40 protein-coding genes, 1 pseudogene and 1 riboswitch (2 of these 42 cut by a window edge) are annotated in these 57,671 nt (G+C 69.3%); of the genes and pseudogenes, 21 read left to right on the forward strand and 20 right to left on the reverse strand.

The window, feature by feature from the left end; translation table 11 throughout:
- The 4 genes and pseudogenes from minC to HEP73_RS15820 all read left to right on the forward strand — a co-directional run.
- A pseudogene (minC, locus tag HEP73_RS15805) lies at positions 1-438 on the forward strand (septum site-determining protein MinC) (it extends 314 nt beyond the left edge of the window).
- A 37-nt stretch (positions 439-475) separates the two neighbouring features.
- Positions 476-1,285: a septum site-determining protein MinD gene (gene minD, locus HEP73_RS15810; RefSeq protein WP_185813539.1), complete on the forward strand. Its 810-nt coding sequence runs from the start codon at positions 476-478 to the stop codon at positions 1,283-1,285.
- Between the two features lie 2 nt (positions 1,286-1,287).
- Positions 1,288-1,545, forward strand: a complete 258-nt coding sequence (gene minE / locus HEP73_RS15815; RefSeq protein ID WP_009608870.1) for a cell division topological specificity factor MinE — start codon at positions 1,288-1,290, stop codon at positions 1,543-1,545.
- Between the two features lie 259 nt (positions 1,546-1,804).
- On the forward strand, positions 1,805-2,302 hold the full coding sequence (locus HEP73_RS15820; RefSeq protein WP_185820701.1) for a hypothetical protein: 498 nt from the start codon (positions 1,805-1,807) through the stop codon (positions 2,300-2,302).
- Positions 2,303-2,970: 668 nt separating this feature from the next.
- Here HEP73_RS15820 and HEP73_RS15825 read toward each other — a convergent pair.
- A complete protein-coding gene (locus HEP73_RS15825; protein ID WP_185820702.1) occupies positions 2,971-4,263 on the reverse strand; it encodes a sensor histidine kinase in 1,293 nt (430 codons plus the stop codon).
- Positions 4,253-4,954, reverse strand: coding sequence for a response regulator transcription factor (locus tag HEP73_RS15830; protein WP_053838720.1), 702 nt, complete (start codon positions 4,952-4,954; stop codon positions 4,253-4,255). Before HEP73_RS15830 ends, HEP73_RS15825 begins: the two co-directional genes overlap by 11 nt.
- Positions 4,955-5,153: 199 nt before the next feature.
- Between HEP73_RS15830 and HEP73_RS15835 the strand changes: the two genes are divergently transcribed.
- The 3 genes from HEP73_RS15835 (at position 5,154) to HEP73_RS15845 (ending at position 9,770) form a co-directional block, all read left to right on the forward strand.
- Positions 5,154-5,972, forward strand: coding sequence for a phosphatase PAP2 family protein (locus tag HEP73_RS15835; protein ID WP_458309624.1), 819 nt, complete (start codon positions 5,154-5,156; stop codon positions 5,970-5,972).
- Positions 5,969-7,654, forward strand: a complete 1,686-nt coding sequence (locus tag HEP73_RS15840) for a phosphoethanolamine transferase (RefSeq protein ID WP_185820704.1) — start codon at positions 5,969-5,971, stop codon at positions 7,652-7,654. The genes HEP73_RS15835 and HEP73_RS15840 overlap by 4 nt, the downstream gene beginning before the upstream one ends.
- 106 nt (positions 7,655-7,760) lie before the next feature.
- Positions 7,761-9,770 carry a M2 family metallopeptidase gene (locus HEP73_RS15845; protein ID WP_185820705.1) on the forward strand — a complete coding sequence of 670 codons (2,010 nt, stop codon included), beginning with the start codon at positions 7,761-7,763 and terminating at the stop codon, positions 9,768-9,770.
- A 30-nt stretch (positions 9,771-9,800) separates the two neighbouring features.
- Here HEP73_RS15845 and HEP73_RS15850 read toward each other — a convergent pair whose 3' ends face one another.
- From HEP73_RS15850 to HEP73_RS15860, 3 genes are read right to left on the reverse strand one after another with little or no spacing between them, the layout of a single operon-like run.
- Positions 9,801-10,331 carry a GNAT family N-acetyltransferase gene (locus HEP73_RS15850; protein WP_185820706.1) on the reverse strand — a complete coding sequence of 177 codons (531 nt, stop codon included), beginning with the start codon at positions 10,329-10,331 and terminating at the stop codon, positions 9,801-9,803.
- Positions 10,332-10,334: 3 nt separating this feature from the next.
- Entirely contained in the window at positions 10,335-10,748 is a 414-nt protein-coding gene (locus HEP73_RS15855; RefSeq protein ID WP_185813546.1) for a hypothetical protein, read from the reverse strand.
- A gap of 52 nt (positions 10,749-10,800) precedes the next feature.
- On the reverse strand, positions 10,801-12,051 hold the full coding sequence (locus HEP73_RS15860; RefSeq protein WP_185820707.1) for a multidrug effflux MFS transporter: 1,251 nt from the start codon (positions 12,049-12,051) through the stop codon (positions 10,801-10,803).
- Between the two features lie 359 nt (positions 12,052-12,410).
- Positions 12,411-12,518: riboswitch (glycine riboswitch) on the forward strand.
- Between the two features lie 101 nt (positions 12,519-12,619).
- On the opposite strand from HEP73_RS15860, the gene gcvP reads away from it, so the two are divergent.
- The gene (gene gcvP / locus HEP73_RS15865; protein WP_185820708.1) at positions 12,620-15,481 is read left to right on the forward strand and encodes an aminomethyl-transferring glycine dehydrogenase; all 2,862 of its coding nucleotides are present in this window, start codon (positions 12,620-12,622) and stop codon (positions 15,479-15,481) included.
- A 131-nt stretch (positions 15,482-15,612) separates the two neighbouring features.
- Here the strand turns inward: gcvP and HEP73_RS15870 are convergent, their stop codons facing one another.
- Together HEP73_RS15870 and HEP73_RS15875 are read right to left on the reverse strand one after the other, a co-directional pair.
- Positions 15,613-16,338 (reverse strand): hypothetical protein, encoded by a 726-nt coding sequence (locus tag HEP73_RS15870; protein ID WP_185820709.1) that lies wholly within the window; start codon positions 16,336-16,338, stop codon positions 15,613-15,615.
- Positions 16,339-16,417: 79 nt separating this feature from the next.
- The gene (locus HEP73_RS15875) at positions 16,418-17,893 is read right to left on the reverse strand and encodes a GGDEF domain-containing protein (RefSeq protein ID WP_185820710.1); all 1,476 of its coding nucleotides are present in this window, start codon (positions 17,891-17,893) and stop codon (positions 16,418-16,420) included.
- Between the two features lie 474 nt (positions 17,894-18,367).
- Between HEP73_RS15875 and HEP73_RS15880 the strand changes: the two genes are divergently transcribed.
- Entirely contained in the window at positions 18,368-20,470 is a 2,103-nt protein-coding gene (locus HEP73_RS15880; protein WP_185820711.1) for a catalase, read from the forward strand.
- Between the two features lie 1,133 nt (positions 20,471-21,603).
- Here the strand turns inward: HEP73_RS15880 and HEP73_RS15885 are convergent.
- From HEP73_RS15885 to HEP73_RS15925, 9 genes are all read right to left on the reverse strand, one after another.
- Positions 21,604-22,302, reverse strand: a complete 699-nt coding sequence (locus tag HEP73_RS15885) for a glycosyltransferase family 2 protein (RefSeq protein ID WP_185820712.1) — start codon at positions 22,300-22,302, stop codon at positions 21,604-21,606.
- A complete protein-coding gene (locus HEP73_RS15890; protein ID WP_185820713.1) occupies positions 22,299-22,895 on the reverse strand; it encodes a class I SAM-dependent DNA methyltransferase in 597 nt (198 codons plus the stop codon). The genes HEP73_RS15885 and HEP73_RS15890 overlap by 4 nt, the downstream gene beginning before the upstream one ends.
- Positions 22,892-23,653 (reverse strand): PIG-L deacetylase family protein, encoded by a 762-nt coding sequence (locus tag HEP73_RS15895; protein ID WP_185820714.1) that lies wholly within the window; start codon positions 23,651-23,653, stop codon positions 22,892-22,894. The genes HEP73_RS15890 and HEP73_RS15895 overlap by 4 nt, the downstream gene beginning before the upstream one ends.
- The gene (locus tag HEP73_RS15900; RefSeq protein WP_255423524.1) at positions 23,641-24,621 is read right to left on the reverse strand and encodes an acyl-CoA dehydrogenase family protein; all 981 of its coding nucleotides are present in this window, start codon (positions 24,619-24,621) and stop codon (positions 23,641-23,643) included. Before HEP73_RS15900 ends, HEP73_RS15895 begins: the two co-directional genes overlap by 13 nt.
- 220 nt (positions 24,622-24,841) lie before the next feature.
- Complete coding sequence (locus tag HEP73_RS15905; RefSeq protein WP_185820715.1) at positions 24,842-26,005, reverse strand: zinc-dependent alcohol dehydrogenase; 1,164 nt, start codon at positions 26,003-26,005, stop codon at positions 24,842-24,844.
- Positions 26,006-26,191: 186 nt separating this feature from the next.
- Positions 26,192-26,416, reverse strand: coding sequence for a hypothetical protein (locus tag HEP73_RS15910; protein ID WP_255423525.1), 225 nt, complete (start codon positions 26,414-26,416; stop codon positions 26,192-26,194).
- On the reverse strand, positions 26,413-35,115 hold the full coding sequence (locus HEP73_RS15915) for a GH36-type glycosyl hydrolase domain-containing protein (RefSeq protein ID WP_255423526.1): 8,703 nt from the start codon (positions 35,113-35,115) through the stop codon (positions 26,413-26,415). The genes HEP73_RS15910 and HEP73_RS15915 overlap by 4 nt, the downstream gene beginning before the upstream one ends.
- 451 nt (positions 35,116-35,566) lie before the next feature.
- Positions 35,567-36,310 (reverse strand): FadR/GntR family transcriptional regulator, encoded by a 744-nt coding sequence (locus tag HEP73_RS15920; protein ID WP_185820717.1) that lies wholly within the window; start codon positions 36,308-36,310, stop codon positions 35,567-35,569.
- A 105-nt stretch (positions 36,311-36,415) separates the two neighbouring features.
- On the reverse strand, positions 36,416-39,343 hold the full coding sequence (locus tag HEP73_RS15925; protein WP_185820718.1) for a TonB-dependent receptor: 2,928 nt from the start codon (positions 39,341-39,343) through the stop codon (positions 36,416-36,418).
- A 281-nt stretch (positions 39,344-39,624) separates the two neighbouring features.
- On the opposite strand from HEP73_RS15925, the gene HEP73_RS15930 reads away from it, so the two are divergent.
- From HEP73_RS15930 to HEP73_RS15960, 7 genes are all read left to right on the forward strand, one after another.
- A complete protein-coding gene (locus HEP73_RS15930; protein WP_185820719.1) occupies positions 39,625-41,820 on the forward strand; it encodes a polysaccharide lyase 6 family protein in 2,196 nt (731 codons plus the stop codon).
- On the forward strand, positions 41,817-44,060 hold the full coding sequence (locus tag HEP73_RS15935) for an oligoalginate lyase (RefSeq protein ID WP_185820720.1): 2,244 nt from the start codon (positions 41,817-41,819) through the stop codon (positions 44,058-44,060). The genes HEP73_RS15930 and HEP73_RS15935 overlap by 4 nt, the downstream gene beginning before the upstream one ends.
- A complete protein-coding gene (locus HEP73_RS15940) occupies positions 44,057-45,376 on the forward strand; it encodes an MFS transporter (protein WP_185820721.1) in 1,320 nt (439 codons plus the stop codon). The genes HEP73_RS15935 and HEP73_RS15940 overlap by 4 nt, the downstream gene beginning before the upstream one ends.
- Before the next feature lie 39 nt (positions 45,377-45,415).
- Positions 45,416-46,168, forward strand: a complete 753-nt coding sequence (locus tag HEP73_RS15945; RefSeq protein ID WP_185820722.1) for an SDR family NAD(P)-dependent oxidoreductase — start codon at positions 45,416-45,418, stop codon at positions 46,166-46,168.
- A 57-nt stretch (positions 46,169-46,225) separates the two neighbouring features.
- Entirely contained in the window at positions 46,226-47,401 is a 1,176-nt protein-coding gene (locus HEP73_RS15950) for an SGNH/GDSL hydrolase family protein (protein ID WP_458309692.1), read from the forward strand.
- Positions 47,402-47,685: 284 nt separating this feature from the next.
- A complete protein-coding gene (locus tag HEP73_RS15955) occupies positions 47,686-48,078 on the forward strand; it encodes a hypothetical protein (RefSeq protein WP_185820723.1) in 393 nt (130 codons plus the stop codon).
- A gap of 79 nt (positions 48,079-48,157) precedes the next feature.
- On the forward strand, positions 48,158-48,508 hold the full coding sequence (locus HEP73_RS15960; protein ID WP_185820724.1) for a nucleotide pyrophosphohydrolase: 351 nt from the start codon (positions 48,158-48,160) through the stop codon (positions 48,506-48,508).
- 116 nt (positions 48,509-48,624) lie between these two features.
- Here HEP73_RS15960 and HEP73_RS15965 read toward each other — a convergent pair whose 3' ends face one another.
- The 3 genes from HEP73_RS15965 to HEP73_RS15975 all read right to left on the reverse strand — a co-directional run bounded on the left by HEP73_RS15965 (position 48,625) and on the right by HEP73_RS15975 (position 52,517).
- Positions 48,625-49,227, reverse strand: coding sequence for a DNA-binding protein (locus tag HEP73_RS15965; protein WP_185820725.1), 603 nt, complete (start codon positions 49,225-49,227; stop codon positions 48,625-48,627).
- 502 nt (positions 49,228-49,729) lie between these two features.
- A complete protein-coding gene (locus tag HEP73_RS15970; RefSeq protein WP_185820726.1) occupies positions 49,730-51,169 on the reverse strand; it encodes a DUF763 domain-containing protein in 1,440 nt (479 codons plus the stop codon).
- Positions 51,170-51,836: 667 nt separating this feature from the next.
- Positions 51,837-52,517 carry a TetR/AcrR family transcriptional regulator gene (locus HEP73_RS15975; protein ID WP_255423528.1) on the reverse strand — a complete coding sequence of 227 codons (681 nt, stop codon included), beginning with the start codon at positions 52,515-52,517 and terminating at the stop codon, positions 51,837-51,839.
- Between the two features lie 37 nt (positions 52,518-52,554).
- Between HEP73_RS15975 and HEP73_RS15980 the strand changes: the two genes are divergently transcribed.
- From HEP73_RS15980 to HEP73_RS16000, 5 genes are all read left to right on the forward strand, one after another.
- Positions 52,555-53,622: an NAD(P)-dependent alcohol dehydrogenase gene (locus HEP73_RS15980; RefSeq protein ID WP_185820727.1), complete on the forward strand. Its 1,068-nt coding sequence runs from the start codon at positions 52,555-52,557 to the stop codon at positions 53,620-53,622.
- A gap of 122 nt (positions 53,623-53,744) precedes the next feature.
- Positions 53,745-54,131 (forward strand): hypothetical protein, encoded by a 387-nt coding sequence (locus tag HEP73_RS15985; RefSeq protein ID WP_185820728.1) that lies wholly within the window; start codon positions 53,745-53,747, stop codon positions 54,129-54,131.
- A 145-nt stretch (positions 54,132-54,276) separates the two neighbouring features.
- On the forward strand, positions 54,277-54,885 hold the full coding sequence (locus HEP73_RS15990) for a DUF4291 domain-containing protein (RefSeq protein ID WP_255423529.1): 609 nt from the start codon (positions 54,277-54,279) through the stop codon (positions 54,883-54,885).
- Between the two features lie 119 nt (positions 54,886-55,004).
- On the forward strand, positions 55,005-55,604 hold the full coding sequence (locus tag HEP73_RS15995) for a hypothetical protein (protein ID WP_185820730.1): 600 nt from the start codon (positions 55,005-55,007) through the stop codon (positions 55,602-55,604).
- 848 nt (positions 55,605-56,452) lie between these two features.
- Positions 56,453-57,331: an SDR family oxidoreductase gene (locus tag HEP73_RS16000; protein ID WP_255423804.1), complete on the forward strand. Its 879-nt coding sequence runs from the start codon at positions 56,453-56,455 to the stop codon at positions 57,329-57,331.
- 244 nt (positions 57,332-57,575) lie between these two features.
- On the opposite strand, the gene HEP73_RS16005 is transcribed toward HEP73_RS16000, so the two are convergent.
- Positions 57,576-57,671, reverse strand: partial view of an excinuclease ABC subunit UvrA gene (locus HEP73_RS16005; protein WP_185820732.1) — the 3' end only. Its footprint extends 2,415 nt past the window's final position; 96 of the gene's 2,511 nt are visible here — the last part of the coding sequence; its start codon lies off the right edge, out of view; it ends in the stop codon at positions 57,576-57,578.

Consider the following 57,671-nt stretch of genomic DNA (forward strand, 5'->3'; position numbering starts at 1 on the left):
GCTGGCCAAGTTCCGCGCCCAGTACGAGCGCATCGACGGCGGCGCCCCCGCCGCCGCGCCCGCCCTGGTTTCGCCGCCGCCCCCGCCGCCCGCCCTGCGGCGCGCCCGCAGCCGGGCCGCATGCAGAAGACCGCGGTGCGCTCGGGCCAGCAGCTGTACGCGGAGAACTGCGACCTGACCGTGGTGGCCACGGTCGGCGCCGGTGCCGAAGTGATCTCCGACGGCAGCATCCATATTTACGGCAGCCTGCGCGGCCGCGCGCTGGCCGGCGCGCAGGGCAACACCGAGGCGCGGATCTTCTGCCGCGACTTCCACGCCGAACTGGTCGCCATCGCTGGCCACTACAAGGTGCTGGACGATATTCCCAAGGAACTGCGTGGCAAGGCCGTCCAGGTCTGGCTGGAGCAGGACCAGATCAAGATCGCCGCGCAAGATTGACGCGGCCCTACAACCGAACGTATCAGGAGACATTCCTTTGGCTGAAATTATCGTAGTCACCTCCGGCAAGGGCGGCGTCGGCAAGACCACCACCAGCGCGAGCCTGGCCTGCGGGCTGGCGCGACGCGGCAAGAAGGTCGCCGTGATCGACTTCGACGTGGGCCTGCGCAACCTCGACCTGATCATGGGCTGCGAGCGCCGGGTGGTGTACGACTTCGTCAACGTGGTGCACGGCGAGGCCACGCTCAAGCAGTCGCTGATCAAGGACAAGCGCTTCGACAACCTGTACGTGCTGGCCGCCTCGCAGACCCGCGACAAGGACGCGCTGACCCAGGAAGGCGTGGAGAAGGTGCTCAAGGACCTGGTCGCCGAAGGCTTCGAATACATCGTCTGCGATTCGCCGGCCGGCATCGAGAAGGGCGCGTTCCTGGCGATGTACTTCGCCGACCGCGCCGTGGTCGTGGTCAACCCGGAAGTCTCTTCGGTGCGCGACTCCGACCGCATCATCGGCCTGCTCGACTCCAAGACCCGCAAGGCCGAGGAAGGCCAGACCGTGCCGGCGTTCCTGCTGCTGACCCGCTACAGCCCGGGCCGGGTGGAAGGCGGCGAGATGCTCAGCATCACCGACGTGGAGGAAGTGCTGGGGTTGAAGGCGATCGGCGTGATCCCCGAATCCGGCGACGTGCTCAACGCCTCCAACAAGGGCGAGCCGGTGATCCTGGACGGCGAGTCCCCGGCCGGCCAGGCGTACGACGACGCCGTGGCCCGGATCATGGGCGAAGAGCGCCCGATGCGCTTCATCTCAGTGGAGAAGAAGGGCTTCTTCACCAAGTTGTTCGGAGGGTGAGCATGGGACTATTCGACTTTCTCAAGGCCAAGAAGAACACCGCCGAGACGGCCAAGAACCGCCTGCAGATCATCATCGCGCAGGAACGCAACCACCGCGGCGGCCCGGATTACCTGCCGCTGCTGCAGCGCGAACTGCTGGAAGTGATCAAGAAGTACGTCAATATCGACGCCGACGCGGTCAAGGTGGACCTGGTCAAGGACGGCGAACACGACGTGCTCGATATCTCGGTGGCATTGCCGGAAGGGCCGACGCCCTGACCCGGGCAGCGCGCTGCGGTCGTGGATAGCGACCGTGGCGCGCAGCCTGCGCCGCGTTGTTCGGTGGTGTGTTCGACATAACGTCCCCACGAAAATGCACTGCGGCGCCCGAAATGCGCCATGGTTGCGTGCACCACCCCAGCTGCGCTCACCGAACGCACGAGTTCGAGCGGCACGGCAGTCGCGCTGCCGGCCGGCCCAACCGCCGCCAATGCGTTGCCGATTGCCTCTCGCGCCGCCTCTCCTTCCCGACCTCACGATGCAGACCGACGACTCCCGCTCCGCACCCGCTGCCGAGGTCCTGACCGTCGGCGCCATCGGCCTGGACGCGCCGCGCGCGCTGCTGGCCCGGCATGGGCTGATGCTGCACCGGGTCGCCGACGGCGCCAAGATTCCCGGCAGCTACTGGGGCGAACCGGAAGCCGGCGTGATCGCCAGCGACGTGTACGTGCGTGACGACACGCCGGTGCACTCGCTGCTGCACGAAGCCTGCCACCTGATCGTGCTGCCGCCGGAACGGCGCGCGCTGGTGCATACCGACGCCACCGACTCGGTCGAGGAAGAGGACGCCACCTGCTACCTGCAGATCGTGCTGGCCGACGCGCTGCCCGGCGTCGGCAGCGCGCGGCTGATGGCCGACATGGATACCTGGGGCTACACCTACCGGCTGGGTTCGACACGGGCCTGGTTCGAACAGGACGCCGAAGACGCGCGCGCCTGGCTGCTGCAGCGCGGACTGTTGCCGCAGCAGGCCTGAGGCCCGCGCAAGCAATCCCTCGACTTCCGAATTCTTGCAGGAGCGGCTGCAGCCGCGACGAACGAAACATGATGCCAACCAGCTACGCATGCAGTCGGGACTGAAGTCCCTCCCACAGTGCACCAGCCAATTCGCCGCAAGCCACTGTGGGAGCGACTTCAGCCGCGACGAACGAAGCACGGATGCCAACCGGCCACGCATGCAGTCGGGACTGAAGCCCCTCCCACAGTGCACCCAGCCAATCTGCCGCAAGCCACTGTAGGAGCGGCTTCAGCCGCGATGAACGAAGCAACGATACCAACCGGCTACGCGTGCAGTCGGGACTGAAGTCCCTCCCACAGTGCACCAGCCAATCTGCCGCAAGCCACTGTAGGAGCGGCTTCGGCCGCGACGAACGAAGTACCGATGCCAACCGGCTACGGATGGCAGTCGGGACTGAAGTCCCTCCCACAGCGCACCCAGCCAATCTGCCGCAGGTCACTGTGGGAGCGACTTCAGTCGCGACGAACGAAGCGGGATAGCGCCCAGGCTTCGGATGCCGTCAGGGCACGGATGCCAACTCAGCTGCGGACGAAGTCGCGGCTGAAGCCGCTCCTACAGGTTGCGCTACAGGCTGCGCTGCCAGAGCCGCAATGCCGATGCCGCTTCGGTGCGAGCGCGGCAACGCGCTACGCCGTGCCAGCGTCCTTCAATGCCGGACGCAGATCCAATGTCGCCCGCGTGCCCTGCCCCGCATCCGAATCCAGTTGCAGCGACCAGCCCAGGTGCTCGCACAGGCGCGCGATCAGGTCCAGGCCGATGCCGCTGCCCTCGCGGCCGCCGCCGCGGGCCATGCGCATGTAGATGGCGCTGATCTCTTCCGGCGCCATGCCGTGGCCGGGGTCGTCGATGCGCACCACGCCCGGCGCCGGCATCGCGATCTGGATCACGCCCTGGTCGCTGTTCTCGATGGCGTTGCGCAGCAGGTTGCCGATCGCCGCCTGCACGATCGCCAGCGGCGCCAGCACCTCGCACGGCGGCAACGGCGCCAGCACCAGCTCCAGGCGCTTGTCGGCGCACAGGTGGCGATGGTCTTCGACGATGTCCGGCAGCAACTGGTCCAGGCGCACCAGGTCGCTGCCGCGCGCCAGCCGCGCCGGATCCTTGGCCAGCACCAGCAGCAACGAAATCAATTGGCCGACGCCGCTGGCGGTGCGACGGATGCGCAGCAGCTGGTTGCGCGCGCTGGGCGGGATGTCGGACTGCTCCAGCGCCAGTTCTGCGGCGCCGCCGATCACCGCCACCGGCGTGCGCAGTTCGTGGCTGGTGCTGTCGATGAAGGCGCGCTCGCGCTCGACGAACAGGTCGTTGCGCAGCAGGTAGTCGTTCAGCGCATCGGCGATCACCACCTGTTCGGCGCTGGCGCGCGGATGCACGTCGATGCGCTGGCCCGGCCGGTCCGGGCGCAGGCTGCCGATGCGTTGCGCCATGTCGGTGAGCGGCTGCACCACCCGGCCCAGGCCCCAGGCCACCAGCGCGCCGAGCAGCAGCACCGCGATCACGTTGGACAGCAGCATCCACAGCGCCAGGTTCTCCTCGTGCTTCTGCAGTTCGGTGATGTCCAGCGACAGCGCCAGGCGGCGGCCGTGCACGTCCTGCACCAGCACCACCTTGTCGCGGCCTTCCAGCGGCACGTCGTCGTGCAGGCCCGGCGCCAGCGCCGCCACCGTCGGCGGCAGCGGCTCGCCGCCTTCGTCGCCGTACAGGCTCACGGTGCGGGTGTCGATCCAGCGATAGTCCGGATCGACCGCGCTGCGCGCCAGGAAATGTTCCAGTTCGGAGCTGAGCAGCGAACGCCAGGTCAGCTGCTCGGCCTGGTCGTTGACGATGTAGCCGTGCACGAACACCGCCAGCGACAGCAACGCCGCATAGCCGACCAGCCACAGGGTGATGCGCTGCCGCAGCCCGGTCCTACGCGGCATGCTCTTGCTCGTGCGGGTCCACCACCGCAAGCCGGTAGCCGATGCGCGGCAGGGTGTGGATCAGCTTGGCCGCGAACGGGCCATCCACGCTGCGCCGCAGGTCGTAGATATGCGAGCGCAGCATGTCGCCGTCCGGCGGCTCGTCGCCCCACAGCGCCTGCTCCAGGCGGTCGCGAGTGACCGCAGCCGGGCTGGCCTGCATCAGCACTTCCAGCAACTTGCGGCAGGCCGGATACAGGTGCAGGGTGCGGCCGCCGCGGGTCGCCTCCAGCGTGCCCAGGTCCAGTTGCAGGTCGCCCACGCGCAGCAGCTTGCTGCGGCCGCGGCCGTTGGCGCGCAGCAGCAGCGCCTCCAGCCGCACTTCCAGTTCCGGCAGCGCGAACGGCTTGGTCAGGTAATCGTCGGCGCCGGCGCGGAAACCGGCGATCTTGTCCGGCAGCTCGTCGCGCGCGGTGAGCATGATCACCGGCACTTCGGCGTGGTGCTGCTCGCGCATCGCGCGCAGCACCTGCGGCCCGTCCAGGCGCGGCAGCATCCAGTCCAGGATCACCGCGTCGTAATGCTGGGTGGTGGCCAGGTGCAGGCCGGTGACGCCGTCCGGCGCCGCGTCCAGGGTGTGGCCGCGCACCTCGAAATAATCGAACAGGTTCGCGACCAGGTTCCGGTTGTCCTCTATCACCAACAGCCGCATGGCACTCGCTCGCATTCCGGGACGACGGGGGATGGCGCCATGCTAGCGGATGCGCGTCGGAACGCGGTCGGAACGCTGCGTCTTGATCGAATCTCGATGAAACCTGGACGGAACCCGAATACCGCGACGGCAACCTGGGCTGAAGCGCCGCGCCTGCGGCGCCCCAATCCGACCGGTCTCCGACAAGCAGCGCAACACCATGACACACGCCACCGTTCGCGCGTCCAGCCCGCCTGCACCCATGCACAGCCCCTCCCTGCCCCTGCCCGCCGTTTCCGTGCTGCCCGCGCCGTCGGCGTTCTATCGCCGGCATCTGTGGCTGCCGCTGGCCGCGGCGCTGCTGGCCAGCACCGTACTGATGGGCCTGGGCGGCGACTTCTGGTTCGCCGACCTGCTGTACCGCTGGGAAGGCGGCCACTGGGCGCTGAAGAACGCGGCGCTGACCCGCAGCCTGATCCATCACGACGGCAAGCTGCTCAGCACCCTGGCCTGGGTGGCGACCGCCGCCCTGGCGGTCTGGGCCTGGCGCCGCGCCGACGGCCAGCGCTACCGGCTGCCGCTGCTGTACCTGGCGCTGGCGGTGGCGTTGAGCACCGGCGTGGTGTCGCTGCTGAAGTCGCTGACCCACATGGACTGCCCGTGGGATCTGAGCCGCTACGGCGGCCACCTGCCCTACATCGGCCTGTTCGAGGCGCGGCCGGCCGGCATGCCGCACGCGGCCTGTTTCCCGGCCGGGCATTCCAGCGCCGGCTATGCCTGGGTGGCGCTGTATTTCGTCGCACTGGCGCTGAAGCCGGCCTGGCGCTGGCCGGCGCTGGCGGTCGGGCTCGGCGCCGGATTGCTGTTCGGCCTCGGCCAGCAGCTGCGCGGCGCCCACTTCCTCTCCCACGATCTGTGGACGCTGTCCCTGAGTTGGGGCGTGGCCTTGGGCCTGTACCGCGTTCTGCTGTGGCAGCCGCAGGTTTCGGCCCGATCCATGCATGTGGCTTTGCCTACCGTGAAGGAAAGCCGCGCATGAGCATGTCCCTGCCCCATCCCGGCAGCCAGTCCCGGACCCACTGGTGGAGTTATCGCCCACTGCTCAGCAACGAAGCGCTGGCGCTGGCGGCCAGCGCGTTCTTCGCCCTGGTCTGCAACGGCATGTTCTGGCGCAGCGCGATGAGCGGCCATCCCGGCGACCTGAAGCTGGGCCTGTCGCTGTTCCTGCTGCTGCTGTCGGTGCACGGGCTGCTGCTGGGCCTGCTGCTGTGGCGCGGCGTGGCCAAGCCGGTGCTGAGCGTGCTGCTGCTCACCACCGCGTTCGCCGCGCACTACATGAACAGCTACAGCGTCTACCTGGACGCGGACATGCTGCGCAACGTGCTGGCCACCGACCACAAGGAATCGCGCGAACTGATGACCCCGGCGCTGATCGCGCCGCTGCTGTTCTACGCCGCGCTGCCGATCCTGGCGCTGTGGCGGCTGCGCCTGATCCGGCGCCCGCCGGGCAGGGCGCTGGCGATCCGCGCCGGCTTCCTGCTGGCGATGCTGGCGCTGGGCGGCGTCGGCGCGATGCTGTCGTTCCAGGACCTGTCGGCGATGATGCGCAACCACCGCGAGATCCGCTACCTGGCCACGCCGATCAACTATCTGGTCGCGTTGCGGCAGAACCTGAAATCCGACAGCCCCACGCACAAGGCGCCGAAGCTGCCGCTGGAACACGATGCGATCGCCACGCCGCGCGCGCCCGGCGGCAAGCCGCGCCTGCTGGTGGTGGTGCTTGGCGAAACCGCGCGCGCGCAGAACTGGGGCTTGAACGGCTACGTGCGCCAGACCACGCCGCAGCTGGCGCAGCTGGGCGTGATCAACTTCCCCGACATGCATTCGTGCGGCACCAGCACCGAGGTCTCGGTGCCGTGCATGTTCTCCCCGTTCGGCCGCCACGACTACAACGAAGGCAACATCCGCAAGCACCAGTCGCTGCTGCATGTGCTCGAGCACGCCGGCATCGCCACGCTGTGGCGCGACAACCAGTCCGGCTGCAAGGGCGTGTGCGACGGCCTGACGATCCAGCGCCTGGACGACGCCAAGGACCCGCAACTGTGCAAGGACGGCCGCTGCATGGACGAGATCCTGCTGCAGGATCTGGCCACCCAGGTGCGCGCCAAGCCCGGCGACCGCGTGGTCGTGCTGCACCAGCTCGGCAGCCACGGCCCCAGCTATTTCGAACGCTATCCGGCCAGCTTCCGCCGCTTCACGCCCACCTGCGATACCGCCGACCTGGGCAACTGCAGCCGCGAGCAGATCGCCAGCGCCTACGACAACTCGCTGCTGTACACCGACCACCTGCTGGCGCGCACCGTGTCCACGCTGGAGGCGATGCCCGACTACGACACCGCGATGATCTACCTGTCCGACCACGGCGAATCGCTGGGCGAGAAGGGCCTGTACCTGCACGGCGTGCCGTATGCGATCGCCCCGCAGGAGCAGACCCACGTGCCGATGGTGATGTGGTTCTCGCCCGGCTTCGCCAGCGACCGCGGCCTGGACCTGGCCTGCGTGCGTGCGCGTTCGCGCCAGTACGCCGACCAGGACAACCTGTTCCCGTCGGTGCTGGGGCTGATGCAGGTCAAGACCGGGGTCTACGAACGTTCGCGCGACCTGTTCGCGCCTTGCGCGGGTAGCGGCAGCGCAATCGCCGCCGGCACCGGAAGCCGCTAAGCGACGGCAGTGGCGGCGCGCCACCTGCGCAGTCGGCGCGGGCGGCCCTTGCGGCGGGCGGGGCGGACCACTAGCCTCGTCGCATTCGTCACCCAAGGGATCCGCCGTGAACCACCGCCCTCTGCTGCTTGCGCTGTGCATCGGCGCGAGCGTGCTTGCGCTGTCCGCGTGCCGCAAGGAAGCGACCACCGAGCCCGACACCGCGCCGGCACCGGCCGCGCCCGGCGAGAGCGCCGACCAGTTCGTCGCCCGCATCAACGATGAATACCGCGCGCTGCTGCCGGAGCTGACCTCGGCGCAGTGGCTGTCGATCACCTACATCAACGGCGATTCGGAGCGGCTGGTATCCAAGGCCAACGAGCGCTGGCTGACCACGCTCAATGGCTGGATCGCGCAGGCCAAGCGCTACGAAGGCAAGCCGATGTCCGCCGACAGCGCGCGTGCGCTGCAGCTGCTGAAGCTGATGACCGCGATGCCGGCGCCGCGCGACCCGGCCAAGCTGGCCGAACTGGCCACGCTGGCCTCGAAGATGGAAGGCGCGTATGGCGCGGCCGCCTATTGCACCGGCGAAGGCGACGCGCGCCGCTGCCGGCAGCTGGGCGAATTGGAGGACGTGCTGCGCCGCAGCCGCGACTACGACCAGCAGCTCGACGCGTGGCAGGGCTGGCACGGCACCGCGCAGCCGATGCGCCAGGACTACCAGCGCTTCGTCGAACTGGTCAACGAAGGCGCGCGCGAGATGGGCTACGCCGACACCGGCGCGATGTGGCGCAGCGGCTACGACATGCCGCCGGCGCAGATCGCCGCCGAGACCGATCGGCTGTGGGCCCAAGTCAAGCCGCTGTACGAGCAACTGCACTGCTACACCCGCGGCAAGCTCGACGCCGAGTACGGCAAGGACAAGGGCGAGGTCGCCGGCGGCCTGCTGCCGGCGCACCTGCTCGGCAACATGTGGCAGCAGGACTGGAGCAACCTGTGGGACCTGCTGCAGCCCTACCCCGGCGCCGGCAGCCTGGACATCACCGACACGCTGGAGAAGCAGTATCAGAGCAACCTCGGCGCGGCGCTGGCGCGGCGCAATGGCGACACCTCGCCGGAAGCGCGGTTCATGGCCCAGCGCGACGCGCAGCTGCAGAGCGCCAAGCAGATGACCGAGCGCGCGCAGGATTTCTACACCTCGCTGGCGATGCCCAAACTGCCCGACAGCTACTGGGCGCGCAGCCAGTTCATCAAGCCGCTGGAGCGCAACGTGGTCTGCCACGCCAGCGCCTGGGACATGAACATGGCCGGCGACGTGCGCACCAAGATGTGCATCAAGCCGAACGAGGAAGACTTCACCACCATCTACCACGAGCTCGGCCACATCTATTACGACCTTGCCTACAATCCCCTGCCGCCGCTGTTCCAGGGCGGCGCCAACGACGGTTTCCACGAGGCGATCGGCGACACCATCGTGCTGGCGATGACCCCGCAGTACCTGCATTCGATCGGCCTGGTGGAGGCGCCGCAGCTCAGCCGCGAAGCGCTGATCAACGCGCAGATGCGCATGGCCTTGGCAAAAGTGTCGTTCCTGCCGTTCGGCCTGATGATCGACCGCTGGCGCTGGGGCGTGTTCGACGGCTCGATCGCGCCGGAGCACTACAACCAGGCCTGGTGGGAACTGAAGGCCAAGTACCAGGGCGTGGCCCCGCCGACGGCGCGCGGCGAGGACTTCTTCGATCCCGGCGCCAAGTACCACGTGCCCGGCAACACCCCGTACACCCGCTACTTCCTGTCGCACATCCTGCAGTTCCAGTTCTACAAGGGTCTGTGCGACGCGGCCGGCCACAAGGGCCCGCTGTACGAATGCACCTTCTACGGCAACAAGGAGGCCGGGCAGAAATTCTGGTCGATGCTGCAGCGTGGCGGCAGCCAGCCGTGGCAGCAGACGCTGAAGGAACTGACCGGCAACGACAAGCTCGACGCCGCCCCGCTGCTGGAATACTTCGCGCCGATGCAGGAGTGGCTCAAGCAGCAGAACCAGGGGCAGATGTGCGGGTGGGAGGCGCCGAAGGCGGTGCAGGCTGCCGCCGCGGCGACGCCCGTGCCCGCTACGACTGCGCCGAAGCCACAGTAATCGCCGCGGCGCGGCAGGCACCCCACCGACTCAATCGTCCGCCAGCCGCGCCCAACGCTCATGGTCGCGCCACACCCCGCCAATGCGCAGGTAGCGCGGCGAATAGCCTTCGTGGCGAAAACCTGCGCGTTTGACCAGCGCCAGCGAACGCGTGTTGTCCGGCTGGATATTGGCCTCCACGCGGTGCAGGCCCAGTTCGGAAAACGCGAAGGCCACGCACAGCCGCAACGCGTGGGTCATCAGTCCGCGGCCTTCGCAGCCGGTCATCGCGTGGTAACCCAGATAGGCGCTCTGGAAACAGCCGCCGACCACTTGGCTGAAGGTGAACAGGCCGGCGACCTCGCCGCTGTCGCGCGCGCGCGCCAGCAATGCGACGTTGCTGCCGTCCAGGGTCTGCGCGTACCAGGCGTTGAAGCCGGGCACGTCGGTGAACGGATACGTCCACGGATGATGCAGGGCGGTGCTGGCGCGGTGCGCCTGGATCAGCGCCAGGCCGTCGCGGCGCCGTACCCGCGCCAGCGACACGGCGGCGTCGGCGGCCTGGCTCGCGCTCTGGCCCATGGCTCAGCCCGGCAGCGCCGCGCCGGCGCCGCGCTGCATGACCTGCGCGTGGCGGTCCTTGAACTCGTCGAAGCTCAGCCCCTGCGCCTGCGCATCGGCGTGCGCGGCGTCCTTCAGCGCATCCGAGTACACCAGCCGCACCGGCGTGCCGGCGCGCTCGTGCAGTTCCGCGGCCTGCATGATCAGCGACAGCACCTGCGCCGCGCTCTCGCTCTGCCCGGCGATGCGCCCGTCCATGCCCAGCACCCACTCGCCGTCGCGGCGCACGATGCCGGCCAGCAGCGTGCGCTGCTGGTCGCGCAGCTCGGCGTGCGGTTCGATCGCGGTGGCCGCAGCAGCGGCGGCCTCGCTGCGGTGGCGCAGGCGTTCGGCAAGCTTCTTGCGCACGTCGCGGCGCTGCTTGGACTGGATGGACATGCAATTTCCTCAACGATGACCCGGCGACGATAGCCCAACCGCGGCGCCGGCGTCACACCGGATCGGCCGGCTCCAGCTGCGGCACCTGGCTGCCGGGCCGCGGCAGGCGCTTGCCGCTGCGCCGTTCCCAGCGCCAGAAGCCCCAGCCGATCAGGAAGAACGCGCCCGAGCCCAGCGCCAGGTGCATCGGCCGGCCGCTGAGCAGCGGCGACAGCACCCCGGCCACCACGGTGTTGAGCATCAACTGGGTGAAGGCCTGCAGCGACGAGGCCAGCCCGCGCTGGCGCGGGTACATGTCCAGCACCGCCAGCGCCAGGATCGGGAAGATCAGCGCCATGCCCAGGCCGGCGACGAAGATCGGCAGCACCGCCCACGGCAGCGCGATCTGCGGCGCGATCGCGGTATAGGCGATGTTGCCGACCATCGACACGCCGCAGCAGATGAAGCCGATGCGCACCTGCCGCATCGGCCCGATGCGCCCGGCCATGCGCCCGGACAGGAACGAACCCAGGGTCATGCCGCCGATGGTGGGAATGAACAGCCAGGCGAAATCGCGCTCGGTGCGGTGCAGCAGGTCGATCATGAACACCGGCGCCGAAGCGATGTACAGGAACACGCCGGCGAAGTTGAACGCGCCGGCGGCGGCCAGGCGCTGGAAGCGCGCGTTGAACGCGATGGCGATGTAGTCGCGCAGCAGCGTGCGCGGCGCCAGCGGCGTGCGCGCCTCCAACGGATGCGTCTCCGGCATCCAGCGCAGCGTGGCGACCAGCAACAGCAGCGAGAACCCCACCAGGAACCAGAAGATCAGCGGCCAGCCGGCACCGGTGGCCAGGATCCAGCCGCCGATGATCGGCGCGATCGCCGGAGCGATGCCGAAGATCATCGACACCTGGCTCATCAGCCGCTGCGCGTCGTGGCCCTGGTACATGTCCCGGATCACCGCGCGGCCGACGATCATGCCCACCCCGGCGGAAACCCCCTGCAGCGCGCGGAACGCCAGCAGCGTGCTCAGGTCGCGCGACAACGCGCAGCCGGCCGAGGCCAGCACGAACACCACCAGCCCGCCGACGATCACCCGCTTGCGGCCCCAGGCGTCGGACAGCGGCCCGTGCGCCAGGCCCATCAGCGCGTAGGCCAGCAGGTACACGCTGACCGTCTGCTGGATCGCCACCGGATCGGCGCGCAGGCGCTGCGCCAGCTGCGGGAACGCCGGGAAGATGGTGTCGATCGAGAACGGGCCGAACATCGCCAGCCCGGCCAGCAGCAATGCCAGGCGGCGGGTCGAGATCGTCGGGAGCGTCATGCGCAGGATCCTGGAAAGCCGGCCGCACGCAGCCCGGGCGGGCGAACACGCGACGACACCGTCCAAGGGACGGAACGATGGGAAAAGGAATGCCGCCATGATAAACCCTGGCCGATGCCGCGTTAAGCGCCGACCGCGCAGGGCATATCGATGCGACCGGGATGGCCTCCACATGAAGCTGCGGCAGCAGGCCGCTACGGTTCAGCAAGCCGGCGCAAAGGCCGCCGCAGCCATGCCTGGGCCGGCCCCGTGGGCGCCGCCAGCCACGCTATAATCGCCGGGCAGCATGGTGGGAGAAGCGGGGCGACCCGCTGCCGAAGGCGCAAACGCCCGTAATCGCTCAGGCCCGATACCACCCGCACCAAGACTCTGGAGAGACCGGTCCAACCCGGCGCCGAAGGGGCACGAAGCGCAGCGCAGCCCGCCGCCGCTTCCAAACTCTCAGGCAAAAGGACAGAGGGGCAGTGGGAAGACATGTGGCTTCCCGTCGGTCGTGTCCGCAGCTGCGGCCGACGGCGGCATCCGTGCGTCCTCCGCCCTTCGTGCCCTCCTCTGCCGGACGACCGCCATGTCTAACACCCCCTCGCTGCGCGACCTCGAACACCACTCGGCCTTCGTCGAACGCCACATCGGCCCGAACGACGCCGAGATCGCGCACATGCTGCGCACCGTCGGCCACGATTCGCTGGAGGCGCTGACCGACGCCATCGTGCCGGGCAAGATCAAGTCGCCGCTGCCGCTGGCGCTGCCCGAGGCGATCACCGAAGAGGAAGCGCTGGCCAAGATCGGCGCCATCGCCGACAAGAACCAGGTGCTGCGCAGCTTCATCGGCCAGGGCTATTACGGCACCCATACGCCGAAGGTGATCCTGCGCAACATCCTCGAGAACCCGGCCTGGTACACCGCCTACACGCCGTACCAGGCGGAGATCTCGCAGGGCCGCATGGAAGCGCTGATCAACTTCCAGACCATGTGCGCGGACCTGACCGGCATGGAGATCGCCAATGCCTCGCTGCTGGACGAGGCCACCGCCGCGGCCGAGGCGATGACCCTGGCCAAGCGCTCGGCCAAGTCCAAGTCCGACACCTTCTTCGTGCACGACGCGGTGCATCCGCAGACCCTGGAACTGCTGCGCACCCGCGCCGAGCCGCTGGGCATCGTGCTGCGCGTGGGCACGCCGGAAGAAGCGCTGCAGGCCGAGTGCTTCGGCGTGCTGCTGCAGTACCCCGACAGCTTCGGCCATATCGGCGACCACAAGGCGCTGGCCGGCGCGGTGCATGCGCAGGGCGGCCTGGTCGCGGTGGCCACCGACCTGCTCGCGCTGACCCTGATCGCCGCACCCGGCGAATGGGGCGCGGACATCGTGGTCGGCAACTCGCAGCGCTTCGGCGTGCCGTTCGGCTTCGGCGGCCCGCACGCCGCGTTCATGGCCTGCCGCGACGCCTACAAGCGCTCGATGCCGGGGCGCCTGATCGGCGTGTCGATCGATGCCGCCGGCAACCCCGCCTATCGCCTCACCCTGCAGACCCGCGAGCAGCACATCCGCCGCGAGAAGGCTACCTCCAACATCTGCACCGCGCAGGTGCTGCTGGCGGTGATGGCCTCGATGTACGCGGTCTACCACGGTCCCGACGGCCTGACCCGCATCGCGCGGCGCACGCATCGCCTGGCCGCGATCCTGGCCGCGGCGCTGCGCAGCGCCGGCATCAGCGTCGGCGAGCGCTTCTTCGACACCCTGCACGTCAAGGCGATCGACGCCGAGGCGATCCACGCCAAGGCGCGCGCGGCCGGCATCAACCTGCGCGCGATCGACAGCGAGGCGGTGGGCATCAGCCTGGACGAGACCAGCACCCGCGCCGACGTGGTCGCGCTGGCGCAACTGTTCGGCGCGAGCGCCGATGTCGATGCGCTCGATGCGGCCACTGCCGACGCATTGCCGCAAGACCTCAAGCGCAGCAGCGCGTTCCTGCAGCACCCGGTGTTCAACACCCACCACAGCGAACACGAACTGCTGCGCTACATGCGCGCGCTGGCCGACAAGGACCTGGCGATGGATCGCACCATGATCCCGCTGGGCAGCTGCACGATGAAGCTCAACGCCACCGCCGAGATGATCCCGGTGACCTGGCCGCAGTTCGGCGCGATCCATCCGCTGGCGCCGGCCGAGCAATCCACCGGCTACGCGCAGCTGATCGGCGAACTGGAAGCGATGCTGGTCGAATGCACCGGCTACGACGCGGTGAGCCTGCAGCCCAACTCCGGCGCGCAGGGCGAATACGCCGGTCTGCTGGCGATCCGCGCCTACCACCGCGCGCGCGGCGAGGCGCATCGCGACATCTGCCTGATCCCCGAATCGGCGCACGGCACCAACCCGGCCTCGGCGCAGATGTGCGGCATGAAGGTCGTGGTCACCAAGTGCGACGCCAACGGCAACGTCGATGTCGACGACATCCGCGCCCAGGCCGAGAAGTACAGCGAGCGCCTGGCCGCGCTGATGATCACTTACCCGTCCACCCACGGCGTGTTCGAGGAAGACGTGGTGGCGATCTGCGAGGCGGTGCATGCGCACGGCGGCCAGGTCTACACCGACGGCGCCAACATGAACGCCCTGGTCGGCGTGGCCAAGCCCGGCAAGTGGGGCTCGGACGTGTCGCACCTGAACCTGCACAAGACCTTCTGCATCCCGCACGGCGGCGGCGGCCCGGGCGTGGGGCCGTGCGCGGTGAAGTCGCATCTGGCGCCCTACCTGCCGAAGACCCTGGGCGGCGAAGGCGACGTCGGCATGGTCAGCGCGGCCAGCTTCGGCAGCGCCTCGATCCTGCCGATCAGCTGGATGTACATCACCATGATGGGCAACGCCGGGCTGCGTAAGGCGACCCAGGTCGCGCTGCTCAACGCCAACTACATCGCCAAGCGCCTGGCCCCGCATTACAAGACGCTGTACACCGGCCGCAACGGCCTGGTCGCGCACGAGTGCATCCTCGACGTGCGTCCACTGGAGAAGAGCACCGGCATCGGCGCCGAGGACGTGGCCAAGCGCCTGATCGACTTCGGCTTCCACGCGCCGACGCTGAGCTTCCCGGTCGCCGGCACGCTGATGGTGGAGCCGACCGAGAGCGAATCGCTGCACGAACTGGATCGCTTCATCGACGCGATGATCCAGATCCGCGAAGAGATCGCTGCGATCGAGGACGGCCGCCTGGACCGCGAGGACAACCCGCTCAAGCACGCCCCGCACACCGCCGCGCAGGTCACCGCCGGCGAGTGGACGCATGCCTATCCGCGTGAGCTGGCCGCGTTCCCGCTGCCCACGCTCAAGCAGGCCAAGTACTGGCCGCCGGTGGCGCGAGTGGACAACGTCTACGGCGACAAGCACGTGATGTGCGCGTGCATCCCGGTGGATGCGTACAAGGACGACGTGGTGGCGTAACGCTCCGCGATCGCAGACGCACGCCAGAACCAGCCGCGGATTCCGCGGCTGGTTTTCTTTTGCCGCACGCTCTGCAAACTGGCCGGGTGCGGCGCGTCCAATGCACGCCCCGACCGCTCCAGACGCTGCGCTCAGTCGCGCTCCACGCCGGGATCGAAGGCCAGGCCGTCGCCGATCTGCTCGAGGCAGCGCAGCGGCTGCTTGGGCAGCTGCCGCCACTGCGTGCGCAGCGCGTCGTTTTCGATGCTGCCGTCACTCACCTTGGCCTTGCCGGTCAGGTAGTTCACGCTGATGTCGTGGACTTCGCCGCTGCCGCGATGCATGCCGTGCACGTCGTAGCCGATCAGCTGGAAACAGCCCTCCCGATAGCGGAACCGGAACGTGGTTTCGGACGTGCTCCAGCTGCCGGCGCTGGAGAACTGGTGCAAATTCACCGAGAACGCGCCGCGCGCGATGGCCGGTTCGCCGCCTTCGAGGTAATCCTCCATGTTCGGCGCGTCCGGGCGCGGGATCAGCGCGTGATCGCGCAGCGCCAGCCGGTAACCATCGCCCTCGGCGAAGGCCACCGCCAGCATGCGTGGATTGGTGTCGAAGCGATCCGGGCCGAAGCCGGTGTTGTCCAGCACATTACGCGGATTGGCCATCTTCAGCACCAGCAGCAGATCCGCGCGGCCATCGCCGTTCAGATCGCCGCGGCGTTCGACCTCCAGCTTCCAGCCGCTCGGCACGAATGCGGCGGCATCGCGGCCCTGCGCGGGCAACTGCGGATAGACCACCGCAGGCGGATCCAGCGCTTGCGCGGCACCGGCGACGGCCAGCAACAGGGGGAACCACGGCCAGGCGGAGGTGTGCGTCATAGCGGATCGAGCGTGCAGGAAGGAACCGCGATGGTGGCACGATTCGGCGGCGCTCTCGCGCAGCGTTTGCCGCGTGCGCTCAGCCCGGCGCGGCGACGCCGTGCGTCTCCGCCGCCGCGTCCTGCGCATGCGCGCAGCAGTTGCGGCCATTGCGCTTGGCGCGGTACAGCGCGGCGTCGGCGTGGTGCAGCAGATCGATCGCCGCCTCGGCGCTGGCCGGATGGGTGGCGATGCCGATGCTGACCGTGACCACGCCCAGCGGACTGGCCGGGTGCGGAATCTGCCGCTGCTCGATCGTCGCCAGCAGGCGCCGCGCGATCGCATGCGCGGCATCGGCCACGGTGTCCGGCAACACCACCGCGAATTCTTCGCCGCCGTAGCGCGCCACCGTGGCGGTGTGCGCGGGCAAGGCTTCGGCCAGCGCGGTGGCCACCTCCACCAGGCAGGCATCGCCGACCACGTGGCCGTGGCTGTCGTTGAACTGCTTGAAGAAATCGATGTCGATCATCAGCAGCGAACAGTCCAGGCCGTCGTCCAGGTCGCGCAGCCGCGCCGCCAGGCCGACCCGGTTGGCGATGCCGGTCAGCGGATCGCGCGCCACCTGCTGCTGCAGGCGGCGCGTGCCCAGGCGGCTCAGCCGCTGGATTTCCAGGTGCTCGCTGTGCAGGAACGCCACGTGCACCCCGTATACCGCCACCGCCGCGGTGGCCGCGGCCATGCCCCAGAAGAAGCTCACCCGCGACACGCTGATCGCCAGCAACAGCACCGCCAGCGAGAACACGATCGGCGCGAACGCGGCGATCAGTTCCGCGCTGCGCATGCTCGGCCGCGCGTGGCGCAGCCAGCGCCCCCGCGGCAGCGACGCCACCAGCACCAGCGCCATGCCGGGCAGATCGATCAGCAGCCCGCCCCACCATGGCAACCCGGCCAGTTCGATGCGGTTGTACAGCGCCGTCACTGCCGCGTTGGCCCACAGGTAGGCGCTGGCGCTGAGATAGAAGTGGCGGCGGCTGCAGCCGCCGGCGCCGAGCAGGCGCAGCGTGGCCATCGACGCGAGCAGCAGACCCATCGCATCGGCGTGATTGATGATCAGGCTGACGTCCGGTTCGGAGAACCCGTTGCTGGACGACAGCGCCAGGTCGATCAGCAGGAACAGCAAGCCGGCGCCGACCAGCGCCAGCATCGCGTCCAATGCCACCACCAGCCGCGGCTGCGGCCGGTTGAACGAGCGCGCGATCAGGAACAGCGCCGGCACCATCGACGAGCCGGAAAACATCACGCCCAGCACTTGCAGCGTCGGACCGTGCTGCGGCACCAGCAGCGCCAGCAGGTTGCAGCCGGTCCACAGCATCTGCACCCCGACCACGCCACCCAGCAGCCGCCACGGCCAGCGGTCCACCGCCGGCGCGCGGCGCAGCCGGCGCAACACGGCCAGCACCGCCATCGCCTGCACCGCCAGTCCGCACCACTGCGCCGCAGGCGCAGCGCTGCCGCTCGCATGCGCGGCCAGCGCATGGGCGAGCAACAACCCGATCACGACGATGGGCAAGAACACGTTCGGTCTCCGTCGCACGCCATGCTGCGTTGCATCGGCCGCTGCCGCTGCGCCGTCCCCGCGCTCGCGGCCCCCTGGAAGGAGCGGCGCGCAACGCACTATCGGCCGCGCGGCGCCGTCCTGTAGCGCCAGCTTAGCGGCAATGCCACGCCGTTCGGCGCTTGCGGCGTCCCGATGGCCAGCGGCAGCGGGTACGCCCGCGCTGCGCCGCAGCTGCCGCAGGCGACGCCAGGCGGCGACGCGGCGCATCGGTACACAGCGATACACGCCGCGCGCGCAGCGGCGCTTTGTGCGAACTGCAACACATGCCGCAGCAGCGTCCTCACGCCACGCTCGGACAGGTTGCACGGACCGTTCACGGCTGCCGGCACAGCATCGGTCGGACGCCTTACCCACTCTCTTCCGCGCAGCTGCAGCCATTCCCAGCGCGACTCCTTCCTGCCGTCCCCGCCTCATCCCCCGGAGCGCTCATCCATGGCCAGCCCTCGCAAGCCCAGCAAATCCAGCACGCCCGTCGATACCAGCGCCGTCGCCGACCAGCGCGGTCGCGGCGACGAACTGCATCAGCACGCCGGCGGCACGCATCCGCCGCTGACCACCAACCAGGGCATCCCGATCGCCGACAACCAGAACTCGCTGCGCGCCACGCCGCGCGGACCGACACTCCTGGAAGACTTCATCCTGCGCGAGAAGATCACCCACTTCGACCACGAACGCATCCCCGAGCGCATCGTGCACGCGCGCGGCAGCGCCGCGCACGGCTATTTCGAGCTGACCGCCTCGCTGGACACCTACACCACCGCCAAGATCCTCACCGAGGTCGGGGTGAAGACGCCGGTGTTCACCCGCTTCTCCACCGTCGCTGGCGGCGCCGGTTCGGTGGACACGCCGCGCGACGTGCGCGGTTTCGCGGTCAAGTTCTACACCAAGGAAGGCAACTGGGACCTGGTCGGCAACAACATCCCGGTGTTCTTCATCCAGGACGCGATCAAGTTCCCGGACCTGATCCACGCGGTGAAGATGGAGCCGGACCGCGGCTTTCCGCAGGCGGCCAGCGCGCACGACACGTTCTGGGATTTCATCTCGCTGACCCCAGAATCGCTGCACATGATCATGTGGGCGATGAGCGACCGCACCATTCCGCGCTCGCTGCGCATGATCGAAGGCTTCGGCATCCACAGCTTCCGCCTGCTCGACGGCAACGGCAACAGCACCTTCGTCAAGTTCCACTGGCGGCCCAAGCTCGGCCTGCAATCCACGCTGTGGGACGAGGCGGTGAAGCTGGCCGGCGCCGATCCGGACTTCCATCGCCGCGATCTGTTCGAAGCGATCCAGCAAGGCGATTTCCCGGAATGGGAGCTGGGCGTGCAGCTGTTCACCGAGGAAGAGGCCGACAAGTTCCCGTTCGACCATCTGGATTCGACCAAGCTGATTCCCGAGGAACTGGTGCCGCTGAAGATCGTCGGGCGCATGGTGCTGGACCGCTGGCCGGACAACTTCTTCGCCGAGACCGAGCAGGTGGCGTACTGCCCGGCCAACATCGCCCCCGGCATCGATTTCTCCAACGATCCGCTGCTGCAGGGCCGCCTGTTCTCCTACCTGGATACCCAGCTCAGCCGGCTGGGCGGGCCGAACTTCCACCAGATCCCGATCAACGCGCCGAAGTGCCCGTTCGCCAACATGCAGCGCGACGGGCACATGCAGATGGGCGTGCCCAAGGGCCGCGTCGCCTACGAACCCAGCTCGCTGCAGGACGACACCCCGCGCGAAAGCGCGCGTGGCTTCCCCAGCCACGCCACGCCGAGCGAGGACGGCGCCAAGGGCCGCGTGCGCGCCGAGAGCTTCGCCGATCACTACAGCCAGGCGCGCATGTTCTTCCGCAGCCAGAGCAAGCCGGAACAGGCGCACGTCGCCTCGGCGCTGGTGTTCGAGCTGTCGAAGGTGGAGACCGCGCATGTGCGTGAGGCGGTGGTCGGGCACCTGCGCCACGTCGATCAGGCACTGGCGCAGCGCGTGGCCGATGGCCTGGGCATGGACGCGTTGCCGCCGGCACCGCCGGCCGCGGTCGCGCCGCAGGACATGCCGCCGTCGCCGGCGCTGCAACTGATCGGCAAGATGAAGCACACCCTGCAGGGCCGCGCGATCGGCATCCTGGTCCACGACGGCTCCGACGCGGCGACGGTGAAGGCCCTGCAGAAGGCGGCGCGCGACGCCGGCGCCACGGTCAAGATCGTGGCGCCGAAGCTCGGTGGCGCCAAGCTCAGCGACGGCAAGAAGCTGGCCGCGGACGGGCAGCTGGCCGGCACCCCGTCATTCGTGTTCGACGCGGTGGCGGTGGTGCTGTCGGCCGAGGTCGGCAAGCAGCTGAGCAAGGAATCGGCGGCGGTCGATTTCGTCAGCAACGCCTTCGCGCACCTGAAGGCGATCGCCGCCGATGCCGGGGCGCAGCCGCTGCTGAAGGCCGGCAACGTGGTCAAGGACGCCGGCGTACTCGATGCCGGCAACGCCAAGGGCTTCATCGAGGCCGCCAAGACCCGCCAGTGGGACCGCGAACCGAAGCTGCGCATGCTCGCCTGAGCCTGCGTCGCTGGCGTCAGCCTTGCCCCGACCGCGCCATGCCTTCGCATGGCGCGGTTTTCGTTTGCGGTGGGGCGGCGGGCCTGGGGTGCAGCGCTGGTTTTTCCGGTGGGACATAGCACCGTTCTCGATCGGGCCCGCGCGGCGGCGCCCGATCGGTGTCATGGCCGCGGAGGTGGTCCAACACGGCTCCCCCAGAGCCGCCGAACGGCGTTCCCGACCTCCGGAATCGGGACGGATGCGGGCGCCGGAAATTGCCCTGTCTAATTTTTCGCCAGGTCTCTTGACAGTCTTGTGGCACGTGGCCGCGACGGGCTTATCCACACCCTTATGCAGAAGTCATCCACACCCCCTGTGGACAACGGCGCGCTCGCCGGCGCAGCGGAAGCCATGGGGCAAGTGCTTGAAAAACAAAAGAAACCACTTGACACCTATTGACAAACGCGGATCCACGGCCGGGCCGGCTGCTGTCTCGCAACAAATCCGAGACAAAACTTATCCCGAGGCCCGTCCGCTGCGGGCGCGGTTTTGCGTTTCTGGCTGAATGCGCGTTGCCCTGGCGGTGGTGATGCCCTGCGCAGGCTGTTGGGTCGTCGCTGTCATAGGACGGACATGGGAGCGGCTCTGGCGCTCGGTAGCTGTTCTGGCTATGCATCCCGGCTGTTCCCTTCTCCCACCGGGACCATGGCCCCCTTTTCGGGGAAGGTGCCCCGAAGGGGCGGATGAGGGTCCGGGCGTAGCCTCGTGCACCCAAACTCCGCGAGCCGCTTCGCGCCGTACCCTCACCCCAACCCCTCTCCCGGCGGGAGAGGGGCTACGGCTGCTCCCTTCTCCCATCGGGAGAAGGTGCCCCGAAGGGGCGGATGAGGGTACGGGCGAAGCCTCGTGCACCCAAATTCCGCGAGTCGCTTCGCGCCGGACCCTCACCCCCAACCCCTCTCCCGGGGGAGAGGGGCTTAGGCTGTTCCCTTCTCCCACCGGGAGAAGGTGCCCCGCAGGGGCGGATGAGGGTACGGGCGCAGCCTCGTGCACCCAAACTCCACGAGCCGCTTCGCGCCGTACCCTCACCCCAACCCCTCTCTCCCACGGGACTTCCTTCGGTCGCCGACGGGAGAGGGGCTATGCACCTCGGCTCAAGCCAGCACGTCGCCACCCGGCGTGGGCAGCAGCGATTCGGCCAGGCTGCGCTCCATCTGCTTCAGGTAGTCGCTGAAGCCGCCGCGTGCCCGCGCCACGCGCCTGGCGCTGGTAACCACCACCGGCTGCGCGCGGCGCGCGATCCGCGCCTGCACGCGCACCATCGCCTCGACCAGGGCCACGTCCTCGTGTGCGGCCAGCGGCAGGAAGCCGCCGCAGCGCCGGTACAGGTCGGCACTGAGGCCCAGGTTGGCGCCATGCACGTGCGGGTGGTCGTCGCGGCGGCATTCGCCGGCGCGGTAGGCATCGCGCAGCGCGCTGCCGTAGTCGTCCCAGTCGCCGACCGTGACGATGCCGCAGAACGCGTCGCTGGCGCAGTCCAGCTGCGCCGACAGCCAGTTCGCCGGCACCACCGAATCGGCGTCGGTACACGCCAGCCAGCGGGCGCCCGCGGCCAGCGCGGCTTCGGCCGCCGCCGCGCGCGCGCTGCCGACATTGCCGGACTGCAGCACGATGGCCTGCGCGCCGTGTGCGGCCACGATGCCGGCGCTGCCGTCGCTGCAGCGGTCCAGGGCGACGAACACCTGCACCGCCTCGCCGCGCAGGCCCGCGCATTGCGCCGCCAGCGCCACCGAGCGCAGGCAGGCGCCGATCAGCCGTTCTTCGTCGTGCGCCGGAATCAGGACCGCGATCAACGCAGCCGCTCCGCGGCCGCGACCGAATACGGGGTGGCGCTCCAAGCTTCGAGCAGCACGTCGTCGTCCTCGTAGCGCAGCAGGCGCGGCAGCTGCAGGGTCTGCGCCAGGCAGGCGTGCACCGCGCGCCCGTCCATGCACGCCTGCGCGAACGGATGCAGCCAGTGGCAGGCGACCAGCACGCCCTGCTCCGTCAACGACGCGCGCAGGCGCTGGCTGCAGTCCTGCAGCAGCGGCAACGGCAGGTAGTAGCCGACCTCGCTGAACACGATCAGATCGAACCGGCCCGGCGGCCAGCTGCGCGGATGCTCGGCCTGTTGCACGTGCACGTGCGCGGAGTGCGCATTGCGTTGCGCGGCCAGGGCCACCGCGCGCTCGGACAGGTCGGTGGCCAGCAGCGCGTCGCAGCGCGGTGCCAGCGCCGCCGTCAGCTCGCCGTTGGAGCAACCCAGTTCCCAGGCGCGTTCGAAACGTGCGCGCGGCAGGCTGGCCAGCAACAGGTCGCGCTTGCGCGCCTCGTACCAGCGTTCGCGATAGCCGAACGGATCGTCGTCGCGGTAGATGTCGCCGAAATACTCCTGCACCGCGCTCATGCGACAAAGACTTCGAAGCGACGCGCGAAACGTTCCAGCACCTGCGGCGGCAGGATCGGCGCCGGCACCGCCGGTTGCGCGGTACCCAGCTGCGAGGCGAAGCAGCGCAGCGCCTGTTGCTTGGCCTGCCAGTCGGCGTCGTCCAGCGCGTAGCGGACCGCGCCAGGCAGCGCCTGTTGCGGCGCACCGGCGTCCATCCAGTGCCAGGCCCAGACCGGGAATTCGGCCATGCGCGCATCGCCGGCGGCGACAGCGCGCCGCACCGCGCGCGCAGTGGCTTCGTGGTCCGGATGGCCGTCGTGGCGCCACGTCGTCAGCACCAGATCGCCGGCGTGCAGGTGCGCGTGGATCTGTTCGGCGACCACGAATTCGCGCTGGCCGACCTGGCCGTCGGCGATGCGCAGGTGGCAGATCGCAGCGGCGTCCAGGCCCAGGCACTGTGCGGCGGCGGCCAGCTCGGCGCGGCGCACGTCGCGCAGGCGCTGCGGCGTCCAGTAAGGATCGCCGGGATAGCACGCCTCGCCATCGGTCACCGCGATCAGGCACACCGGCAGGCGCAGCCGCCGCGCGCAGGCGACCGCGCCGCCGCAGCCCAGCGCTTCGTCGTCCGGATGCGGCGACACCACCACCAAGCGGCCAGCGCCAGCGAGCAGGTCTTCGATCCGGCGCTGCGGCAAGGCCGCCAGCCACGGCGAGCGCTGCCACGCCGACTCGGGCGTGCCGTCGCCGTGAATCTGCGCCGCGCTCACAGCCGCCATGGCTGCACCTGGTCGGCCAGCGTCTGGCCCAGCGCCGCCCAATCGTGTTCGGCATGGCTCTGGCGCACGAACACGGCCAGGTCGGCGCAGCGCATGGCATGTTCGCGGTCGCTGCACAGTGGTGCCGGGCCCAAAGCGCGGCCGACACGATCCAGCACGTCGGTGGCGGCGCGTTCCACGAACGAGCGCAGCCGGATCACCGCATGCCGGTGATCGTGTTCGGGCGCCGCGTCGATCGCCGCGGCCAGTTCGCGCAGCAGCGCGCGCGCCGCGCCGAGCTGCTGGTCGATCGCGCCCAGGTGCATCGCCGCATGCGCATCGCGCTGCAGCTTGGGATGCGCGCGCAGGCGCTCTGCCACCGCGGCCGCCGCGCCGAACCAGCACGCGGCGATGCCGGCGCCGCCATGCCAGAACCCCGGACGCGCCAGATACTGGCCCGGCGCACCGATCGCGCTGGCCGGCACGGCATTGAACGTCACCGGCCCGCTGACCACGCGCGCCATGCCGACCGCCGCCCAGGCCTGCGTATCGATGGCAATGCCGGGCAGGCCCAATTGCACCTGCACCAGTTGCTGATGGTCATGGTCGTGCGCGGTGAGCAGCGCGCAATCGACCATGCCGGCACCGGAGCACCAGGCCTTGCGGCCGTGCACTTCGCCACGCCCGGCATCGCTGCGGTAGGCAAGACGTGCATCCGGCGCTTCGGCGGCCCACACCGCGAACAGTTGCCCAGGCGCAGGCGCTGCGGCGCCGAGCTCGGCCAGGATCGCCTGCGCGTCGTAATGCGCCTCCAGCACCTTGGCCAGGCACACATCGGTCGCGGCGATCTCGGCCAGGATCCGCCAGCGATCCAGGGTATTGCCGGCGCCGGGCAGCGGCAGCTGCGGATAGCGTTCGAGCACGCGCAAGGCGGCGCGGCGCAGATTGCACCCATCGCCCAATGCGGCAGGGGAAAGCAGGTCGGTCAAGGAAGTCTCTCTGGCAAGTCGGCAAACGACACAGGCGATACCGCGACGGATGCGCGGCAGGCGATGCGAAGGTGCGCGATCACAGCAGGCACCGCGCCCACGCAGCGTGTGCACGCCGCACGCTGACGTGCACATCGATAAAGAGTTCATGCACGGTGCCTGCCTCGGCCACCGTCGGCTGCGTGCAGCGCGACGGCAGCGAGGCGACGGTCGAGCCGGGTTACGGCGTCAGGATCACCTTGCGGCAGTCCTGTTCCTTCTTGTCGAAGATCGCGTAACCGTCGGCGGCCTGCGCCAGGCTCAGCCGATGGGTGATGATCTCGTTCGGCTTGAGCCGGCCTTCGCCGATATGCTCCAGCAGTTCCGGCAGGAAACGCTGCACGTGGGTCTGGCCCATCTTGAAGGTCAGGCCCTTGTCGAAGGCATCGCCGAACAGGAAGCCATGGATGAAACCGGCATACACGCCGGGCACGCTCACCGTGCCGCCGCGGCGCGTGGCGGCGATGCAGTGGCGCAACGCGGTGCCGCTGCTGCCTTCCAGCTTCAGCGTGGCCATCACCGTTTCCACGGTGCTGCCCTTGGCCTCGAAGCCGACCGCGTCGATGCTGGCATCCACGCCGCGGCCGTCGGTCTGGCCGACGATGATGTCGGCCGGATCGTCGATCTGTTCGAAATTGAGCGGAATCACGCCATAGGTCTTCTGCGCGAAATCCAGCCGGTACTGATAGCGGTCGACCATGAAGATGCGCTCGGCGCCGAGCATGCGGCAGCAGGCGGCGGTCATCAGCCCGACCGGGCCGGCGCCGAAGATCGCCACGGTGCTGCCCTGGCCGACGCCGGCGTTGAGCGCGGCCTGGTAGCCGGTGGGCAGGATGTCGGACAGGAACAGCACCTGCTCGTCGTGCAGCGCGTCCGGCACCACCAGCGGGCCGACGTTGGCCTTGGGCACGCGCACGTATTCGGCCTGGCCGCCGGCCACGCCGCCGTACAGGTGGCTGTAGCCGAACAGCGCTGCTGGCGGGCGGATGCCCTTCTGGTTCAGTGCGGCGCCCTTGCCGGTGTTGGTGGTCTCGCAGGCGGCGTATTCGGTCAGGCGACAGTGGAAGCACTCCCCGCAGGCGATCACGAACGGGATCACCACGCGGTCGCCCTTCTTCACTCGCGTCACCTCGGGGCCAACGTCTTCGACCACGCCCATGAACTCGTGGCCGAGCACGTCGCCGCTGTGCAGGTCGGGGATCTTGCCGCGATACAGGTGCAGGTCGGAGCCGCAGATCGCGGTGGCGGTGACCCGCAGCACGATGTCGTCGGCATCGATCAGCACCGGATCGGGAACGGTTTCCACGCGCACGTCCTTGGTGCCGTGATAGGTGAGAGCTTGCATCGGATGGTGTCCTCTTGCGACGTCGTGGACCGCAGTGTTGCCGCAGGCGACGTGCAACCGGGGTGACCATGCCGTGAGGCCAGCGTGGCGGGATCGGCGCAGCGCCATACGGCGCGGCGCTGAGGGCTGCCATCGATTGCCGGGCGATCCGCACGACGGCGTGCGCGCGTCAAGCGAGGACGCGACTCAGTGCGGCAGCAGCCGCGTATCGAGCGCATGCTCGGCGAGCATCGCCGCCAACGCCTGCCGCGCCTGCGCGCGATCGCCCGGATCCGCCGCGTCCAGCAGTTCCTGCGCGAGCGCGCTGAACTGCGGCCAGAATTCCTGCGGATGGCGCAGATGCGCGGTCCACTGCGGCAGCATCGCCGCCATATGCGCCAATGCCGCCTGGGTCTGCGCGCGCGTGTTCATGTCGGCGCGCGCGGCTGCCGCCATTGCACGCGATGCGCCTTGCCGTCGTCGACCAGCGCGATGCGCGCGTCCTGCTGGCGCACGCCGTCCAGGAACAGACCGCTGCCGTTGTCGGCATCGGCGCCGGCGTCCGCCTCGCCGCCCACCGACTGCAGCAGCTCGATGTGGTACGTGCTGCCGCCGTGGCGGTAATGCAGTTCGCAGCGCTCCCAGTCGGCGGGCAGGCACGGCCGCAGTCGCAGGCTGTCGCCTTCGCGCTGCAGGCCCAGCAGCGATTCGACCAGCAGCCGGTACATCCAGCCAGCCGAGCCGGTGTACCAGGTCCAGCCGCCGCGGCCCACGTGCGGCGCCACGCCGTAGACGTCGGCGGCGAGCACGTAGGGCTCGACCTTGTAGCGCTCGCTGGCCGCCGCATCCAGGCTGTGCTGGATCGGGTTGATCATCCGCGCCAGTTCCCAGGCACGTTCGCCGTCGCCGAGGTGGGCGAAGGCCATCGCCGCCCACACCGCCGCATGCGTGTACTGCCCGCCGTTCTCGCGCACGCCCGGCACGTAGCCGCGGATGTAGCCGGGGTCGTGCTCGATGCGGTCGAACGGCGGTTCCAGCAGCTGGATCAGGCCGGCGTCGCGCTTGACCAGATGCTGGTCCAGCGCGGCCATCGCCTGCCGCGCGCGCGCCGGTTCGGCCGCGCCGGACAGCACCGACCAGCTCTGCGAGATCGAATCGATGCGGCATTCGGTGTTGTCCGCCGAACCCAGCGCGGTGCCGTCGTCGAACCACGCGCGCCGATACCAGCCGCCATCCCAGGCATGCGCCTCCAGATTGCCGCGCAGGACATGCGCCGCCGCATCGCACTCGTCGGCGAAGGCCGCATCCTCGCGCCCGCGCGCCAGCGCCGCGAACTGCTGCAGCACGTGATACAGGAAGAAGCCCAGCCACACGCTCTCGCCCTTGCCGCCCTCGCCCACCCGGTTCATGCCGTCGTTCCAGTCGCCGGTGCCGATCAGCGGCAGGCCGCGTTCGCCGAGCAGCGCCATGCCGCGGCGCAGCGCCTGCACGCAGTGCGCGTACAGCGGCGCACGCTGGCTGGACGGCGCCGGCAGGTCGTAATACGACTCTTCGTCGGCGCCGACGGCACGGCCTTCGATGTAGCGCACGTCTTCGTCGAGCACGCTGCGGTCGCCGGTGACCTGCAGGTAGCGGCACGCCGCCAGCGGCAGCCACAGATAGTCGTCCGAACAGCGCGTGCGCACGCCGCGGTCCTGCGGCGGATGCCACCAGTGCAGCACGTCGCCCTGCGGGAACTGGTGCGCGGCACTGGCCAGCAGGTGCTCGCGCGCCAGCGCTGGCGTCGCGTGGACCAGCGCCATCATGTCCTGCAGCTGATCGCGGAAGCCGAACGCGCCGCCGGATTGGTAGTAGCCGCTGCGCGCCAGGTAGCGGCAGGCCAGGGTCTGGTACGGCAGCCAACCGTTGACCAGCAGATCCACGCTGGGATCGGGGGTCTTCACCTGCAGCCCGCCGAGCAGTTGCCGCCAGTGGATGCGCACCGCATCCAGCGCGTCGTACGCGGCATCGCGGCCGCGCATGCGCCGCGCCAGTTCCACCGCCGCGTCGTGGTCCTTGCCGGCGCCGAGCCGGAACACGGTCTCGCACTCGGCGCCGGCGGCCAGGCTCAGCGGCACCTGGATCGCCGCGCACGGATCCAGCCCGGCGCCGAGGCGCCCGGACAGGCGTTCGCGGCGCAGCGCCTGCGGGTCGGCCATGTCGCCGTTGCGGCCGAGGAACTCGCTGCGGTCGCCGCTGCAGCTGCGCGTGTCCGCGTCCACGTCGAAGAACGCGGTGCGCGCGGAGAACTCGGCGTTGTAAGGGTTCCGCGCCAGCAATGCGCCGTGCGCGCCATCCTGTTCGCTGACCACGTGCATCTGCGACTTCACCCGCAGATCGCCCAGCACCCATTCCACATAGCCGGTCGCCGACAGGCGCCGGCTGCGGCCGGACAGGTTGCGCAGCTTCAACACCGAGAACTTCACCGCCTCGTGCAGCGCCACATACACCCACAGCTCGCTGGCGATGCCGTCCTCCACGTGCTCGTAGACGCTGTAGCCGAAGCCATGGCGGGTGCGGTAGTCGCCCTCGCCGCGGCGCGGCAGCGCCTGCGGCGACCACACCCGGCCGCTGTCTTCGTCGCGCAGGTAGAACGCCTCGCCGCAGGCGTCGGCGACCGGGTCGTTGTGCCACGGCGACAGGCGGAACTCGTGCGCGTTCTCGAACCAGGTGTAGCCGGCGGCGCTCTCGCTGAGCACCGTGCCCAGCTGCGCATTGGCCAGCACGTTGGACCACGGCGCCGGGGTCGGCGCACCCTCGCGCAGTGCGACCAGGTATTCGCGGCCGTCGGCGGCGAAGGCGCCGGTGCCGTTGTCGAACAGCACCTCGGCATGCGCCGGCGCGAACGGCCATGGATCCTCGTGCGCATCGCCGGCCGCAGGCGCAGGCATGGCCAGGGCCTGCGCCTCGGCCAGCGCGGCGGCGGGCAGCGGCACCAGTTCGGGCACGCCGCGCGGCGGCGGCAGATGCCGTCCGATCTGCGCGGCCAGGGTGCCGCGCTGATCGCTGACGATGACCCGCGCCACCACCTGCAGCAGGATGCGGTCCTCCTGCGAGATGTTCTGCACCGGGCGCACGAAGATGCCGCCGGGGCGCTCCAGCACGCTGGCGTCCGGATCGGCCGCGACCATGCCCAGGATCTGCTCCTGCAGCTGTTGCCGGTAGCCGCTCTGGCTCTCGTTCCAGATAACCAGGTCCGCATGCAGGCCCTTGAGCCGCCAGTACGCGTGCGCCTGCACCATCTGCCGCACCAGTTCGATGTTGTCGGCATCGCCGATCTGCAGCAGCGCGATCGGCAGGTCGCCGGAGATCGCATGGCCCCACAGCCCGGACTGGCCACGCCGGTTCTGCAGCAGCAGCTCGCTGTCGGCGCGCAATGCCGGGTGCACGTACACCATCAGCCCGGCCAGGCGCTCGTACAGCTGCGCGTCGGCCTGCGAGGCGTTGATCTGGCGGCGCACCACCTGGCTGTGGGTCCAGGCCAGGTCGAACACGCGGTCGGCCAAGCGCCGGTCGCGGTACTTGTCGATCAGCGCCATGCACGCGGCGCGGTCGCCGCCGACGCCGTAGACCATGTCGATCATCGCGGTCTGCTCCGGCGCCAGCACGATCCGGCAGCGGATCGCGACCACCGGGTCGAGCACAGAGCCGGCGGTGTCGGACAGCGCCGCCTCGTGGCGCAACGCGCGCGGATTGCGCGCCGTATTGCCGCGACCGAGGAAGCGCGCGCGGTCGGTCTCGTAGGAAATCGCGCCGATGTGCGCATCGTGCACCGCCACCAGGTGGAACATCCACGGCGCGACTTCGTCGTGCGCGCGGGTGCGCCGCGTGCACAGCAGCGCCTGCGTGTCGCGGGCGATCTCGGTCTGCACGAACAAATTGCTGAAGGCCGGATGCAGTTCGTCGGCGATGGCCGGCGCCAGCACCACTTCGGCATAGGTGGTGATCTCGATGGTGCGCGGCTGCCGCGACCGGTTGCTGACCCGCAGGCGGCGCAGCTCGATGTCGTCCTCGGCGGAGATCGCCACTTCCAGGTGCGTGTCGAAGCCGCGCTTGCGGCCGCGGAACTCGGCCTTGGCATCGGAGAAGATCGCTTCGTAGTGGTCCACCGCCACCGCGGTGGGCTGGTAGGCGGCCGACCAGTAGTCGCCGCTGTCCACGTCGCGCAGGTAGCAGAAACTGCCCCAATGGTCGCGGGTGCCGTCCTCGCGCCAGCGGGTGATGGCCATGTCGCGCATGCGGCTGTAGCCGCCGCCGGCGCTGGTCAGCAGGCCGTGGTAGCGGCCGTTGGAGAGCAGTTGCACCGCCGGCCGTGGCGCGCTCGGGTCGCGGAACACGCGCAGCTGGGTCTCGTCCTCGCGCGCGTCCTGCGGGCTGCGTGCGGCGCCGTCGGCCTCCTGCGGATGGAACACGCCCACCCGCGGAATCCGTTCCTGCAGCAACAGCAAGGTGGCCTGGAATTCGGCATCGGCGGCGAAGCGCTTCTGCATCGGCTGCTCGCGCAGCAGATGGTCCAGCGCCAGCAGGCCCATGCCCTGGTGGTGTGCCATGTACGAACGGATCAGCGCATGGTCCTGGCCGGGCGGGACCCGGCTGGGGGTGTAGTCGATCGCCTCGTGCAGGCCGAAACGCCCGCCAAAACCGGACTCGGCGAGCCGCTGCAGATTGGTACAGGCCGCTTCCGGGGCCACCATCAGCGCCATCATGCTGGCGTACGGCGCGATCACCAGATCGTCGCCGAGCCCGCGCTTGAGGCCCAGCCCGGGCACGCCGAACGCACGGTACTGGTAATTCATCCGCGCATCGACCGCGTTGTAGCCGGACTCGGACACGCCCCACGGCAGCGCATGCCGCGCGCCGTGCGCGATCTGCGCGTTGACCGCATGCACCGCGGTCTGGTCGAGCAAGGTGTCGGCATAGCTGGGCATCACCAGCTGCGGCATCAGGTATTCGAACATCGAGCCGCTCCACGACAGCAGCGTCGCTTCGCCATCGACCTCGGTGAGCTGGCGGCCGAGCGCGAACCAGCTTTCCTGCGGCAGCTGGCCCTGGGCGATGGCGACGAAGCTGCATAGCCGCGCTTCCGACGCCAGCAGGTCGTAGTAACCCTGGTCCAGGCGCCGTTCGTCGACGTTGTAGCCGATCGCCAACAGCCGCCGCGCTGGATCGTAGAGGAAGCCGTATTCCATCAGCGACAGCTGCCCGGCGATATGCGCCAGGCGCTCGAGCTGGTGGATGCGCGCGCGGGCGCGCTCGGCGGCGTCGGCGTTGTGGGTCTGCGCGGCCAGCGCGCGCAAGGTCGGCAACGGCATCTCGGCCGCGGCGGACATCGGCGTGGCGTCGGACTGGTCGGCCACCGTCGCCCACGGCGCGAACTCGCGCAATTCCTGCTGAGCCGCGTTGCACGCGTCCAGCAACACCTGTGGCCAGTGCGGCGCCAAGGCGTCGGCGGAGTGCTCGGCGGTGGGCACCGGCGGCGGCCAGTGCTCGGCGATCGAGGCCGCCTGCACGGCCAGCGCAGCTAGTGCGTGCCAGGTCTGTGGCAGCGTCTCCGGCGGGACCGCGCGCAGCGCCTGCAGGCGCTGATCGACATCGTGCAGCGCCGCCTGCGGCAGCGCCGCCGCGGCGGGATTGTCGTGCGCGGCCTCGCGCAGCACGCCGAACGTGTCGGCCAGCCCGTCGAAGGTGGTCGCGGCCAGCAACGGCGCATCGCACAGCGCCAGCAGGCCCTGGCGCAGGGTCAGCAGATGCCCGGCCAGGTTGCCGCTGTCCACCGTCGACAGGTAGGCCGGCGGCAGCGGCAACAGGGTCTCGGTGTCGTACCAGTTGTAGAAATGGCCGCGATGGCGCGGCAGCGTCTCCATCGTCGCCAGGGTCAGCCGGGTGCGCTCGATCACCCCGCCCGGCTGCAGGTAGCCCAGGTCGTAGGCGGCCAGGTTACCGAGCAGGGCCAGGCCGATGTTGGTCGGCGAGGTGCGCCGCGCCACCACCAGTTGCGGATGCTCCTGCACGTTGTCCGGCGGCAGCCAATGGTCCTGCGCGCGCATGTGCACTTCGAAGAACGCCCAGGTCCGCCGCGACAGCCGGCCGAGGAAGGCGCGTTGCGCCGGCGCCAGCTGCGCGCGGCGTTGCGCTGGCGCATGCCCCATCCACGCCATCAGCGCCGGGGCGACGATCCACAGCGCCAGGATCGGCGTGGCGACCCACAGCGCATGCGGCTGCTGCCAGGCCAGTACGGCCAGCAGCGCCAGCGCGCACAGCGCCGCCGGCGCCATCCCGCCCAGCTCGGCCGCATTGCCGCGGCCGAGGCTGCGCGCCACGTCGCTGGACGCATGCCATTGCAGCAAGTGGCGCCGGCTGACCAGCATGCGCCACAGCGTGCGCACGATCGCCAGCGCGGCGTAGCCGGCCTCGTACGGCAGGCAGGCCAGCGCCACCAGCGCGCGCTGCAACTGCGTCGCCACCGCCTTGGCTAGCATACCCAGATGCATGCGCCAGCCTATGTCCGACGGCTTGGCGATCAGGTCGTGCAGCGCCGGCACCACGATCGGCAGCACCAACAGGCCCAGCAGCCACGCGGTCCACGCCGCCGGCCGCGGCAACCACAGCCAACCGATCGCCAGCAACGCGGTGGCGGCGAGCGGCACCAGGCTGCGGCGCAGGTTGTCCAGCAATTTGCCGCGCGACAGCAACGACAGCGGCGTGCGCCGGTAGCGGCCGGCGGCGTCCGGCACCCACGGCAGCAGCCACGGCAGCAGTTGCCAGTCGCCACGGATCCAGCGCGCGCGGCGCTTCACGTCGGCCGCATAGCGCGCCGGATAATCCTCGAACAGCCGCACGTCGCTGACCAGGCCGGCGCGCGCATAGCAGCCTTCCAGCAGGTCGTGGCTGAGGATGCGGTTGTCGGGCAGGCGGCCGTCGAGCGTCTGCTCGAACGCGTCCACGTCGTAGATGCCCTTGCCGACGAACGAGCCTTCGCCGAACAGGTCCTGGTACACGTCCGACACGGTGCGCGTGTACGGGTCGATGCCCGGCTCGCTGCCGAACAGGCGCGCGTAGCGGGTGATGCGATGGCCGCTCATGCTGCTGCCCACGCTCGGCTGCAGGATGCCGTAGCCGCGGGTCACCCGGCCCAGCGCCGGATCGATGCGCGCGCGGTTCAGCGGATGCGCCAGGGTCGCGACGAACTCACGTGCCGCGTCGCGCGGCAGCCGCGTGTCCGCGTCCAGGGTGATCACGTAGCGCACCTGCGCCAGCAGCGCGGTCGCGCCGATCGCCGCGCTGAAATCGGCATCGGCCGCGCCGCCGCGCAGCAGCCGGTTCAGCGCCGCCAGCTTGCCGCGCTTGCGCTCGTGGCCGATCCAGGCGCGCTCGCCGGCGCTCCACAGGCGTGGGCGATGCAGCAGGAAGAAGCGGTCGTCGCTTTCCGGCGCGTAGCGCTGGTTGAGCCGCACGATGTGCTGTACCGCGTGCTCGAGCAGCGCCGCGTCGCCGGGCAGCGTCGCCTGCGCGGCATCGAGGAAATCGGTGAGCAGCGCGAAATGCAGTTGCGTATCGCGGTTGGCTAGGAACCGCACTTCCAGCGCCTCGGCCAGCTCGTCGATCGTGGCCGTGTCGCTGAGCATGCTCGGCACCACCACCAGGGTCCGCGCGCCGGCCGGAATGCCCTTGGAAAAGTCCATCCGCGGCAGCGTGCGCGGCGCCACCAGCAGCGTCGCCGCCCAGTTGACCAGCGCCACGCCCAGTTCGCTGAACGCAAGCACGCCCAACAGCGCGGTGGTCGCCCACAACCAAGCCGGCACCGCGGCCAGCACATGCAACTGCTCGAGCAGGGTCCAGGCGCCGAATGCGGCGATCGCCGCGATCGGCAGCAGGTACGCGGACAGCGGCAGCGTGCGCCGCGCCACGTAGGGCCGCCGCCGCGCGCGCGGCAGTGCGGCGATCGCCGCCGGCAGGTCGCGCTGGCCATCATCGACCAGGTAGTAGCCGACATGGCGCCGGTCGTCCGCAGATGCCGCCTGCGCCAGCTGCAGCACGCACGCGGCTACCGCGTCTTCGCTGGCGCCGCTGCGCCGCGCCAGCAGCTCGACGCTGTGCCGGTAGCTGTCGCGGGTCTGGAAATCCATCTGCGCATAGGTGCCGTGCGGGTCGCGACGCAGATGCGCTTCGACCACGCTCAGGTCTTCGACGAAGTCGCGCCAGTCCATCGTCGCCAGGAACCGCAGGCTGGCGATGCTGTTGCTGATCGAGACCTGGTCGGCGGCCTGCTGCTGGCTCTCCGCGTGCACCATGTCGTCGATGCGTTGGCCGCCGTCGGCCAGCCATTGCTCGACCCAGGTCACCGGCATCGCCAGCACCCCGCCGCGGCCGTGCAGCCCGCGTACCAGCTCGGCCACGAACGCACCGGACAGCGGCGGCTGCGAGCGCGCCATGTCCGCGACCACCAGCACCACGCTCTTGGGATCCTGCGCGGCGGTGGTATTGAGCCGGTCGGCCCAGTCGCTGGCCAGGCGATGGTCGATGCCGTCGCGCATCACCCGCGCCGCGACCCGGCGCAGGTTTTCCAGCAGACCCAGGCGCAGCATGATCGGAATCGCCCACAGCTCGCCCAGCTTCAGCGGCGTCACCGTCTGGTAGGCGGCGATGAAGCGGCTGGCCATGTCGGCATCGATACGGCCGTCGCCATGCGCGATCGCGTCCATCGACAGCGCATAGACGCGCGGCAACCCGGCCGACGCGCCCTGCGCCAGCGCCGGCAGCTGGCGGCTGTAGCCGGCCGGCAGATGGCGCCGCGCGATCAGGATCTGTTCTTCGACCAGGTAGAAATTGTCCAGCAGCCACTCGCCAGCCGGGGTGACGCGGATGTCGTCGCGGACCATCGCCGCTAGCATCGCCAAGGCGTCGCGCAGCACGTCCTCGTTCTGTTTCAGCCGCGCCAGCAACACCTCGGGACTGCGCCCGCCGCGCACCCGGTGGCTGCGCGCCAAGGCCTCGCCGTGCGCGGCCATCTGTTCGGCGCTGAGCAGTTGCGCACGCAGCGGCTCCTCGGTCGGCGGCCGCGCGCGGCCATGCTGCAGGAACATCGCGCGCATGCCGGAAAGGCCGCGCCGATAGGGAAGCAGCCGTCTACGCAACGCACGCCAGGGGGATACCATGATGATCCAGAGGAGCCAGAGAGCCCACTTGGCTGCATGCTTAACAGGCGCCGGCAGCGCAAGGCGTGAATGCGGGCAGCGCGCTGCGCGTCGTTGCCGATCGTGCTGACATCGCTGCGCGAGACACAGCCGCGCTGCGGTTGACGCTGCGGTCGACGCAAAGCGCGCCGATGGCGTTCAGATGCCGATGCGTGCGACATCGCCGGCTGGCGCAATGTGCCGCGATTGCGGTGCGATTGCGCAGAAGACAGACGCCGCAAAGCGAGGCGAACAGGTCCCGACGATGGCCAATGGCAACGGCGACGACACGCCGCACGCGCGCATCCGCGTACACGCATGACGCCGCACCGCCGACAACGAAGGCGTTACGCCAGCAGCGGCGCCCGGCTCAGATCCGCGTGGTGGCCAGGAAGCGCTCGCGGTCCTGCTGGGTGCGGCGGCGGATCTCGGCCAGGGCCTGGCTCTCGGTGGCTTCCAGCATCGACTCGAACAGGCGCTGGAAGTGATTGCGCATCGCGTTGCGCGAGGCCGCCGGATCGCGCGTCTTCAGCGCTTCCAGGATCGCGGCATGTTCGTCGGTGCGGGTCGCGTCGTCCTGGTGGCAGACGTGCGCATACACCTGGCGCACCCGCGGCAGTTCGTTGCGCATGCGCCAGATCAGGTGGATGCAGTACTCCACCACCGGATTGCCGGACAGGCGCGCGATCGCCAGGTGGAAGCGGCGGTCGTATTCGCCGGCCATTTCCTCGGTGGTGGTCGGGTCGGACATTGCCGTGACCAGGATCTGCAGTTCCTCGATATCGGCATCGGTCAGACGCCCGGCGGCCAGCGCCGCGGCTTCGGCCTCGATCACCGTGCGCGCGGCGGTGAGGTCGAAGGCGGTGACGTCGGGCAGCGCGCCCTGCGCATCGATCGGACGCGGCCGCACGTACACGCCCGAGCCGGTCTTGATCGCGATCCAGCCCTGCGCTTCCAGCGCGATCTCGGCCTCGCGGATGGTCACCCGGCTGACCGCGAAGCGCTCGGCCAGATCGCGCTCGCCCGGCAGCCGCGAACCGGTCGGGAATTCCCCCGATTCGATCAGCGACAGGATCTTTGCGGCGATGGATTGGTAGAGGCGGCTTTCGGACATTCGCGCTAAGGACCCGTCGGTGAATTCCACAGCGGCGCCGGGACGACGCGCCGGCGCCTGCTGCGGCTCGAAAAACGGCGCGGCCCGGGAGCCGCGCCGCTGCGTTCAGAACTTGTATCGTACACCGAAATATGCGCGCCGCCCGTAGCTCACGTACTCGCGGAAGTTGCCGTAGACAGGCTGGGATGCGACGCGCGGTTCGTTGGTCAGGTTCATCAGTTCCAGCGACAGCGACAGCTGCTTGGTGACCCGGTAGCGCGCGCGGAAATCCACGCTGGTGTTGTCGTCGTAGTAGCGGTTCTGCTGCGCGGTGTTGCCGGTGAAGTCCTGGTAGTACTTGGAGCGGTACTTGCCGATCGCCTGCATGTCGAAGCGGCCCAGTTCCCAGTACAGCGAGCCGGACAGCACATGCCGCGAAAAGCCGCTGAGCCCGGCCGGGGCCACGATCGCCGGAATCACCGTGCCGGTGACCGCGTCCACCTGCTCGCCCAGGCGCGGATCCTGGGTCTCGTAATCGGTGTCGGCGTAGTTGTAGCTGAGCTTGAAACCGAGCCCGTCCAGCGGCTTGGGCAGGTAGGAGAAGCGGTGCGCGGCGCTGAGCTCGAAGCCGGTCAGCGTGCTCTTCTTGTCGGTGGTCACCTGCCGCGGCACCGCCACGGTGACGCTGCGTCCATCGACCACGAAGGTCTCGTCGAACAGCGCGGTCTCGGTGCCGCCGTTGAACTGCTTCCAGTACACCGCGCCGGCCAGCATGCTGTCCTCGTTCGGATACCACTCCAGCGACACGTCGCCGTTCCACGACATCAGCGGCTTGGCCTCCGGGTTGCCGGTGGCGGTGATGCCGGCCAGCGCCTCTTCCAGGCTGGTGAAGTTCTCGGTGCCGGTGAGGTTGACGTTGCGGCCCGAGCCCAGCGCGGCGATGTCAGGACGCGACATCGCCCGGTAGCCGGCCACGCGCAGCAGCAGGTTGTCGCGCAGTTCGAACGACGCGTTGGCGCTGGGCAGCAGCTTGTCGTTGCCGGCCTTGGCGACCAGGGTCTGGTAGGTGCCGGTCGGCTGCAGGCGCAGGGTGCCGGCGCCGTTGTCGATCAGGTCCAGCTCGGCGCGCACGCCTTGCGAACGCACGTCGGTCTTGACCCAGCGCACGCCCATGTTGCCCGACACCGGCAGCCCGAACAGCGTGCTGCGGAAGTCGGCCATCAGGAACAACGCCTTGGTCTTCTCCACCACGTCGACGTTGTTCGGATCCATGTAGTTCGGATCCACGCCGGTGGCGCTGCTGCCGCGGAACGCTTCGTACAGGCACGACGGGTCGAAGTAGGCCCAATTGGAAATGGTGTTGCCGCTGGCGTCGTCGAGGAAGTCGTCCTGCGGGAACGCTGCGCGGCAGGCCTGGTTGGCGGCGACGATCTGCGCGCGCCCGGCGCCGCTGGCGGCGATGTCGGTGGTGATGGTGTTGTCGAAGTAGCGGTAGTCGGCCTGGCTGGCGCGCAGGCCGAAGCTGAGCTTGGTCAGCAGGCCGTCCTCGGGCAGGTAGCTGACGTCGAAGCGGCCGGCGCGGATGCGGTGGTCGTTCTTTTCCTCCTCGGAGGTGACCCGCGCCGCGCCGGTGTAGGCATCCCAATCGGCGACATCGAACGCCGGGTCGAGCGCGATGCTCGGCACGTCGCCGCGGTTGTCCCAGTCGTAGTTGACGTAGCCGGTGGCGCCGCTGCTGATGCCCGGCACCACTGCGTTGTTCACGTCGCGGGCGTTGGCGCGCAGGCGGGTCATGCGCTGGGTGTCCTCGCGCACGGTGTGCGAATAGGACAGGTCGGTGGCGATCTCCCAGGCCACGCTCGGGCGCAGCACGATGTTGAGGCCGCCGCCGGTGTATTCCTCGTTGCGGTCGTACAGGGTCGAGGTGGAATCGATCGAGGTGTTGCCGGAATAGCTGCGCAGCACGCCGTTGTCGTCGACCTGCCGATCGACGATGCCGCGGCGGGTGTTGGACAGGCTAAGGTCGGAGCGCTTCTCGTGCCAATTGCGGTCGGTGTGTTCGTAGTCGACGTTGACCTCGAGCACCTCGTTGGGCTTCCACTGCACCGCGGCGAACTCGGACTGGCGGTCGTTGCGTTCCTGCTTGAGCCGGTAGATACGGCTGCTCGGCACCAGGTAGTACGGCGCGCCATTGGCGATGGCGTTGGCGCCGACCTCGGCGCAGTTGGCGTTGCGCACGTTCTGGGTGCCGTCGCAGGCGTACCAGGTGGAGCCGCTGGTCATGCTCTCTTCCGGATCGGTGCCGTCCAGCGCCTGCAGGCCGATCGACACGCCGAGCTTGCCGCCGTTGGCGAACTCGAACTGGTCGATGTAGCTGGCGGTGCCGCGCCAGCCGATGCCGTCCTTGTCGCGGTACTTGCTGTCGTACTCGGCCCAGCTGCCGCGCCCGTCGAACTGGAGCGCGCGCTTGCCGTAGTCCAGCGGCTTCACCGTCTCCAGGCCGATGGTGCCGGCGACGCCGCCTTCGATCAGGTCCGCGCGCTGGGTCTTGTAGATGGCCACGGTGTTGATCAGTTCGGCCGGGAACATGTTGAAGTTCACCGAGCGGTCGCCGCTGCCGTTGGTGATCTCGCGGCCGTTGAACTGGGTGCTGCTGAGGAACGCGCCAAGGCCGCGGATGGAGATCTCCGAGGCGCCGGTCTTGTCGCGGGTGGAGGCGGCGCCGGTCAGGGTCTCGATCGCGTCGGCCAGCGACGGCGCCGGCAGGTCGCCGATGTCCTCGGCCGAGAGCACGTCGGAGATCACCGTGTCGTCGCGCTTCTTGTTGATCGAGGACTGGATCGAGCCGCGGATGCCGGTGACCTGGACCTGGTCCAGCGTCGTCGCACCGCTCGCCGGCGCCGGCGCGGTGGCGGTCTCGGCCGCAGCGGCTGGCGGTTCCTGCGCCCAGGCCACGCCGCTGGTCAACGAGGCCGCGATGGCGCAGGCCAGGGCGCTGCGCAACGAGCGCGCGCCGGCGCGCTTGGCGGACGGGGCCGCATAGGGGTGCCGCATGGTCTCTCCTCCCGAGTGAACGCCGTAAGGGCTACGACTTGGGAGCGGAGCCTTTACCGGTCTCCGACCAATGTCAACAAATTGGTAGAAATATCCGTCCAGGCCAATTGGTACGTGCGATTGATCTTAATTTATGTGCGGATGCAGCACGGATTTCGCGCCAAATCACCTTTCCAGATAAATGATTTTTGGTATGCAGATCTGGTTGACGAGCGTTCGACCTCTGCTACCATCCGGCCCACGGCGGCGCCGCCACGGCACGCATCGAGAGGAGGCAGACCATGGCATCGACCGCCGCGCGCAACCGCTTCGCCCTGCTGTTCCTCGCCCTGGCTGCCGGCCAGGCCGATGCCGCCGACATCCTCGTCGCCACTCCGGCCGAATACCGCGCCGCCACCGGCGCCCTGCAACCCGGCGACCACGTGATCCTGGCCAATGGCGAATGGCGCGATTTCCAGATCGTGTTCGCCGGCACCGGCACCGCCGCGCAGCCGATCCGCCTGAGCGCGCAGACCCCGGGCCAGGTGATCATCACCGGCCAGTCCAATCTGCGCATGGCCGGCACCTACCTGGTGGTCAGCGACCTGGTGTTCCGCGACGGCTACAGCCCGACCGAGGCGGTGCTGTCCTACCGCGTCTCCAGCAAGGAGCGCGCGCGCCACAGCCGCATCACCCGGGTCGTGGTCGACCGCTTCAACCAGCCCGAACGCAGCCGCTCGGACAACTGGGTGGCGATGTACGACAGCCACAACCGCTTCGACCACAACCAGCTGGTCGGCAAGAACAACGCCGGCCCGACCATGGTCGTGGTCCGCGATGCGGTACAGGGCCTGGACAACCGCCACCGCATCGACCACAACTGGTTCGGCCCGCGCCCGAACCTGGGCGCCAACGGCGGCGAGACCCTGCGCATCGGCACCAGCAACGACGCCAGCTCCGATTCCAACTCGCTGGTCGAGAACAACTGGTTCGAAGGCTGCGACGGCGAAGTGGAGATTGTCTCCAACAAGTCCGGCGGCAACACCTACCGCGGCAACGTGTTCAAGCGCTCGCGCGGCGCGCTGGTGCTGCGCCACGGCGACGGCAACCTGGTCGAGAACAACGTGTTCTTCGGCGACGGCAAGGACGACACCGGCGGCATCCGCGTCATCAACCGCAAGCAGACGGTGCGCAACAACTACCTGGAAGGGCTGGCCGGCGACGGCTATTCCTCGGCGCTGAGCATCATGTACGGCGTGCCCAACTCGCCGGCCAACCGCTACGTACAGGTGCAGGAAGCGCTGATCGAACACAACACCTTCGTCGCCAGCAAGCAGCTGTTCTTCGGCGCCGGCAAGGACGACGAACGCACCGCCGCGCCGATCGACAGCGATTTCGCCGACAACCTGATCGTCGCCGAGCACGATCCGGTACGCGTGCTCGGCGACCTGTCCGGCATCGCCTTCGCCGGCAACCTGCAAAGCCCGGCCGCCTCGCCGCGCCTGCCCGGCGGGGTGACCGGCCGCACGCTGACGATGACGCGCGCCGCCACCGGCCTGCTGGTCGCGGCGGACGCCGGCGGCATCGGCGCCGACCCTGCGCTGACCTATGTGCCGCGCGACGACGTCGGCGTGGCTTGGTACGCGAAGGAAACGGTGCCGGTGGCGCTGGACAGCGGCCGCCGCCAGCGCGTGCGGCCCGGCAACGACACGCTCGCGCAAGCGGTGGCGGCCGCCGGCGCCGGCGATCGCCTGCAGCTGGATGCCGGCCGCTACCAGGTCGATCAGGTGCTGGCGCTGCGCCATCCGCTCAGCGTCGAAGGCCCGGCGCGCGGCCAGGCGCAGATCGCGTTCTCGCGCGCCACGCTGTTCCAGATCGAAGCGGGCGGTGCGCTGAAGTTGGCGCGGCTGCAGATCGACGGCAGCGCCGCGCCGGACGAAGTGGGCAACGCGGTGATCCGCACCGCACCCGGTTCCAATGCCGCCAACTACGAGCTGATCGTCGAGGACAGCCGCATCCACGGCCTCACCGGCAACCGCGGCTTCGACGTGATCGCGCTGGGCAAGGGCACCCTGGCCGAGCGCATCGCGCTGCGCCGGGTGGTGGTGGAAGACGTCTCCGGCGCGGTGCTGTCGGCGCATGCGGAAACCGACGACCGCGGCACCTACAACGCCGCGCGCGTGGAGATCGCCGATGCGCAGTTCCGCCGCATCGGCGGACCGGCGGTGGACCTGTACCGCGGCGGCCGCGACGAGAGCACCTTCGGCCCGGTGCTGACGATCAGCGGCTCGCGCTTCGAACGCGTCGGCGGCGCCGATGCGCCCTCGCTGCGCCTGCACGGCGTGCAGCGCACGGTCCTGCACGACAACCAGTTCATCGACAGCGCCGCGATCAGCAGCGTGCGCACCACCGGCACGCCGCAACTGATCGCCACCCGCAACCAATTCCTCGGCACCCCGGCGCTGCCGGCCACTGCCGACGCGGAGCCTTTGCTATGACCCGATCCACTCGCCTGATGCTGCTGGTGCTGGCCGCCGCCACCAGCGCGCCCGCCGCCTGGGCCGCGCCCGCTGCGACGCCAACCGCTGCGGCCGCGAGCAGCACCGCCGCCACCAACGCCGCGCCGGTGCTGGTCACCGCCGCGCAATGGCGGCAGATGGCCAGCGACGGCGCACGCTACCCGCTGTTCGCGCGCGAACGCGCGCGTGCCGAAGCCAGCCTGCGCAAGGCCATGCAGGCCGGCATCGACGTGCCGCTGCCGAAGGATCCCGGCGGCGGCGCCAGCCACGAACAGCACAAGCGCAACTACCAGGCGATCCAGGCCGCCGGCGCGCTGTACCGACTCACCGGCGAGCGCGCCTACGCCGACTACGCGCGCGATCTGCTGCTGGCCTACGCCAAGCTGTATCCGACCCTGGGCGCGCATCCGGCCGGGCGCGGCCAGGTGCCGGGGCGGCTGTTCTGGCAATCGCTCAACGATTCGGTGTGGCTGGTCTACGCCGCGCAGGGCTACGACGCGATCCGCGACAGCCTCACACCTGCCGATCGCGACACCATCGACACGCAGGTGTTCCGGCGCATGGCGCACTTCCTGTGCGACGAAAGCCCGGACAACTTCGACAAGATCCACAACCACGCCACCTGGGCGGTGGCCGCGGTCGGCATGACCGGCTACGTGCTGCGCGACCAGACCCTGGTGGACAAGGCGCTGCGCGGCAGCAAGCAGGACGGCAGCGCCGGTTTCCTCAAGCAGATCGACCAGTTGTTCTCGCCCGACGGCTACTACGCCGAAGGCCCCTACTACCAGCGCTATGCGTTGGCACCGTTCGTATTGTTCGCCAATGCGATCGAACGCAACCAGCCGCAGCAGAAGATCTTCCAGCGCCGCGACGGCGTGCTGCTGAAGGCGGTCGACACGCTGGTGCAGAGCAGCTACGCCGGCTACTTCTTCCCGCTCAACGACGCAATCCTGGACAAGGGCCTGGACACCGAGGAACTGGTGGCCGGGCTCGGCATCGCCTATGCGCAGACCCACGACGCGCGGCTGCTGTCGATCGCGCAACGCCAGCAGCGCGTGCTGCTGACGCCCGAGGGCCTGGGCGTGGCCGCGGCACTGGTGCAGGACAAGGCCAAGCCGTTCGCGTTCCGCTCCGCGCTGCTGCGCGACGGCGCCGACGGCGATCACGGCGCGCTGGCGATCCTGCGCGCCGGCGGCGAGGACGGCCAGACCCTGGTGATGAAGAACACCTCGCAGGGCATGGGCCACGGCCACTTCGACAAGTTGAACTGGCTGTTCTACGACAACGGCCAGCGCGTGGTCACCGACTACGGCGCGGCGCGCTTCCTCAACGTGGAAGCCAAGTCCGGCGGCATTTACCTGCCCGAAAACACCACCTGGGCCAAGACCACGGTGGCGCACAACACGCTGGTGGTGAACGAACGCAGCCACTTCGACGGCGACTGGCGGGTGGGCGAGGAACACGCGCCGACGCCGCTGCTGTTCGCCCGCGACACCGACACCCAGATCGTGTCCGCGCGCATGGATCACGCCTACGAGGGCGTCAGCTTCACCCGCACCCAGGCGCTGCTGACCCATCCGGAGCTGGGCCTGCCGATCGTGATCGACCTGCTGCGCGTGCACGGCGCCAAGCCGGCGCGCTACGACCTGCCGCTGCATTTCAACGGCCACATCATGCAGGTCGGTTTCGACGCCAAGCGCGCGCTGGCCGAGCGCCCGGTGCTGGGCAAGGCCAACGGCTACCAACACCTGTGGGTGGACGCGAGCAGCGACGCTTCACAAGCGCCGCGTAGCCTCAGCTGGCTGCTGGACGGACGCTTCTACAGCTACCGCTTCGGCAGCAGCGCGCCATCGCGCGCGATCCTGGCCGAGAGCGGCGCCAACGATCCGGACTTCAACCTGCGCCGCGAACCGATGCTGCTGCAGCGCGTGGACGGCCAGGCCGAGGTCAGCTTCTTCGGCGTGCTGGAACCGCACGGCGAATACAACGGCACCGCCGAATACGTGCACGGCGCCGACAGCCGCATCCGCGACATCGCCCGCGTGCGCGGCGACGACGCCGAGGTGATCGTGCTGACCCTGGCCTCGGGCAAGACCCTGGCGCTGGCGGTGGCCGACGATGCCGCCGCCGAACGCGAGCACAGCGTGCAGGTGCAGGGCCAGCGCTATGCCTGGCGCGGCGGCTATGCGCGCTTCGACCGCGCGGCGGGCGGCAAATGAGCACGCCCGCCTCCGCCGCCGCCAAGCCGGGCAAACCAAGCAAGCGCAGCGCGGTGCGCTGGATGATCGTGGGCCTGATCGCGGTAGCCACGGTGATCAACTACATCGACCGCAACGCGCTGGCGGTGATGTGGCCGGCGATCTCGCAGGACATCGGCGCGACCAAGGAAGACTACGCGCTGCTGGTGACCATCTTCATGCTGTTCTACGCCGCCGGCCAGTTCGTGTTCGGGCGCCTGTTCGACATCATCGGCACGCGGATGGGCTTCGCGCTGTCGATCGCGGTGTGGTCGATCTCGATCGCGCTGCATGCGGTGACCCATTCGATCGTCTCCTTCAGCATCGTGCGGGCGATGCTCGGCATCAGCGAGGCCGGTGCCTGGCCGGGCGCAGTGAAGGCCAACGCCGAGTGGTTCCCGGCACGCGAGCGCGCATTGGCGCAGGGCATCTTCAATGCCGGCGCCTCGATCGGCGCGATCGTGTCGGCGCCGCTGATCGCGCTGCTGTTCCTGTGGCTGGGCTGGAAAGGCACCTTCGTGCTGGTCGGCACGCTCGGCTTCGTGTGGCTGCTGCCGTGGCTGGTGATCTACCGCGCCGGCCCGGACAGGCATCCCTGGGTGGATGCCGCCGAGCGCGCGCTGATCCTGGACGCGCCGGCCGACGGCGGCGTGTCGGACAAGCCGGCCTACCTGCCGAGCCTGCGCCAGATCATGTCGCACCGGCAGAGCTGGGGCATCGTGCTGTCGCGCTTCTTCATCGACCCGATCTGGTGGCTGTTCGTGTCGTGGCTGCCGATCTACCTGGCCGAGACCTTCCATTTCGACATCAAGCAGATCGGCGCGTTCGCCTGGGTGCCGTTCGTCGGCGCGATGCTCGGCAGCCTGTCCGGCGGCTGGCTGTCCGGGCGCTTGATCGCGGCCGGCTGGAGCGTGGACCGCGCGCGCAAATGGACCATCACCCTGGGCGGCGCGATCATGGCCCCGGCCCTGCTCGGCGCGGTCCTCGCCGCCGATCCGACCATCGCGGTGCTGACCATCGCCGCGGTGCTGTTCGGTTTCCAGATCGCGATCGGCAACATCCAGACCCTGCCCGGCGACCTGTTCGACGGCAAGTCGGTCGGCTCGCTGGCCGGCATCGGCGGCATGGCTGCGGTCGCCGGCACCTTGATCACCACCTGGCTGGTGCCGGTGATGACCGCCCACTCCTATGCGCCGATGTTCATTCTCGTCGCCGCCCTGGTACCGGCCTCGCTGGCCGCGCTGTGGCTGGTGACCGGCCGCATCGAAAAACTCGACGATCCCGCCACCCGCGGCTGATCGCTTTCCCTTTCCCCACAACGCAAGGACTCATCGCGCATGCAATTCAAAGACAAGGTGGCCATCGTCACCGGCGGCGGCCGCGACATCGGCCGCGAAGTTTCGCTGAAGCTGGCCGCGGCCGGCGCCAAGGTGTGCATCAACTACGCCAACGACGCGGCCAGCGCCGAGGAAACCCTGCGCCAGATCCAGGCCGCTGGCGGCCAGGCCATCGTGCATCGCGCCGATGCCGCCAACGCACAAGCTGTGGCCGGGTTGGTCGCCGCGACGCAGCAGGCGTTCGGCGAGCGCATCGACATCCTGGTCAACGTCGCCGGCGGCATGCTCGCGCGCAAGCCGCTGGCCGACATCGACGAAGCCTTCTTCCACCAGGTCATGGACCTCAACCTGAAGTCGGTGTACCTGACCACGCAGGCGGTGGCCCCGCACATGCAGGCGGGCGCGGCGATCGTCAATTTCGCCTCGCTGGCCGGCCGCGACGGCGGCGGTCCCGGCGCGGCGATCTACGCCACCGCCAAGGCCGCGGTGATGACCTTCTCGCGGGCGATGGCCAAGGAACTTGGCCCGCGCGGCATCCGCGTCAACGCGCTGTGCTGCGGCATGATCGCCACCCGCTTCCACGACGACTTCACCAAGCCGGAAGTGCGCGCCTTCGTCGCCAACGCCACTCCGCTGCGCCGCGAAGGCCGCGCCGCCGAAGCCGCCGATGCGGCGGTGTACCTGGCCTCCGATGCCGCCAGCTTCATCAATGGCGCCAATCTCGACGTCAACGGCGGCGTGTATTTTTCCTGACCCGAACGCGTAGGAGCCACGCTCATGTCGTTGCGATTCCCGCCCTTGCGGCCGTTGTTGTGGAGGGGCGCGGTCGCCGCCGCGCTCGCGTTGTGCATGGCGCTGCCGGCGGCGGCGCAGCAGGCCGCGCATTGGCTGCCGGCGTGGATCGCCTCGCCCACGCCGGACCGGCTCGACGGTCCGGCCGGCAGTTCGTTGCAGTTCGAGCGGCAGAGCGTGCGCCAGGACATGCGCCTGGGCACCGCCGCGCAGGCCTTGCGCTTCCGCATCAGCAACGAACTGGGCACCGCGCCGCTGAAGATCGGTGCGGCCTCGGTGCGCCTGGCCAATGCCGCCCAGCCGGCGCAACCGGTGTTATTCGACGGCCGCCGCGAGATCGTGCTGCCGCCCGGCGGCGTGCTGCTCAGCGATCCGGTGGCGCTGCGCGCGCCGGCATTGGCCGAGATCGCGCTGACCCTGTATTTCCCCGAGGCAACACGGCCGGCGGTACGTCGCACGGCGGTGCGCGTGGCCGATGGCAATGTCGAGGTGAGCGACGCCACCGCGCTGAGCTACCGGCAGAACGTGGTGTCGGCGGTGTATGCGCAGACCAGCGCATCGCCGCGGGTGGTGGTGGCGCTGGGCGATTCGATCACCGAAGGCGCCACCGCCGCGCGCGGCAGCAACGGCGACTGGCCGGCGCTGCTGGGCAAGCGCCTGGAGCAGGCTTGTCCGGGCCAGGTGGTGGTACTCAACGCCGGCATCAGCGGCAACAAGCTGCTCGACGCCGGCCGCAGCCCCAGCGCGCTCGCGCGCCTGGACCGCGACGTGCTGGCGCTGCCCGGCATCGACCAGGTGCTGCTGTTCGAAGGCATCAACGACATCCGCCACAGCGGGCCGCCGGCGTTCGCGCCGGGGCGCACGGCGGCGGACATGCAACTGGGCTACCGGCAGGTGACCGAACGCCTGCGCCAGCACGGCATCGCCACGATCGGCGCGACGCTGACCCCGTTCGGCGCTTCGGAACGCTACGAACCCGTGTCCGCCGCCACCCGCCAGGCCTTGAACGCCTTCATCCGCGACAGCAAGACGTTCGACACGGTGATCGACTTCGACGCGATCCTGCGCATGCCCGACAACCCCGAATCGCTGCCGGCTGCCATCACCCGCGACCACCTGCACCCCAACGACGCAGGCTACGCGCGCATGGCCAATGCCATCGACCTGTCGCTGTTCGGCTGCAAGGCGCGCTGACGGGGCGAAGATCTCCGCGCCGCTACCGCGAGCGGTGCACGTCGTTCGCGGCTGGAGTTCTTCGCCGAGCGTGCCGCCGCCCCCATCCACGCTCCCCGACACTGTGGGGAGCGACTTCGGGTGACCTCGGGCCATCCGTCGCGACGGGCATTACCGACAACGCCCGTCACGACCGACCTCACCGGCAGGCATCCGCACAGAGGACATCGGTCCTGATCGAGCAAACGCCGAGGTCCGTCGCTATGATTGGGATAGGCTATAGCCATGCCGATGCAAACCCCACATTGCCCGACTTGCTGCACTGGCATCGCGCGCTCGTCCCTCTCGCGTCGTCGCCCCAGCGCGAACGGGACGCGCCATCAGGCGGCCGCGTCGTGAGCGCCGCGCACTTCCAGGTACTGGACCACGTCGCGCATGCCTGGTTCCTGCTGCAATCCGGCACGGACCGCTTCCTGGACGTGAACTGCAACGCCTCCGCGTTCGGCTACTCGCTGTTGATCCGGCTCGACGCCGACGAATGCGCGCAGATACAGCAAGGCGGACATGCCGCCTGCGACGCCCTGGCCACGCGCATCCGCGACACCGCGTCGCCGCGGCACCCGCGCGATGTGTCGCACGATCACGGCGAAGCGGTGTCCGATGCCATCGCCCGCTGGCGCGAGGAACACCGCAACTGAAGTCAGGCCGTCGCCGCTGCCGCCACGGGCGGCTCCGGCGGTGCATTACCATGCGGCTTCCCGCCTGCGAACCCTTGCCATGCCCGACAGTCTCCACGACCTGCAAGCCGCCCAGCGCGCGTTCGCCGACGCACGCGATTGGGGCCAGTTCCACACCCCGCGCAACCTGGCCGCGGCGCTGTCGGTCGAGGCGTCGGAACTGCTCGAGCAATTCCAATGGCTCACCGACGAGCAGAGCCGGCAACTGTCGGACGACAAGAAGGCCCAGGTCGGCAGCGAAGTCGCCGACGTGCTCCTGTACCTGCTGCAGCTGTGCGACAAGCTGGGCATCGACCCGATCGAGGCGGCGCGGCAGAAGATGCAGGTCAATGCCGCCAAGTACCCGGTGGACCGCGCCAAGGGCCGCATCACCAAATACACCGAGTTGTAGGCGTCGCTCACGCCCGCCGTTGTAGGAGCGGCTTCAGCCGCGACAGCCTCTATCCGGAGAACCTGTCGCGGCTGAAGCCGCTCCTACAAGGGATTGAAAGACGCCTCCAAGGCGCCCTACCGCGCAGCGGCCTTCTTCGCAGCGCGCTTGCGCGGCGCACTCTTCCTGGCCGCCGTCTTCTTCGCCGTACTCTTGCTTGCGGTGGAGGCACCGGTCCCAGCCTTCTTCGCCCGCGTCCGCGCCGCCTTCTTGGCCGCGCTCTTGCGCACGCTGGCGCCCTTGGTCTGTGCGGCCTTCTTCGCCGCGGCCGAACGGCTGCTAGCGGTGCGCTTCTTGGCCGCCTTCTTGGTCTGCGTGGACAAGGCCTTCTTGCCCACGGTCTGCTTGGCGGTCTTGCCCTTGCTGGCGGTCTTCAGCGCCTTCTTGGCGCCACGCGAACGGGTCGGCGACGGCGCGTCGGCCTTGCCGCCCTTTGCTTCTTCCTGCGCGACCTTCTTCTTGGTGGACTTGGAGGCGGTCTTGGACGCACCGGTCTTGACCCCGGCGCGGCGCGCCTTGGACAGGCCGATGGCGATCGCCTGCTTGGTCGACTTCACCTTGGTCTTGCCCTCGCGCACCCGATCGATCTCCTCGCGGACGAATTCGCCGGCCTGGGTAGTACCCGCCTTGCCTTCGCGCTTGGCACGCTTGGCGCTGGCGGTGGTGGATTGCGTCGGCATGTCGTTCTCCTGCAAGCGGCCGGAACTGGCCATCGCAACAGGTGTAGCAGCCAAAAAGTAAAGAACCGGCATAAGCGATGCGAAGCCGATGTGCACTGCGCGCGGTTCGCGTTGCGGGTGTGCAGCGGTGCGATGACGCGAACCCATACTGACGAAGCGTGCGCGCATGCTCGACATGCCCAAGCGCTGCGCAAGATATGCTGCCCTCGCGTTCGATCGCGTCGCCTATTTTACCTGGCTGGATGCGGGATACACGCCGCCACGTCGCCACCGCAGCGCGCTTCGCCAGATCCGAGCGGCCACGCTGCGCGCGCATCGCATTGCCGATCCCACGCGAAGTTTTCTGGACGATGTCCTCGAAGTCGTCATCCTTGGCTGCCAGCAGATCTCGCGCTGCTTCCGCGTCGGACTTGGACCAACGTGCCGATCGCCTGGCACCGCCCGGCGATCGGATTCTCCCGCGCGCCGCTGCCGTCGCGCACACTGCTCTTGCTGCAGCAATCTACTGGCGACGCACGCGCCGGGTTGGCGCATCGTCGGCGGCACTCGCCGTGTCGGTCGGCGCCGGCTCCCAGCCGAACACGCTGCGCCCGCCGTATCCGTGCGACGCGCGCCGCTCCTCGGCGATCAGCGCCTCCACCGACGGCCCGTGCGCATGCGGTTCGAGCAGGCGCGTCTGCGCATCCAGCCGGCGGATCGCCTCCAGCTTTTCCTCGCGGCCCAGCTTGGCCTGCGCCACCGCGGTCTTGAGCACGCCGATGGTGTGGTCGTAGACGCGCGTCGGCACCGGGAACGGATGCCGGTCCTTGCCGCCATGCGCCATCGAGAACCGCGCCGGATCGGTGAACCGGCACGGCGCGCCGTGCAGCACTTCGGCTACCAGCGCCAGGGCGCGCACGGTGCGTGCGCCGACGCCCGGCACCTGCAGCAGTTCGGTGAAATCCTGCGGCCCGCATTCGGCCGCCGCGGCCAGGTTGCCGTGCAGGCGCCGGGTCACGATGTCGCTGCCGCGCACGTCGTGGTGGTCGGGCAGCGACAGGTGCGGCAGGCCGGGCGGCCTGCGCGCCGGCATCGCGTCGGGCGTGGCGGCGAACAGGTCGCCGCTCGGCGCGAACAGCGCATCGGCCGCCGCGTTGCGCGCGCCCCGCGCCGCATGCGCGGCGGCCATCGCACCGTTCACCGTGTTCGCGCGGGTGGCGGCACGTGGCACAGACGCCACCGCGTTCGCCGAAGACGCTTGCAATGCGCCGTATTCCTGCGCGATCCGGTCCGGCCCCAGCGCCTGCAGCAGTTCCACCTGCGCCGCCCGCGACGCGGCGGCGCGATGGTCGGCGAGATTGACGATGCGGCCCTGCCCAGGCCCGTCGATCGCCGCATGCGGCGCATCGACGAAACTGCTCAGCCCTTCGGACAGCCAGTGATAACGCCGCGCCTGCTTGCTGGCCCCGTTCATGCCCTGCTGCACCACCACCCACTGCCCGTCGTCGCTGACGATGAAACCGTGCAGATACAGATCGAACCCGTCCTGCACCGCGGCGCTGTCCACCTTCGCCACCAGCCGGCTGGCGCGCGCCAGCCCGGCGCCGTCCAGCCCGGTGCGCTCGCCCACCGCGCACAACTCATCGGGCGTGGCGCGCGAATGCCGCCCGCGGCCGCCGCAGACATGGATGCCCAATTCGTCGGACAGCGGCGTCAGCCCGCGCTTCAACGCCCCCAGCACGCTGGTGGTGATGCCCGAGGAATGCCAGTCCATGCCCATCACCGCACCCAGCGACTGGAACCAGAACGGATGCGCCAGCCGCCGCAGCAGCTCGTCGCGGCCATAGCTGTGCACGATGGCCTGGCACATCACCGCGCCGAGCCGGGTCATGCGCTCGCCCAGCCAATGCGGCACGCGGCCACCGTGCAGGGGCAGATCGGCGCTGCCGGAACGTCGGCTCATGCGCGGAACTCCGAAGAAAAACGGATCGCCAGCGTAGCCAGGCCGCGTCTCATCGCGCGACCCGGCGACCGTGGCGAGCCTGAGCAATTCAGCGAAGAAGCCGCGCGATGTCCACCACCCTGCAGCCGGGGCTGAAGCCCCTCCCACAACGCACCCAGCCAACTCACCGCAAGCCCTCCTGTAGGAGCGGCTTCAGCCGCGACAAACCAAGCGGCGCACCTCTCAGCCTGTGATGGATGAGAGACCGGCCGCGACTCCACCACAACACAAAAGCCAGGAAGCCCCGCGACTTCCAGCCTCATGCAGTCGGGACTGAAGCCCTCCCACAACGCACCCAGCCAACTCACCGCAAGCCCCCCTGTAGGAGCGGCTTCAGCCGCGACAAACCAAGCGGCGCACCTCTCAGCCTGTGAGGGATAAGAGACCGGCCGCGGCTCCACCACAACACAAAAGCCAGGAAGCCCCGCGACTTCCAGCCTCATGCAGTCGGAGCTGAAGCCCCTCCCACAACGCACCCAGCAAGCTCACCGCAAGCCCCCTGTGGGAGCGACTTCAGTCGCGACGAACGAAGCGGTGCACTTCACGGCTTCGAACAGGATCGTCGCCTAAGCCTTGCTTGAAGAAAAAATCCGCAGCGCGGATCGCGATGATCCAACGCTCAACCAGCTCAGCCGCTGCCGCGCTTCCGCTTCGCCGACGCCGGCTCCACCGCAATCCCAGACTTACCCGCCCCCTCCCCCGTACGCACCGTCGCCAGCGTCATCGCGATCAACCCGCCGATCAGACGCCGCAAATCGCCCTCGTTATCGGCCGACGCCTTCAGACTGGTGGTGGCCAGGCGCAGGATGTAGGCGATGTCCGCCGCCGACATCGCCGCTGGCGCATGCACTTCCGGCTGCAGCGTCGCCACCAGCTGCGCCTCCAGCTCCGCGTACAGCGCGGCCAGGGCCTCCGGCGCGTAGTCGCCGCACTTGGCCAGCAGCTCGGTGGCGTTTTCCGAATCGATCACCGCCGCCACCGGTTCCAGCACCCAGATGTCGAACAGATGCCGCAGCCGCGTCGCCAGGTCCTGCCCCGGACGCAGCCGCACGCCGGATTCGGCCAGGCACTGGTCGCGCTGGCGCAGCACCATCGCCGCGAAGATCGCCTCCTTGTTCGGGAACGACGCGTACAGCGACGGACGCGACATCTGCGCCGCCGCAGCGATGTCGCCGATGCCGACCTTGCGGTAGCCGTGGCGCAGGAAAAGCTGGAAGGCGGCATCCATGATGCGCGTCTCCTTGCTCGGCAAAGCCGCAACGGGTGCAGCGGATTTTACACTTGACATAATTTGTAAAGTTGTCAACATTACATTTCCAGCCAAATTGTAAAGCACCGGAGCCCTGATGAACGCTATCGCCCCAACGGCCCAGCCCCGCCCGACCCGCGCCTACGCCGCCCTGGAAAAAGGCGGCGCGATGGTGCCCTGGCATTTCGAGCGCCGCGCCGTGCGCGAACGCGACGTGGCGGTGAAGGTGCTGTACACCGGCGTCTGCCATTCCGACCTGCATTCGGTGAACCACTGGGGCGGCGAATTCCCGCTGGTGCCCGGCCACGAGATCGTCGGCGAAGTGATGGAAGTGGGCGCGGCGGTGTCGGAGTTTAAGGTCGGCGAGCGGGTGATGATCGGCACCATCGTCGATTCCTGCCGCGTGTGCGAACCCTGCCGCGCGCAGATGGAGGTGTACTGCCGCGAGTTCCCCACGCTCACCTTCGACGGCACCGACCGCATCGACGGCAGCCGCACCCGCGGCGGCTATGCCGAGTACTACGTGGCCGACGCGCATTTCGTCTATCCGCTGCCCGACGGCCTGGATCCGGCTGCGGCGGCGCCGCTGCTGTGCGCCGGCATCACCACCTACTCGCCGTTGCGGCACTGGCAGGTAGGCCCAGGCAGCACCGTGGGCGTGGTCGGCATCGGCGGCCTCGGTCACCTGGGGGTGAAGTTCGCCCGCGCGCTGGGCGCGCACGTGGTGGCCTTCACCACCTCGCCGAAGAAGGCCGCCGAAGCGCAGCGCCTGGGTGCGAACGAAGTGGTGCTGTCCACCGATCCCGCACAGATGCAGGCACAGGCCTTCCGCTTTGACTTCATCCTCGACACGGTGTCCTCGGTCTATCCGATGGACGCGATGCTGCAGGCGCTGACACTCGACGGCACCCTGTGCGCGCTGGGCCTGCCGGACCACTTGGAATTCCGCCCGGTGATGCTGGCGATGGGCCGCCGCCGCATCGCCAGCTCCGGTACCGGCGGCACCGCCGACACCCACGAAATGCTGGCGTTCTGCCAGCAGCACAGCATCGTCGCCGACGTGGAAGTGATCGCGATGGAGCAGATCAACGAGGCCTTTGCGCGACTGCAGAAAGGCGACGTGCACTACCGCTTCGTGATCGACATGACGCGCTCGGCGCTGTAACCGGCAGTGGTCTGCGGCTGCGCTGCACGGCAAAACGTCGTCGCGGGCCAGACGCGCTAGCCGGCACCCACGCGGTCCTTGCGGCAGTGCCCGCGCGGGGAATCGGGATGCCCGCGCCTGGCTTGACCGCCCTCGCCGCGCAAGCGATGCTCGATGCGGCGGTCGATGCCGCCGCCGCCCTCGCGCAGTCGGCCACGCTGCGCGACCGTCCTGAGCCACGCCAACAAGGAAGAATCCTGATGTCCGCCAACAAAACCGTCGCGCCCGCGCTCTCCGGCGCCATCAGCCTGTTCGTGGTGCTCGGCCTGTGCGTTAGCCCGCTGTACTTCAGCGCGGCCCTGGTCTGCCTCGCCATCCTGGCCATGCGCAACGACACGCGCCAGGCGCAGCTATACGCCGGGCTTGCGCTCCTGTTCCTGCTCGTCGCCTTCGGCTACGGCATCGGCAAGGACCTGGCGCAACGCGACAATGCGCGCGACGCGCAGGTTGCCGCAATCGACCGGCAGTAGCCCGCACCAACGCGCCCATTCGCCGCGCGAAGCACATGCCCAGCGGCACGCGATCGCTCGCCGAGTTCGCGCGCCCGCGGCCAGCGGAATCGACCCCGGCAGCGCATCTGCGTAAACTTCCGCAGTGATGGAACAAACAACTTACGTGGCATTGCAAGCCACCTGGCCGCGGCAGGGCCGCCACATCCTGGCGCACTTCGACGCCGAATCGATCCTTGTCTACCAGGCATACCGCCCCTCGATCGCGCAGTTCGCGGTCGCGCAGCAACGCTTCGGCGGGGAATTCAGCTACGAGCGGATGAGCTGGATCAAGCCCAACTTCCTGTGGATGATGTATCGCTCGGGATGGGCGCAAAAGGAAGGACAGGAACGGATCCTGGCGGTGCGGCTGCCGCGCGCATTCTTCGACGAACTGTTGCGCACCGCGGTTCCTTCGACATTCGATGCTTCGCGCTTTTCCAGCCACGCCGAATGGCAGGCCGCGATACGCCATTCCGACGTGCGCCTGCAATGGGATCCCGACCATGCGCCCGACGGCACCCCACTGGAACGTCGCGCCTTGCAACTGGGCCTGCGCGGCGAGGTGCTGCGCCGCTACGGCACGCAGCAGGTCATGGCGATCGCCGACATCACCGACTTCGTGCACGCGCAGGCGGCCAATTTGCGCCACGGCGAGGCGTCACTGTGCATGCCGCACGAACGGGTCTATCTGCCCGAAGCGAGTGCCGCGCACGCCGTCGGCCTCGACCTCTGAGGTATAGCGCCGATAGCGGTGGCGCATGCCGCAATACGGCGCTGCACGACCGCGCACCGCGCCTGGCACCCTGCATGCGCGGGCATACTGTCGGCCCTCCCGACTGCCGCAGGAAACCGATGTCCTACAGCGCACTTCGCACCCTGCTCGCCCCCTGGGGCGAGCTACGCCCGCAACCCGCGTCCGACTGGCAGGGACCGATGCCGCTGCCGGCGACGCTCGTCGATTTCTATGCGCAGGTGGGGCCGTGGGGCGAGACCTACCACGCGCACGTTGGCCCGACCGGCGTGTCGCTCGACATCGGCGGCAACCCGGTCGACATTCCGCCGCTGCACAAGCTCTGGCAGCTGCAGGCCGGATACCGGTGGAATGCCGTCAGCGGCGAACGCCTTGCGGACTGGAGCGAGCAGTGGCTGGTGGTCGCGGACCAAGGCGCGGATCCTTTCATTCTCGACATCGCCAGCGGCGAGATCTTCTTCGCGTTTCACGGTGCCGGTGCGTGGGAACCCAAGTGGCTGGCCGCCAACCTGGATACTGCATTCGGCGGCCTGGCCACCATCGCCAACGCCATGGCGGAACTGGGCGACGACGCATTCGACGACACCGACGAGTTGCTTGCAACGGCGCGAGCGGCGGTCGCCTCGTCCCTGGCCTCGTACCTGGGCAGCGCTGCGCAGGCCGCGCAATTTCTGGATGCGTTGGAGTGGTACCAGGCTTGAACTCGGCTGGCAGGCGTTGAAGCCGACGGTGGAGCCGGGCGTGTTCGACATGTGGGTGGCACCATCGGCCGAAGCTGCCGGCGTGTCCGTCAGCTTCGAATTGGCAAGCCGAGAAGCAGGAGCGTTTCGCAAGAGCAAACCCTGTAGGAGCGGCTTCAGCCGCGACAGGCACCATCAGGCAAGCCCGTCGCGGCTGAAGCCGCTCCTACAGAATGCAACGCGCTATCACTACCGCATCTGCCTCGGCAACGGCGCAGTCGTGGGTGGCGCCATCGGCCAAGCCCGCGGGCGTGTCCGCCAGCTTCGAATTGGCAGGCTGAGAAGCGGGAGCGCTCCGCAACAGCGAACCCTGTAGGAGCGGCTTCAGCCGCGACAGGCGCCATCAGGCAAGCCCGTCGCGGCTGAAGCCGCTCCTACAGGATGCAACACGCTATCCCTGCAGCGTCTTTGTCAGGAACGGCGCACGTCGCGGCCGCCACGCGCATCCCACGCGTCGTCGCCGGTCCGCTTCACGTCGGCAGCACCTCGCGCTCACGTCGCGGTGCCGGGCGCGGCGCTGAGATGGGGTGCCCGACGTCGGCCCGCACGCATCCCGCTGCTGCCTGCAGCGCTCCGGACCTGGCGGAGGACGCCGAACAGGCGGCGCAAAGACGATGCCCGCGCCGCCGCTCCTTCCCCCATCGAGGAACCGCGCCATGAGCGATCACGATCCCAACCACTCCGCCAGCCGCCGCCGTGCGCTTGGCGTCCTGGGCAGCAGCCTGGCCGCAGGCGGCACGCTGGCGATGTCCGGCGCCGCCGCGCAGGCCACGTCGGCGGGCACCGGCGCCGCCGGCAGCAGGCCGCCGATGCAGGACCCACGCACCCAGTATCCGCGCCCGCCGTTCGATACGCCCAAGCAGGAATGGCCGGGTCTGGCGTCGAAGATGGTGCCCGTGCCGGACCACGGCGAACGCAGCTACGTCGGTTCCGGCCGCCTGGCCGGGCGCAAGGTGCTGATCACCGGCGGCGATTCGGGCATCGGCCGCGCCGCGGCCATCGCCTTCGCGCGCGAGGGCGCGGACGTGGCGATCAACTACCTGCCGCAGGAGGAGTCGGACGCGCGCGAGGTGGTCGCGCTGATCCGCGCGGCCGGGCGCAAGGCGGTGGCCATCCCCGGCGACCTGCGCGCCGCCGCGTTCTGCAGGCAGTTGGTCGATCAGGCGGTGCGCCAGCTCGGCGGGCTGGACATCTTGGTCAACAACGCTGCGCGCCAGACCGCACAGCCGTCGATCCTGGACATCGACGACCAGCAGTTCGACGACACGCTCAAGACCAACCTCTACGCGCTGTTCTGGGTGACCCGCGCCGCGTTGCCGCACCTCAAGCCAGGCGCCTCGATCATCAGCACCACTTCGATCGTGGCCGACGATCCGCCCGAAGCGCTGCTCGACTACGCCACCACCAAGGGCGGCATCGTCAGCTTCACCAAGTGCCTGGCCAAGCAGCTGGCGCCCAAGGGCATCCGCGTCAACGCGGTCGCGCCCGGCCCGTACTGGACGCCGCTGCAGCCCAGCGGCGGGCAGTTCATGGACAAGCTGAAGACCTTCGGCGCCGACAGCCCCACCGGCAGGCCCGGCCAGCCAGCCGAGATCGCGCCGATCTACGTGCTGCTGGCCTCGCAGGAATCCAGCTTCACCACCGGCAGCATCTTCAGCAGCGTCGGCGGCCGCGGCAACGTCGGTTGAGGGTTGCCGTTCCCGCGTCGGCATCGGCTGGCGCGGGACGGTCCCAATGCGCCACCCCAGACGACGGATCGAACGCAAGCCCGCTGAGCGTTGGCGCCTGCGACAAGGTCCTTGCATGCAGGCGGTTCCACTTGCGGCAGTTGCGCCGGCACCGGAACTTGGAAACATCCAGCCCTGCAACGCGCCCGCCAGGAACGGTGCGATGTGGCAGCCTGCCGCGCCACAGCTCTGGAGCGCTTCAGCCCTACAGCGCCTCCGCCAGGAACGGCGCGGTACGGCTGCCCGCATGCCGCGCCACCGCCTGCGGCTCGCCGGCGACGACCACCTTGCCGCCTTCATC

It is taken from the genome of Xanthomonas sp. GW (genome assembly GCF_014236815.1).
GTDB lineage: Bacteria > Pseudomonadota > Gammaproteobacteria > Xanthomonadales > Xanthomonadaceae > Xanthomonas_A.

Bases quoted from the DNA above. Each gene is read 5' to 3' on its own strand.
- HEP73_RS15960 (WP_185820724.1), top strand. From the start codon at position 48,158: ATGCCCGACAGTCTCCACGACCTGCAAGCCGCCCAGCGCGCGTTCGCC.
- HEP73_RS15850 (WP_185820706.1), bottom strand. From the start codon at position 10,331: ATGGGCCAGAGCGCGAGCCAGGCCGCCGACGCCGCCGTGTCGCTGGCG.
- HEP73_RS15980 (WP_185820727.1), top strand. From the start codon at position 52,555: ATGAACGCTATCGCCCCAACGGCCCAGCCCCGCCCGACCCGCGCCTAC.
- HEP73_RS15935 (WP_185820720.1), top strand. From the start codon at position 41,817: ATGACCCGATCCACTCGCCTGATGCTGCTGGTGCTGGCCGCCGCCACC.
- HEP73_RS15870 (WP_185820709.1), bottom strand. From the start codon at position 16,338: ATGACGCACACCTCCGCCTGGCCGTGGTTCCCCCTGTTGCTGGCCGTC.
- HEP73_RS15895 (WP_185820714.1), bottom strand. From the start codon at position 23,653: ATGGCGGCTGTGAGCGCGGCGCAGATTCACGGCGACGGCACGCCCGAG.
- HEP73_RS15825 (WP_185820702.1), bottom strand. From the start codon at position 4,263: ATGCCGCGTAGGACCGGGCTGCGGCAGCGCATCACCCTGTGGCTGGTC.
- HEP73_RS15890 (WP_185820713.1), bottom strand. From the start codon at position 22,895: ATGAGCGCGGTGCAGGAGTATTTCGGCGACATCTACCGCGACGACGAT.
- minE (WP_009608870.1), top strand. From the start codon at position 1,288: ATGGGACTATTCGACTTTCTCAAGGCCAAGAAGAACACCGCCGAGACG.
- HEP73_RS15930 (WP_185820719.1), top strand. From the start codon at position 39,625: ATGGCATCGACCGCCGCGCGCAACCGCTTCGCCCTGCTGTTCCTCGCC.
- HEP73_RS15920 (WP_185820717.1), bottom strand. From the start codon at position 36,310: ATGTCCGAAAGCCGCCTCTACCAATCCATCGCCGCAAAGATCCTGTCG.
- HEP73_RS15970 (WP_185820726.1), bottom strand. From the start codon at position 51,169: ATGAGCCGACGTTCCGGCAGCGCCGATCTGCCCCTGCACGGTGGCCGC.
- HEP73_RS15830 (WP_053838720.1), bottom strand. From the start codon at position 4,954: ATGCGGCTGTTGGTGATAGAGGACAACCGGAACCTGGTCGCGAACCTG.
- HEP73_RS15835 (WP_458309624.1), top strand. From the start codon at position 5,154: ATGACACACGCCACCGTTCGCGCGTCCAGCCCGCCTGCACCCATGCAC.
- HEP73_RS15940 (WP_185820721.1), top strand. From the start codon at position 44,057: ATGAGCACGCCCGCCTCCGCCGCCGCCAAGCCGGGCAAACCAAGCAAG.
- HEP73_RS16000 (WP_255423804.1), top strand. From the start codon at position 56,453: ATGCAGGACCCACGCACCCAGTATCCGCGCCCGCCGTTCGATACGCCC.
- HEP73_RS15840 (WP_185820704.1), top strand. From the start codon at position 5,969: ATGAGCATGTCCCTGCCCCATCCCGGCAGCCAGTCCCGGACCCACTGG.
- HEP73_RS15820 (WP_185820701.1), top strand. From the start codon at position 1,805: ATGCAGACCGACGACTCCCGCTCCGCACCCGCTGCCGAGGTCCTGACC.
- HEP73_RS15910 (WP_255423525.1), bottom strand. From the start codon at position 26,416: ATGAACACGCGCGCGCAGACCCAGGCGGCATTGGCGCATATGGCGGCG.
- HEP73_RS15880 (WP_185820711.1), top strand. From the start codon at position 18,368: ATGGCCAGCCCTCGCAAGCCCAGCAAATCCAGCACGCCCGTCGATACC.
- gcvP (WP_185820708.1), top strand. From the start codon at position 12,620: ATGTCTAACACCCCCTCGCTGCGCGACCTCGAACACCACTCGGCCTTC.
- HEP73_RS15995 (WP_185820730.1), top strand. From the start codon at position 55,005: ATGTCCTACAGCGCACTTCGCACCCTGCTCGCCCCCTGGGGCGAGCTA.
- HEP73_RS15860 (WP_185820707.1), bottom strand. From the start codon at position 12,051: ATGACGCTCCCGACGATCTCGACCCGCCGCCTGGCATTGCTGCTGGCC.
- HEP73_RS15975 (WP_255423528.1), bottom strand. From the start codon at position 52,517: ATGTTGACAACTTTACAAATTATGTCAAGTGTAAAATCCGCTGCACCC.
- HEP73_RS15945 (WP_185820722.1), top strand. From the start codon at position 45,416: ATGCAATTCAAAGACAAGGTGGCCATCGTCACCGGCGGCGGCCGCGAC.
- HEP73_RS15925 (WP_185820718.1), bottom strand. From the start codon at position 39,343: ATGCGGCACCCCTATGCGGCCCCGTCCGCCAAGCGCGCCGGCGCGCGC.
- HEP73_RS15915 (WP_255423526.1), bottom strand. From the start codon at position 35,115: ATGCGCGCGATGTTCCTGCAGCATGGCCGCGCGCGGCCGCCGACCGAG.
- HEP73_RS15905 (WP_185820715.1), bottom strand. From the start codon at position 26,005: ATGCAAGCTCTCACCTATCACGGCACCAAGGACGTGCGCGTGGAAACC.
- HEP73_RS15855 (WP_185813546.1), bottom strand. From the start codon at position 10,748: ATGTCCATCCAGTCCAAGCAGCGCCGCGACGTGCGCAAGAAGCTTGCC.
- HEP73_RS15965 (WP_185820725.1), bottom strand. From the start codon at position 49,227: ATGCCGACGCAATCCACCACCGCCAGCGCCAAGCGTGCCAAGCGCGAA.